This window comes from Neisseria sp. P0021.S006, from assembly GCF_051956895.1.
Genome location: NZ_JBQCWZ010000009.1, coordinates 1 through 57671 on the forward strand (window position 1 = coordinate 1; position 57671 = coordinate 57671).

The window sequence follows — 57671 nt, forward strand, 5'->3', positions numbered from 1 at the left end:
ACCACCATCATCGGCTGGTACTACTTCGGCGAATCCAATATCCGCTTCCTGTTCCGCGGCAAACACTTGGGCATCTACCGCGCACTGGTTTTGGTGGCCATCGTATTGGGTACATTGGGCAAAGTGGATTTGGTTTGGAGTATGTCCGATATGTTCAACGGCTTTATGGTTTTGCCGAACTTAATCGCCCTCTTCCTGCTGCGTAAGGAAATCCGTGCGGTTTATGACGATTATCTGGCGCAAACCAAAGCCGGCAAAGAGTTGACCTACAACTACGAATTCCACGAATTCCACGACAAAAACCCAGATTAACGACAAACAAAAACCTCTCAGTCAAACTGAGAGGTTTTTTATTTCAGGCCGTCTGAAACTACAACACATAAAAATAAATACTGATAAATTGCGTCAAACTGCCTGCTAAGACAAACAAGTGCCAGATACCGTGGCCGTGGCGGATTTTCGTATCGTTGATAAACCAATAAATCCCCGCGCTATACAATACGCCGCCCAACACCAGCCAAAATAATCCACCAGCCGAAAGCGACTGTATCAGCGGCCATACCGCCACCACAATCAGCCAGCCCATCAACACATAAATCACCATCGACAGCAGCCGCTTCTCGCTTTTGCGCCCAATTGTCAGTTCCTGAACAATGCCTAGCAAAGCCAATCCCCAAGACACGCCGAAAAGCGACCAGCCCCAGCCGCCGTGAAGGGTAATCAGCGTAAACGGCGTATAACTGCCTGCAATCAAAAGATAAATCATACAATGATCAACCTTTTGCAAAATCGCCTTGGCCTTAGGCTGCGGAATACTGTGATATAAGGTTGAACCCAAATACAGAAGCAGCAGGCAGATTCCGTAAGTCAGTGCACCGGCAATCCGATAGCCGTCCGCCGATTCCACCGCTTTCACCAGCATCAGCACCAACGCCGCCACTGCCAATAAGAAACCGGCCAAATGGCTGTACGCATTAAATCTCTCGCCGTGATACATAAACCATTCTCATTTCTAAAAGACCAAAGTGTACGCGAAGACAGAGGCTTCGTCAGAGAAATCGGTTTAAAAATAAGTTAAAGCGCAAAGGCCGTCTGAAAAACACGGCCTTGCAATATAACAAAAACATCTTTGCAACAAACAAACCATTCTTTCCCTTTTTCAGACGGCCTCACTAAAGTATCGACTATCGCCAAGGTTGCAAAGAGAGAAAAAATGTCCATCCAAAACCACCACCTCGACTGGCTCGAAGCCGAGTCTATCTACATCATCCGCGAAGTCATTGCCAACGCCCAAAATCCGGCCTTGCTGTTTTCCGGCGGCAAAGACTCAGTCGTATTGCTGGCGCTTGCCGTCAAAGCCTTCCAAATCGAAGGCCGTCCGCTGAAGCTGCCGTTCAAACTCCTGCACGTCGATACCGGCCACAATTACCCCGAAGTCATCCAATTCCGCGACGACACAGTCGCGCGTACCGGCGTACAACTTGTGATCGGTAGCGTAGAAGAATCCATCCGCAAAGGCAGTGTCGTCTTGCGCCGCGAAACCGATTCTCGCAACGCCGCCCAAGCCGTTACGCTGGTTGAAACCATTGAAGAACAAGGCTTTGATGCGCTAATGGGCGGCGCTCGCCGCGATGAAGAAAAAGCGCGCGCCAAAGAACGCATCTTCTCTTTCCGCGACGAGTTCGGCCAATGGGATCCTAAAAACCAACGTCCTGAATTATGGTCGCTCTACAACACACGCCTGTTCCAAGGCGAAAACATGCGCGTATTCCCGATTTCCAACTGGACGGAATTGGACATCTGGCAATACATCGCACGCGAAAAACTCGCCCTGCCGCCGATTTATTACACCCACAAGCGCGAAGTTGTCGAACGCAACGGCCTGCTCGTTCCCGTTACCCCGTTGACCCCAAAACGCGAAGGCGAAATTGCCCAAATCCGTGATGTCCGTTTCCGCACCGTCGGCGATATTTCCTGCACCTGCCCTGTTGCCAGTACCTCCGCCACGCCCGAAGACATCATTGCTGAAACCGCCGCCGCAACCATTTCCGAACGCAGCGCCACGCGCATGGACGACCGCGTATCGGAAGCGGCAATGGAAGAACGCAAAAAACAAGGCTATTTCTAAACCGGTTTTTCAGACGGCCCATATATATTTCAAACCCGAACAACACGGCAAAACCATCTGCCCCTGCCGTGTTGTTTGCTTTATTATTCTTGCAAATATCATTTAACAACAAAAGCTTAATTAAAAATCCTTACCAAGCGACAAACAATAAAACATAAACAAACATGGTATAATAAACGCTTACAGGCAGAGATTTAGACAAAAGTCTCAGGCCGTCTGAAGGAGGAAAAACATGAATCGACGCGTTTATATCGTACATGGCTTTGAAGGCAATCCGCACGGCAACTGGTTTGACTGGCTTTGCGCCCAAATCAAAAGCACCGGCGCACAAGCAATCTCCCTCGCCATGCCCAATCCCGACAAACCAAGCACGACCGCGTGGCAGTTTACCCTTGACCAGCACATCGGCAAGCCCGATGCCCATACCTTCCTAGTCGGCCACAGTCTCGGCTGCATTACCCTCCTTCACTTTCTCAGCCGCCAACAGCCCCAAAAAATCGGCGGTCTGTTGCTTGCCGCCGGTTTTGCCGATACGCTGCCACCCCTGCCTGCGCTTGATGCCTACATTAAAGCAGCGTCGCCCGATTTCGACATCCTGCGCAAAATCGACATGCCCAAACACTGTCTGGTTTCCGACAACGACACCCATGTTCCGCCCGAACTGACTTTGGACATGGCGGCCAAACTCAAAAGTCCTGTTACCCATATTCCCGAAGGCGGCCATTTGATGGCTTCGGACGGCTTTACCCAACTGCCGCAGGCTTGGGAAGCACTGAAACCCATGTTGACCGAATAAACACGCAATATAATTTGGTTTTCAGACGGCCTTGTCTGTCTCCCCTCCCCACGACAGGCCGTCTGAACGACAATAAAAAAACAACCTGCCCTTTCAAGCAGGTTGTTTCTTTTTATGCCTTATTGACAGCAAATTTAATATTGCACCGTCCATTCAATCTCACCGCCGGCCCTCATCGGTACAAGCTCGCCATCGCCGTAAGGTACGCTGATAGGTACGGTTTGTGTTTGTTTGACCAATGTGATGGTATCGGTATTTTCAGGCAGACCGTAGAAGTGCGAACCGTTTCTAGAAGCAAAGGCTTCCAGTTTGTCCAACGCGCCTGCTTTCTCAAACACTTCAGCATAAAGCTCAATGGCAGTCATCGCGCTGAACATACCGGCACAACCGCAAGCATTTTCTTTGGCAGTTTTGGCATGTGGTGCAGAATCCGTGCCGAGGAAGAATTTGTGCGCCTTATCACCGGTAACGGCGGCAACCAAAGCCTGACGGTGGGTTTCGCGTTTGAGAACCGGCAGGCAGAAATGATGAGGGCGCACGCCGCCGACCAAAAGGTCGTTGCGGTTGAGCAGCAAGTGTTGCGGCGTCACGGACGCGGCCACATTATCGCCAGCTTCCAATACCAGTCGGGCTGCTTCGGCAGTGGTGATGTGTTCAAACACGACCTTGAGGTTGGGCACTTGCGCCAGAACCGGCTTCATCACGCGCTCGATAAAGGCGGCCTCGCGGTCGAAAATATCGATTTCGGGGTCGGTTACTTCGCCGTGAACCAAGAACAAAATACCCTGTTTCGCCATTTCTTCCAACACGGGAATTAGCTTAAACAAGTCGGTCACGCCGGAATCGGAATTGGTGGTCGCGCCTGCTGGATAGAGTTTGAAAGCCACGATACCGGCAGCCTTGGCTTCACGCACGAGTTCGGGAGTAGCGTTGTCGGTCAAATAAAGCGTCATCAACGGCTGAAAGGCACTGCCTTCTGGCAGGGCGGCCATAATGCGCTCTTTGTATGCTTGGGCATCGGCAATGCTGACAACGGGCGGCTTCAGGTTGGGCATGATAACCGCGCGACCCATTTGTCGGGCGGTGTAGGGGGCAACGGCTTTGAGCGCGTCACCGTCGCGCAGGTGTAAGTGCATATCGTCGGGGCGGATGATGGTCAGGGTTTGCATAGCTTACTTTCGAGTGGTTTGGTTTGATAATGTTTCAGACGGCCTTTATTCGGCGGTAACGGTTTCTATCGATTTGATGTTTCAATCGTCAACCGGCCTAAGGCAAAACGGCGGCCTTATTGTCGTAAGAATGATGGGTCAAATAAAAAACAGCCTGTACCGGAAAATGCTCGGACGACGTTGTTTTGACGGTCAGCAAGGTTTCTTTCGGACTGCCGGACGCGCGCCATGCGTAGGAAATCTGACGCATAGGCAACGGGGCTTCCGCCAAATTATCGGCACGCAACTCAGCGTTCAAACCTTGCGGCGGATTTTCTGCCAAAGCTAAAAATTGTTTGAAAATCAGATGGTCGTCGGCTTTAGCCGTGCGCACGCTGCAACTGTCTTCAGTCAGGCTCAAATAATAATCTACGCCGTTTTCCGTTTTCTTCCAAATGCTTAATGCCTCCAAATCCATCATTCCGGCAGGCAAATCGGCAATATCTTTTTTCGACAATAAAACCAGTTTGTTGGCATTGGCAAACTCGCCGACAAGGGCGGCATCGCCGTCTGAGGCCACGCAGCTTTGGCGGAACAAGTCGGTTACATTTTGGGCATAATCGGCAGCGTTCTGCGGCGAAACGCCTTCCTTGCCGCATGCACTCAGGCAGACGGCCAATACGGCGGCACACAACGCGACGGCTTTAGACATTTCAGACGGCCTTATTTGTGTTTCAACACCAGCTTGAACACGCCGTCGGCTTCGCTCGATTCCAACAAGACATGTCCGGTCTGACGGCAAAACGCTTCAAAATCGCCGGGCGCGCCGCCATCGGTAGCCAATACGGTCAGCACTTCGCCCTCCTGCATTTGCGCCAAAGCTTTTTTAGCACGCAAAATCGGCAGCGGGCATTTCAAACCGATGACATCCAGAGTTTGTGTATTCATGATGAAAACTCGTCATATTAATCAGAATTAACGTCAATTATACCGCACTTACTTGCACCCCACCCTGCAAGCCCATAAAATAAAGCCGTTTTTCACTTTGGAGCTGTCTATGCGCCGTTTTGCCCTTCTCGCTCTCAGCCTTGCCGCGACTCAAGCATTTGCTTTGGGTTTCAGCCAAAAGGATACGCTGACCAACACGCGTTATCAGGAAAGCCCTGAAGAAGTTGCCGCACGCGAATTTAAAGAACATAAAGCCGAGTTGCCGCCCTTGCCCGATACCCAATCGGGCGATTGGTTCGACCTCTATGTCAACGAAACCTACGGCAAGCAGCCCAAAATCCTGCTCAGCAGCCTGCAAATCATGCCTGCGCCGGACAACAGCATCCGCTATGTCTTGAACGTACGCTCCGACAAAGGCTACGACAACCTCTCCGTCGAAGGCCTCTATTGCGCCCGTACGTCCTTTACTTACAGTAACGACAAGCGTTCTTCTTACAAAGTATTCGCATACGGCGACACAGTAAACCACCGCTGGATCGAGCCGCGTAAAGGCGATTGGAAGCTGATCGGCAATGCGTTCAGCCGCAATGATGCCCTGCACACCGCCCTGTATCAGGCATTCTGTATCGACGGTATGCCGACAACGGTCGAAGGCTTGGTACAACGTTTGAAAGAACGCGGCGGCCGTCACGGCACAACACTGACCAAGCACGACAAATAAACCGCTTTAATCAACAAAAAGGCCGTCTGAAATTTTTCAGACGGCCTTGTCTTTCAAGACGGTTTAGAATTTGTGATACAGGCCCACAGAAGCGGCTTTTTGTTCAACGCCGCCTTTGTTGGCCGCAGTCAGACGGGTTTTGTTGCCGACTTTCAGATACGCCAGTTGAGCATTGATGCCGGTGCGTTTGCTGAAGGTGTATTGGCCGCCGATAACGACTTGGTCGAATTTATCCACCAATTTCTCGCCACTGTTCACGCCCTTGGCAGGCCAGCCGTGTGCGTAAGTAATGCGTGGGGTCACGTTGCCGAATTTGTAGCCGACAGTTACCGCTGCATCAACTACTTTCACGGCTTCCTCTTTGCCTGTGTCGGTAGTGATGTCACTACCCTTGTACTGATTAAAATCATCGGTGAAATAGCCTAAATATTTGTTGGCTGTCTCATGGCCTTTGGCATATTGTACGCCGCCGCCGACAAAGAGATTGTCTTTATCGTAATAAGTTTCGACTTTGGCGATTTGCGCCGCTTTGGCTTTGCTTGATTTGTCGGTGTACGCGCCGTTGTAGTGGCCGTAAGCCGCATTGGCGGTAAAGCCGTTTTTAGAGAAACTCACGCCGCCGGTGTATTGGTCTTTGGCCGCTTGGGTATGCGTGTATTTATCTGAAGGATTGCGGTTGTCGCGCGGTGCGTAAGACACGTTGAATTTGAATCCGCCGAAATCCGGGCTGTCGTAGCGTACAGCGGCGTTGCGGTTGCCGGTACGGGTAAAGATGCCCAAGCCTGCGGCATTGGTTTTGTACATCCATGGATCGATGGTGTCCATTTCATTCAGCATATTGCTGAGTTTACCGGCGCGAATCTTACCGAAGTTACCTTGCAGGCCGATGAAGGAGTCCCGAGTGGCAAAACCTTGGGAACCGCCGGTAATGGCCGTTTTTTGTTCTACCTGCCAAATGGCTTTCAAATCGCCGCCCAAGTTCTCGCTGCCTTTGAAACCGATGCGGGAGGTATTGTCATTGATGCTGGTTGCGGTAGAGCTGGTTTCAGAACCTGCATCACCTTTGATTTTTACTTGACCGACGGTCACGCTACTTTTGATTTGACCATACAGAATCACTTCTGCAGATGCAGCCAGCGGCAAACCGGCAATAACCAAAGCGATAATCGATTTTTTCATTATTCTCTCCAAAACAAAGTTAAAATCTCGTGAAAACACGTTTAGCAATATTAATGTTTTCCAACGCTACAAACAACTACTTTCATCTTGATAAGCACTTTTATTTATTAGAGTTTAGACTTTTTACAACATTTTCAAATAAAACAGGCCGTCTGAAAGAAATTTCAGACGGCCTCTCCCATTCAAAGTCACTGCAAGGACAATCATCCCTCTTATTGCAATCATTTAATCAAAAATGATTGCTTGATAAATGTTTGCCATATATCAACCCAACATTCCCAAATTGCCACTATCATTAACTTTCTTCTTATGAAGAAGTTTTTTTATATCAATAATTTATTTGGTATAAATTTTTTCTTTTACCTAATATAAATAAACAGGAGCCCTTATGTTGAACAAACATCTCTTTTTATCTTTGCTAATGGCTGTCTCTACTGCAACGGTATCCGCCGAAACCCATCATGCACATTGGTCTTACACAGGTGAAAACGATGCTGCACACTGGGGCGATTTAAGTGAAGACTTTGCTGTCTGCAAAACAGGCAAACAGCAATCTCCTGTGGACTTCTCCGCAACAAAAGCAGTAAAAGGCAAACAACTGGCATACCGTTACAACGTCGCCGACTACAAAGTAGAAAATAACGGCCATACCCTTCAAGCCACGCCGCAAGGCAAGGCACAAACCATCGTGATTAACGGTAAAACCTATACCTTAAAACAATTCCACTTCCATACGCCGAGCGAACATACTTTCAAAGGCAAACATTTCCCGATGGAAGCGCATTTCGTCCATCAAGCCGAAGACGGTACTTTGGCGGTCATCGGCTCTGTATTTAAACCGGGCAAAAACAACCCTGCCTTGTCCGCACTCATTGCCAAAAAACTGAAAGCAGGCGAATCCGTAGATTTGAAAAACTTGAATATCCAAGCCCTGCTGCCTAAAGATAGCAAGTCATTTCAGCTGAAAGGCTCGCTGACAACGCCGCCTTGCAGCGAAAACGTGACTTGGGTTGTCTTAAAAACTCCGGTTCAGGCAGATGCGGCGCAGTTTAAAGCCATGCGCGACATTATCGGTGGCGAAAACAACCGTCCCGTACAACCTTTGAACGACCGCGAAGTCAATGAAGACAAATAACTTCTAAGGCCGTCTGAAAAGAAAAAAGCACCCGGATAACGGGTGCTTTTTCAATCACATCAATCAGGCTTTTTTGTTACCCAACGCGGCTTTCACAAACGCGCTGAATAAAGGATGGCCTTTGCGCGGATTGGAAGTAAATTCCGGATGGAACTGACACGCGAAGAACCAAGGATGATTTGGCAATTCGATGGTTTCAACCAAACGCTCACGGCCTGCGGATACGCCGCCGATGACCAAACCAGCTTTTTCCAACTGAGGCACATAGTTGTTGTTGACCTCGTAGCGGTGGCGATGACGTTCGCGGATATGTTCGCTACCGTAGATTTTTGCGGCAAGGCTGCCCGGTTTGAGGTCAACTTCTTGCGCACCCAAACGCATGGTACCGCCCAAATCGGCAGATTCGTCACGGGTTTCTACGCTACCGTCTGCAGTTTGCCATTCGTCAATCAGGGCAACGACAGGCGCAGCGCATTTCAAGTCAAACTCGGTAGAGTTCGCACCTTTCAAGCCTGCAACATCGCGGGCGTATTCGATCAGGGCAATTTGCATGCCCAAGCAGATGCCCAAGTATGGTACGTTGTTTTCACGCGCATAGCGTACGGCGGCAATTTTGCCTTCCACGCCGCGTGAACCGAAGCCGCCCGGCACCAAAATCGCGTCCATGTCTTTGAGCATGGAAACGTCGCCATTGCCCTTCTCAATGCTTTCGCTGTCGACAAAGGTAATTTGTACGTCGGTTTCAGTGTGAATACCGGCGTGTTTCAGTGCTTCGATCAATGATTTGTAGGACTCGGTCAAATCAACGTATTTGCCGACCATCGCGATTTTGACGGTATGTTTCGGATTTTGAATCGCGTGAACGATTTTCTTCCATTCGGTCAAATCGGCTTGTTTGACATTCAGTTGAAGCTGCTCGGTAATGATGCTATCGATGCCTTGGTTGTGCAGCATTTCAGGGCATTCGTAAATGCTGTCCACATCGTAGCTGCCCACGATGGCGCGTTCTTCAACGTTACAGAACAAAGCAATCTTACGGCGCTCGTCCGCAGGCATTTCTCTGTCCATACGGCAGATCAGGATGTCCGGTTGTAAACCGATGCTCAACATTTCTTTAACGGTATGCTGGGTCGGTTTGGTTTTGATTTCGCCGGCGGCGGCAATGTAGGGAACATAGCTCAGGTGGGCAAACAATGTATTATTACGGCCGAGCTGGCTGCGCATTTGACGGATGGCTTCCAAGAAAGGCAACGATTCGATATCGCCGACTGTACCGCCGATTTCAACAATCGCCACATCATAACCAGCCGCGCCTTCATGGATACGGCGTTTAATTTCATCAGTAATGTGCGGAATCACTTGTACGGTACCGCCCAAATAGTCGCCGCGACGCTCTTTGGCAATCACGTTTTCATAGACTTGGCCGGTACTGAAGCTGTTGCGGCGGGTCATGGTGGCGTTGATGAAACGCTCATAGTGACCAAGGTCGAGGTCAGTTTCCGCGCCGTCATCGGTCACAAATACTTCGCCGTGTTGAAACGGGCTCATGGTACCCGGGTCAACGTTGATATACGGGTCAAGCTTAAGCATGGTCACGTTCAAGCCACGCGACTCGAGAATAGTAGCAATAGAAGCGGCGGCGATACCTTTACCCAAAGAAGATACAACGCCGCCGGTTACGAAAATGAATTTAGTCATGATGTGATACCCATGTTGGAATGTGTGATTTTAACTTGAAGCAGCATATTCTGGCAAACGGCAAAAGCTTCAGGCCGTCTGAAAACAGCGTTTTCAGACGGCCTTATCATACTGATTCTATATATCAGCGCAGCTCGCGGCGCAGGATTTTGCCAACGTTGGATTTTGGCAACTCGTCGCGGAATTCGATGTCTTTCGGCACTTTATACGCCGTCAGTTCTTTGCGGCAGAAATCGATCAGTTCTTCCTTGGTCAAAGACGGGTCTTTGCGTACGACGAAGACCTTAATCGCTTCACCGGTTTTCTCGCTTGCCACGCCGATACAGGCGACTTCCAAGACTTTGTCGTTGCTGGCCACCACTTCTTCGATTTCGTTCGGATATACATTGAAACCGGATACCACAATCAAATCTTTTTTGCGGTCCACCAGCTTCAGCCAGCCTTTTTCATCCATCACGGCAATGTCGCCGGTCTCTAAAAAGCCGCGTGCATCGATTGCTTTGGCGGTTTCTTCAGGACGGTTCCAATAGCCTTTCATCACTTGCGGACCGCGTACCCACAATTCGCCCGGCTGTCCGATAGGCACTTCTTTGCCGTCCGCATCGCGTAATTCGACTTCGGTCGAAGGAACCGGCAAACCGATACCGCCGCTGTAAGCCTCGATATTCAAAGGATTGCAACACACACCCGGGCTGGCTTCGGTCAAACCGTAAGCTTCCACAATCGGCGTACCGGTGATTTTTTTCCATTTTTCCGCAACGGCTTTTTGCGTTGCCATACCGCCGCCCAAAGTCAGCTTCAAACGGGAAAAATCGACTTCGGCGAAATCCGGACGGTTGACCATCGCATTAAACAAGGTATTCACACCGATGAACACGCTAATCGGCTCTTTTTTCAATTCGCCGATAAACCCCTTCATATCGCGAGGGTTGGTAATCAGGATGATTTTAGAACCGGTATTCGCAAAGATCATCAGGTTTACCGTCAAGGCAAAGATATGATAAAGCGGCAACGCGGCAATAACCGTTTCTTTGCCTTCGTGCAGGCTGTTTTTAATCCATTCTTTTGCCTGCAACATATTGGCGCAGATATTGCCATGACTGAGGACGGCACCTTTTGCCAAACCGGTCGTGCCGCCTGTATATTGCAGCAAGGCAGTATCGTCACGTGTCAACTCGACTGGTTTGAACGTATTTGCTGCACCTTGCTTCAAGGCCGTCTGAAAAGTGATGGTATTTGGAATGCGGTATTCCGGCACCATTTTTTTCACTTTGCGGATGACAAAGTTCAGCAACGCGCCCTTAATCATGCCGAACATCTCGCCGACCGACGCGACAATCACATGTTTGATTTGCGTACGCGGCAACACCAGCTCCAGCGTATTGGCAAAGTTCTCCAACACGACAATCGTGGTCGCACCGCTGTCTTTCAACTGATGCTCCAACTCGCGCGGCGTATAAAGCGGATTGGTATTCACTGCCACCAAACCTGCCTGCAAAATACCGAAAAGCGCAATCGGATATTGCAAAACGTTCGGCATCATAATTGCCACACGCTCACCGCGCGGTAGTTTCAATACGTTTTGCAGGTAAGACGCAAAATCGGTCGCCAACTTGCCCACTTCGGCATAAGTCAGTGTTTTGCCCATATTTTGAAAAGCAGGTTTATCTGCGAATTTCTCGACACTTTGACGGAATACATCGCTGATGGAGCTGTATTGAGAGATATCGATTTCAGGGTTTACGCCTTGTTCGTAGCTTTTGAGCCAGAGTTTTTCCATATTGATCAGTCTTTTATTTAGTCGTTTTTTGAAATCGAGGCCGTCTGAAAGGCTTTATTCAATCTGCCGCTTCGTTTTCAGACGGCCCTTTTATTAAGCTGTAATAATGACAGGCTTGTCGGTGGACATGATGATACCGCCGCCCAAGCACACATCGCCGTCATACAGTACCGCAGATTGGCCTGGGGTTACTGCCCACTGCGGCTCGTCAAAAACAAGCTCGATGGTTTCATCATCTAAATAACGCAACGTACAAGGCGCGTCGGCCATACGGTAGCGCGTTTTGCAGGTATAGCGGCCTTCTTTCGGGCGTTCTGGCAATGTGAAGCTCAAATCGTTCATAACCAGGCTTTGCGTATAAAGCAAAGGATGGTCATGGCCTTGGACGACAATCAGTTCGTTTTTGGTCAAATCCTTGGCCGCAACAAACCACGGCTCGCCTGCGCCGCCGATGCCCAAGCCTTTGCGTTGGCCCAGCGTGTAAAACATCAAGCCGACGTGTTCGCCGACTACTTTGCCTTCAGGGGTCACCATTTTGCCATTATTGGTCGGCAGGTATTTTTGCAAAAACTCGCGGAACGGGCGTTCGCCGATAAAGCAGATGCCGGTACTGTCTTTTTTGGTTGCAGTCGGTAATTTGAATTCTTCGGCAAGACGGCGGACTTCAGGCTTCTCCAACTCACCCAATGGGAAAATCGAGCGCTCGAGTTGGAAAGGCTTGAGACGATATAGGAAATAGCTTTGGTCTTTATTTTGATCCAAGCCTTTGAGCAGGTAATGCACGCCGTTTCGAACTTCTTTGCGGGCATAGTGTCCGGTGGCAATGGTATCGGCGCCCTGCTCTATGGCATAGTCCAAAAAGCATTTGAATTTAATTTCGGCATTGCACAAGATATCCGGGTTTGGCGTGCGGCCTGCGCTGTATTCTTTGAGAAAATAGGCAAATACGTTGTCTTTATATTGCGCGGCAAAATTGACGATGTCGATGTCGATGCCGATGATATCGGCAACGGCAATGGCATCAAAGGAATCTTGTTTGATGCTGCAATATTCGTCGTTGTCGTCATCTTCCCAGTTCTGCATGAACACGCCGCTGATTTGATGGCCTTGCTGTTTGAGCAGGGCCGCGGTAACGGATGAATCGACGCCGCCGGAGAGGCCGACGATGATGTTTGCTGGTGTGTTGTGAGTATTCATGAGCGGAATGTGGGTTTTAAATACATTTTTTAAAGCGTGATTTTAGCACATTTTGATTTGACGACAGAAAAGGCCGTCTGCAAGCCCAATGACTTTCAGACGGCCTTTATATGCAAATTCAAGCAATTAGTGCTGATGTGCGCCACCGTGTGCGCCGTGATCGTGCTGCATTTCGGCTTTAGGCGCGGTTTTCACTTCCAGCTCGACAGTTTGAGGTTTGGCGTTTTTGAATTTCAGGGTTACAGGCACTTTTTCGCCTTCTTTCAATTGTTTTTTCAGACCCATGAACATAACGTGGTAACTGCCCGGTTTCAGCTCGGTTACGCCTTTTGCAGCTAAAGGCACGCCGCCTTTAACTTCGCGCATACGCATAACGCCGTTGTCGTTAATATGGGTATGTACTTCAACGCGTTCTGCAACAGGGCTGCTGCCGCCTACCAAGAAGTCTTGTTTGGCTTCATCGTTTTGGATTTTCATGAATGCGCCACCCATTTTCATACCTTCGACAGTAGCACGCGCCCAACCGTCTTCGATATGGATACCGGCTGCAGATACGGAAGTTGCCAAGCCTGCCAGAATCAGGGTTGCCATTAATTTTTTCATGTTTTGCTCCTTGTGTTTGCCAAATGGCTGGGATATACAGCCTTCATCTTACAACCAAAGGCCGTCTGAAAACTTTGATATAGATTAATTAATACTATCTAATCCTAACGAATTACCATATTACCACATTTTTAAGCAGTTAATGCAATAATCCAAACAATAAATAACATGAACAAAGCCATCAATTGCGCGGCCGAGCCGGCATCTTTGGCACGCTTGGCCAGCTCGTGTTTTTCAGTAGAGGTATGGTCAACGGCTGCTTCGACGGCGGTATTAAACAATTCGGTAATCAATGAAATAAACGATGCGACAACAAGCACCATTTTGATGGCCGGCCCGAAATCAAGGAATAAGGCCAAGACAATTAAAATCAGGTTCAACCAAAAAACTTGGCGAAATGCGCTTTCATAACGGTACGCGGCAGCCAGTCCGTCTTTGGAATAGCCAAACGCATTGATAATGCGCTTAATGCCGTTTTTACCTTTTTTTTCAGATGCGTAGGAAGATGGTTCCATCATATTCTCAACATAAAAAGGCCGTCTGAAAAGAAACGGTCGGGTCAATTTTCAGACGGCCTTTGGGTTTATTGTTTTGCCCAAGATGCTACGGCATCTGCAAACATAGCGGCAACGTTGAAATCTTTTTGCTTCATGATTTCTTGGAAGCCGGTCGGGCTGGTTACATTGACTTCGGTCAGGTTGTTGCCGATGACATCCAAACCGGCAAGCAAAATACCGCGACGCTTCAATTCAGGCGCAAGGGTTTCTGCGATCTCACGGTCGCGCTCGCTCAATTCCTGTGCCACGCCGCGGCCGCCGGCAGCCAAGTTGCCGCGCGTTTCTCCGTTTTGCGGAATACGCGCCAAAGCATACGGAACAACCTCTCCACCAATAATCAGAATGCGCTTGTCGCCATGTACGATTTCAGGAATATAACGTTGCGCCATGATGGTACGTGAATCAAGCTGCATCAGGGTTTCCAAAATACTGCCGATATTGGGGTCGGATTCGGTTAGGCGGAAAATGCCCATACCGCCCATACCGTCCAAAGGTTTGATAATGATGTCGCCGTGTTCTTTCAAAAAGGCACGGACATCGGCGGAACGTGTGGTAACCAAAGTCGGCGCGGTAAACTGGCTGAAGTTCAAAATAGCCAATTTTTCATTGAAATCGCGCATTGCCTGCCCGCTGTTAAATACTTTTGTACCCTGCTGCTGTGCCAACGTCAAAAACTGGGTCGCGTACAGATATTGCATATCAAACGGCGGATCAGTGCGCATAATGACCGCATCGAAATCTTTCAAGGCCGTCTGAACTTTTGCCTCTGATTTAAACCATTCGTGATCGTCATCGTTTTTCGCGCCGACAAACTCAAATGCCGCCACCTGAGCCACTACCAAGCCTTCACGGACGGACAATTCTCCGCTCAAGGTATGAAAAAGCTGCCAACCGCGCTTTGCCATTTCACGCATCATGGCGTAAGTAGTGTCTTTATAGGTTTTAAAACTTGCCATCGGATCGGCGATAAACAGGACTTTCATCAAAATTTCCTTGTAAACAGACGATATAATCATACCTTGTATTCGGCCCGCCTGAAAGGGTGGCAAAATATAGAAAAGGCCGTCTGAATCCTATTTTCAGACGGCCTTGAGGCTTTTAGGCGGCTGCCAAATGCAAGAGTTCGGCAGCATGGCTGCGTGTGGTATCGGTAATGATTTCGCCACCCAGCATACGCGCGATTTCCTCAATGCGCTGATGATGGTTCAAAACACTGATTTCGCTGACGGTTTGCTCCCCTTCGCTATGCTTGCGGACCTGCCAATGGTTTTCACCGCAAGAGGCGACTTGAGGAAGATGGGTTACCGCTAAGACTTGATGTTTTTTACCTAAGGCACGCAAAGCTTTACCGACCATTTCAGCAACGCCGCCACCAATACCGGTATCCACTTCGTCAAAAATCAATGTCGGCACTTGCGTGTATTGGCTGGCAACCACTTGCAAAGCCAAGCTGATACGCGCCAATTCACCGCCGGAAGCCACTTTATTCAAAGGACGGGACGGATTGCCTTTATTTGCCGCCACTTGGAATTGCACCTGCTCTAGACCATGTGCAGTCGGTGAAGACGGCAACAAGACGATGTCAAAACGTGCGCCTTTCATGGCCAAATGTTGCATATGCTCGGTTGTTTCTTCGCCCAAACGGCTGGCTGCCTGATGGCGCATGGCGGAGAGGATATGTGCGGCTTCGTGGTATTCGGCAAGATTGCGTGCGACTGTATTTTCCAAGGCTTCCAAATCGGCAGCCGCGTGCAGGTTTTGCAGGCGCTCATCGATTTCTGCCAACTTTTGCGGCAACTCTTCCGGCTCAATACGGTATTTGCGCGCCATGCTCATCAATTCGCCCATGCGACTTTCTTGTGCGGCCAATTCATTAGGATCGATATCGCTGCGACCGGCCACATCGCGCATATTAGCACTGATTTCACCCAATTCTGCTTCAATACTTGCCAACATATTCAGGCTCTCGGCAAAGCGCGGCTCAATGTTTTGCAGATTGCCCAACAGTTTTTGACATTGGTAGATTTGACGTTGGATGCCGTTATCTCCGTCTATGCTGTCGCCCACCTGCTCGGCGGTTTGCAGCAACTCGGCCGAATGCGCTAGACTGTCGTGGCTTTGGCTTAAGGTTTCCCATTCGTTGGGTTTAAGCTCCAATTGGTTCAATTCATTAAACTGCCATTCCAAACGCTCGCGTTCGATAGCCATGGTTTCTGCCTGCTCTTGTGCTTCTTGCAGTGCCTTTTTCGCATTGACCCAATTTTGATAAAGCTGTTTGACCGTTTCAGCCTGCTCTTTGCTGCCGGCAAATGCGTCCAACAACTCGCGTTGCGCAGACTCTTGATTCAACGAATGATGGGCATTTTGTCCGTGAATATCGATTAACTGCTCGCCGATGGCTTTCAGTTGCGCCAATGTTGCTGCCTGATTATTGATATAACTGCGGCTTTTACCCTTAGCATCGATAATACGGCGGATGCTGAGCTCTTCAGCATCTTCTTCCAAAAGACCTTGCTCCTGTAGCTGCGCTTTCAATTCAGGCAAACCACTGATGTCGAACAAAGCCGACAACTGCGCTTCTTTGGCGCCGCTGCGCACTTGGCTGTAATCGGCTTTATCGCCCAACAACAGGCCAATCGCATCCAGAGTAATCGATTTGCCTGCGCCGGTCTCGCCCGTCAATACGGTAAAGCCGTTTTGAAAATCAAGATTCAGGTTTTCAACAATGACAAAATCACGCAAAGAAAGTGCCAACAGCATTGCAGTATTCCTTAGTAAATCACCCGCACTCATGCGGAATAGCTTTAGATAAGTTGATTATAACTAAGGTTTTTTATAGTTTAAATCAGATTTTTCTTATGATTTATCTAAGATATTTATTTTAAACAAATTATTTTTTAAGCGGGCAATAAAAAGGCCGTCTGAATATTGCTACATGTTCAGACGGCCTAAATTTATTTTACTCTGCCAGTTCTACTTGTTCATGCCCCATCAATTCCTGCCCTACTCCGGCAAGCAGGTTCAGATAACGCTCATACTGTTTGAGCATATCGGCAATCAATTCTTTTTGCGTCATATATTGCACATCGTATCCATCGCGCCCATCCGAAAAATACGTCAACGGTATAAACGTTGCTGCATATTTGAAATGAGGCAGGCTGTCTTCACGAATCAACTGGTCGGTAATTTCCCGCTTTACGGATTTAATCCCATAGACAAAATCCCTTACCGTCCCTTTATGCACCACCAGCTCCACCGACGGCTCATCCTGTTGCAACAGGCAACGGATTTCTACGTCCATATTGTATTTTTCGGTCAATTCGTTTTTCAATTCCTGCATTGCCGGAAGCGCCGTATTTTTCATAAATTTGATGATATCGACTTCCTGCGTCTGATTCATCATTTGACCAAGGCGTTCCCTCCAATGATCGCCCGACCAGAAAATACTGCTCGGATTGACGGCGGTTGCAAAATAGTTGGCATCGTTGTTCAGAGCTTTCCACAAAGAAACCATCATAAAAATCATCAACACCGCAAACGGCAGAGACGCAATCAGGGTCATGGTTTGCAAGATGGGCAAACCGCCGGCACCCAGTAACACAATGGCCACAGCAGAAATCAACACGCCCCACATAACCGATTGCCACTTAGGCGAAGCCAGCCCTTTATCGCGCGAAGCAATATTGTTCAGCACATAAATGCCCGAGTCGGCAGAAGTGATAAAAAACAGCGAAATCACCAGCAATGCTACCAAGCTGCTGACAACCGGCCACGGCAAATAATTCAAAAAGGCAAACAACAATTTTTCAGGCTCGTTGGTCAAGGCAGACAAGGCGCCGTTTGCCACATGCGTGTCCAGCCACAAGGCTGAATTGCCAAATACGGTAAACCACAAAATACTCATCAGGCTAGGCACTGCCAATACACCAAAAATAAATTCGCGGATGGTTCTGCCTCGCGAAATTCGGGCAATGAACAAACCGACAAAAGGCGACCACGAACACCACCAAGCCCAATACAACACCGTCCAGCCGGTAAACCATTTTGTATGCTCAGGCTCGTAGGTATATGACTTAAAGCTGAACGAAACGAAGTTACTCAAATAAGTGCCCAAATTGTCGCTGAATGCGAAAATCAAATACGTCGTCGGCATACTCAACAAGACAAACAACAGCAATGACAGTGCCAATACCAAGTTGGTTTCACTCAAAATTTTGACGCCTTTGCCCACGCCCGAAGTTGCGGAAAATATGGCAATCGCCATCACAACAACGATAATGCCGACCTGCAAGACATAGCTGTTGTCCTGCACCCAGCCCATCTTCAGCAAACCGGAACCCATTTGTGCCGCGCCAAATCCCAAGGTTGTGATAATACCGAACAAAGTCGCAATCAAAGCCATCACATCGATGGCATCGCCCATTTTGCCGTTGATTTTGTCTTTTAAAATCGGATAAAAGCAGGAACGCAACGCCAGCGGCAATTTATAGCGGAAACCGAAATACGCCAAGGCAAGCGCAATGATTCCGTAGATTGCCCAGGCATGAATCCCCCAGTGGAATACCGTATGCAGAATCGCCTCTTGCGCATTGCCTTTGGCAATCGGGGAAGAAAAATGCGATAAAGGCTCGGCCACACCAAAAAACATCAAGCCCACGCCCATGCCGGCCGCAAACAGCATGGCCAACCATGATAAAAACGAAAACTCAGGTTCGTCCTCGTTTGTACCCAGCCTGATACTGCCGAAGCTGCTGATGGGAAGCGCCAATAAGAAAATAAGGAATACAGAGAAAGTCAGAATGTAAAACCAACTGACATTTTGAAAGATAAACTGCTTCATTGCATTTAACAAAGCCTCAGTATTTTGAGGCCAAACCAAAGCAGCTGACAAAAGCAAAAGGACGAAGAAAAGCGTAATACCGACCACGCTTGGATTGAAAGAAGATTTGTTTTGAATAAATTGTTTGAATTTCATATCGGTTCCGTAGTTGATACAGCGCATATTTGAAGAACAAACGGGCTGCCGATTGATAAAGAAAGAAACGTTTCCGTATGCCTTCTCAAACTATTACAGAATGAGAGATATTTATTCTAATAATTCTTAAATTATATCACAAAATCAATAAGTTATTAAAATAGATGAAAATTATATTTAAAATCATGATGTTATACAATAATAAAGGCCGTCTGAAACACGATTGTTTCAGACGGCCTTTACATTCAAATCAGTTAATCAGTCTGCTTCCTGATTCAACTGCTTCTTCAGCCTCCTCATCGCCTGTCGGCGGCGTTTCCATCAAATCAGGCAACACCAGCTCACCCAATTCAGTCAGCGGCGGCAATTCTTCCAAACTTTCCAAACGCAAATCGCTTAAAAAAGTTGCCGTTGTCGCCCACAAAGCCGGACGGCCGACAGAATCACGGTGGCCGATGACTTCAATCCAGCCCCTATCCTGCAAGGTTTGCATGACATTTTGCGACACTGCCACGCCGCGTATGCCTTCAATATCGCCACGCGTTACCGGTTGCTGATAGGCAATAATCGCCAGCGTTTCCATCACGGCACGGGAATAACGCGGCGCTCGCTGCTCTTGCAGGCTGCCTAGTCGTTCAAATGCGGCTTGGGCGATTTGAAAACGCCAGCCCTCATGGGTATGCACCAGTTGTAAAGCCCTGCCCTGCCAGCGTGCCTTCAGTTGCGCCAACACGTCAATTAGCTTGTCTTGCGATAACGGCGGCACGCACAATTCGCGCATGTTTTTTTCGTTTAAGGGTTCGACTTGCGTCAACAGCGCCGCTTCAATCAGCGCATCGGGAGAAAGTTTTTCAGTCATAATAAAATCAAGGTTCAGACGGCATAAACAGCCGAAGGCCGTCTGAAAGGCAATATGGTCAATGGTTTGTTACGCGCTCAAATGCGCTTTCAGTTTTTCTTCGTCCAAAAACCAATGGCAGATTTCGGTATCGCCATCCAGCAAAACAGGCACCAGCTCATTGTACTTTTCTTCTAAAACCGGATCTTCATCAACATCGACAATATCCAGCCCAAATCCAAACTGCTCCTGATAAGGCTTTAATTGTTCGCGCATTTTGTGGCACAGGCTGCAATATTCCCGAAACATCAAGGTCAGTTTCATGGTGGTTACTCTCGGAGGGACAAAAGCGGCCATTGTATAGCAAAATGCCGCCAAACCATACAGGCATGACAAAGGCCGTCTGAGCAGGCGCGAGATAGCGCCTTCAGACGGCCTTTATGTGTATTCTGAATTAAGACTGAACGTTAATACCGGCAGTCACGGTATTTTGGGCACTGCTTGCAGTCAAAAACGATGCAGCCAATTCGCCGCAGCAACCGCAACAAGTTGCCACGCCCAATTGAGCCTGCAAATCGCTCATGGTGGTTGCACCGGCGGCGATGGTCTCTTTGATGTCGTGGTCAGTAATGGCGTTGCAGATGCAGACAAACATGATGTGCTCCAATAATTTTGTTACCCTCTGTAATTGAGAGTAGGATTTATTCTTGAACGTAAATATAAATAAAAACGGTTTGCATTGCAATATTGGCACCATCCTTTTGTTTTGAAATTTTTCTATGTAAATTTGCATTTTGATTGTTATTTTATAAATAATAAACTTTATAACCGTTCAGACGGCCATGATAACAAAAAGCGGCATCTTCGAGATGCCGCCTTTATTTATGAACGGGAATGGTGTTCATCGACCATGTTTTTCAAACGGATATTGGCAACATGGGTATAAATCTGCGTGGTGTTGATGTCGGAATGTCCCAACATCATCTGGACCGAACGCAAATCGACGCCGTGATTGACCAAATGCGTGGCAAAAGCATGGCGCAAGCCGTGCGGACTGAGCGAAGCAATACCGGCCGCTTCGGCATATTCTTTAACTATCATCCATGCAAGCTGACGGCTGATGCCGCTGCGTTTCTGGCTGACAAACACTTCGTCGCAGATCTTGTTTTTTAGCAACAACGGGCGCGATTCGTTGCAATAGCGTTCCACCCAATACGCCGCTTCCTGCCCCAACGGAACCAGACGCAATTTGTCGCCCTTGCCTATGGTACGGATACTGCCGCGATGTAAATCGATATCGCTGAGCGTCAATTTGACGGCTTCGGTCACGCGCAAACCTGTTGCATACATGACTTCAAGCAAGGCTTTGTCGCGCAGCCCGTGCGGCGTTTCCACATCCGGCGCAGCCAGCAGCGCGTCGATTTGGGCTTCGGTAATCAGCGTAGGCAGTTTGCGTTCCGATTTCGGTGCCTTGAGAAAACGGGTGGGATTGTCTGCCCTTTGGCCCGTTTCCTCCAACCAGCCGTACATACGCTTGCAAGCCGACAATGCCCGCGCTTGGGACGTGTTTTTTTCTCCCTCCGCATACACGGCATCAGACAGGGCAAATTCATCGGCACTCAACCAATCCTGCCCACCCTCGGCCAACCGCGCAGCGACTTTGACCAAATCACGGCGGTAACTTTGCAGCGTATTGTGGCTGAGCCTGTCTTGCAGCCAAAGGGATTCAAGCAGCTTGTCTATTAAATCGTCCATATTCATCAAACTGTATTGAAAGGCCGTCTGAACGGCATGGCTTTACATCCGTTCAGACGGCCTTTAGGTTTTCAAAGCCCTATTTAAGAGGCTTGAGAAATTGTATCCAAAACTTCTTGCGCGTGTCCGGCCACTTTGACTTTGCGCCATTCATGGGCGATTTCGCCGTTTTCGTCCAGCACAAACGTGCTGCGCTCAATGCCGAGGGATTCTTTGCCGTAAAGCTTTTTCAGCTTGATCACGTCAAACAGTTTGCAGACAGTTTCTTCTTTGTCGCTCAACAATTCAAACTGGAAACCTTGTTTAGCGCAGAAATTCTGATGCGATTTGACACCGTCGCGCGAAATGCCGACAACGGTATAGCCCAATGCTTTGAATTGTTCCAATCTGGCATTGAAATCCAAGCCTTCGGTGGTACAGCCGGGCGTGCTGTCTTTAGGATAAAAATAGACAACCAACGGCAAATGTTCGGCGGAATTAAAATCGCTGCCGGAAGAAGATGGGAGTGTGAATTGATATTTTGACATATTATTCCTTTCAGACGGCCTAAACCTAGCCTGCGTTTATTTTTCGCTTAAATTCAAATAACTGCGCGTACCTTGAAAATCTTCCAATGCGCGCAACAAAAGCTGGAAGTGGTCGTCATTGCCGGCCAAATCCAACTCATCGGCATTGACGGTCAGCAAAGGCGCGCTTTGATACAAATGGAAGAAATGGCTGTATTCGTCATGCACCCGTCCCAAATAGCCTTCGGGGAACAAACTGATAATGCCTTCGTGACGTTTTTGCAGACGTTTGCGGTTGTTTTCGACGGCGGTTTGCAGATAAATCACCACATCGGGCTCCGCGTATTGCGGCAGAATGCGTTGCTTCATATCGACAAAAAGCTGCTGCTCGTCATCATTCAAAACGATGGGCGTAAAAATACGATCTTTTTCCGGCAAAAAATCAGCCACAACCATTCCGCCTTGCGCGCATTGGTCTTCAATAATATTCACGCTTTCAGCGCGGCGCGTTAGGAAGAAAAGCTCGGCAGCCAAGCCATTATTGGAAACATTACTGTAAAACTTCATGAGAAACGGATTGTGATCCGGATTCTCCGACAACAGCAACGCGCTGAAATGCTCTGCCAAGCGGCGGCTCAAAGCAGTCTTGCCGCTACCGATGGCGCCTTCGACAACAATATAACGAGGATTCATAGTAACTCTTTGTAATGTGTTTTCCAACAATATTTTATAGCAAAAAAGGCGTGTCCAACACGCCCTTTCTTGTTTCAGCCTGTTTTTCAGACGGCCCTTATTCTTTCAACAGGCGAATCCCCTGCCCGCCCAAAGCCTGAGCCAAATCAGCCACACGGCCATGCTCGCCCAACTCGAAATCTGGAAGAATTTCAGCCAACGGCAACATCACGAAACTGCGCTCATGCGCGCGCGGATGCGGCAAGGTCAGATGCGGGTCATCGCTGCGGATACCGTCAAAATCGATGATGTCCAAATCCAAAGTGCGTGGCGCATTACGGAAGCTACGCTCGCGCCCAAATTCGGCCTCGATGCGATTTAACTCTGCCAACAGCGCCACGCCGTCCAATGAAGTTTTCACGGCACACACGGCGTTCACAAAATCGGGCTGATCGTCATAGCCGACCGGCGCAGTCAGATACAGGGAAGAAGCCTTTTCGAGCCGAATATGCGGATGCGCGTCCAATTCGGCCAAAGCGGCGCGAACCTGTTCGGCAGGATTGGCAAGATTGCTGCCCAAAGCGACAACGGCAAAATGCGGATACATTTCAGACGGCCTCTTTTAAAACGGCAGCGTTTTGGTTTTGGCAAGGAAAACAATCGTGGCAACACACGACATGGCCAAAACGTAGACGATATAGAATTTCGGCGAACGCGGACGCGAACGCATCATAATCATGCCCAACACAATATAAACCAGCAACAGCAGGATTTTCATGCCGAGCCACGGCGCATTGAACGGCGAAAAATGGGTAATCTTCATCAGCCACAAGCCGGTAAACAGCAACATGGTGTCGTTCAAATGCGGCATGGCTTTCCAAATACCAGCCAATGGCTTCTCAGGATGACGCCAGAGCAGGAAAAAACGTATGTTGAACAACAGGATGGTAATGGCAACGAAAATCTGATGGCTGTATTTTACAAACAGATATTGCATGGCAGTTTCTTATGTTAAGGGTTGAAAAACAAAGCAGCTATTTTACCGCAAACATCTATTTCTGACGCAACTTTTCAATCGCCAGCAGATAGGGAGGCGCATTACGGCGGTTGACAAAGCCATAGCGTAACACGGCAAAGGCTTCCTGCGGCAAAGTTTCCGCCCATTGCACAATCGCTTCAGCCTCTATTCGGCCGGCTTCATGCCCCGGATACAATACCGCTACGGCAAGCCCGCCCTCTTTCAGCAAACCCAAAGTATCCGTCAGCGCACGGATACTGCTTGCCGCCTCAGTTGTACAATTTTTATCGCCACGCGGCAGCCAACCGAAATTAAATACTGCGGCATCTAAAGGCTCGTCGATATAAGACGAAAGGTTTTCATGGCCGTCATGTATCAGGGCTACCCGACCATCTACGCCGTTTTCTTTCAGACGGCCTTGAGTCTGCTCCAGTGCTTTGGATTGCACATCAAACGCCCACACCCTACCAGTCTCTCCAACCGACTGCGCCAACAGCAAAGTATCATGCCCGTTTCCGGCCGTCGCATCCAAAGCGCGGCCGCCTGCTTTTAAGGCTTGCTGTAACAGGGAGTGGGCAAAGGGAAGAATGTTCTCAAGCAGCATGATAAAGGTCGTCTGAAAATAAAAATACCCTACCGCAAAAGCGGTAAGGTATTGAAAAACAGGAATGCGTTACATCATTTATTCGGCAGGTTGTTGCACAGTCTCAACTTGAACCGGAGCAGCTGCGGCAGCGGCTTGAGGTTGTTTGTTTTCGTGTTGCAGGCTGACTGCGCGTGCAGGAACGATTGTTGAGATAGCGTGTTTGTAAACCATTTGAGTGACGGAAGTATTACGCAGCAGAACAACGTACTGGTCGAATGATTCCACTTGACCTTGCAGCTTGATGCCGTTTACCAAGTAGATCGAAACCGGAACGTGCTCTTTACGCAACGCATTCAAAAAAGGATCTTGTAACATTTGTCCTTTAGCTGTCATATTCTTGAGCTCCATTATTATGATTGTAAAGACGCCAAAATCGGCGTTAGATGGGATTGTAGCCCCGAATAGGATAAATTACCAACTATTTTTTTCTATCACACCGTTTAGAAATCCAGTAATAAGGGAACTTCCCGTCAAACCGACTGTTTCATTTCCATATTCACAACAATCCCAAATCCAAATTAGATGTTTTTTCTAAATTCGGCAAACCCTATCGAAAATATGCCATGAAGCTCTAATGAGCTGTTTTTCATTATAAAAAGGCCGTCTGAAATTATTCAGACAGCCTTTATGCTTATTTGCTGAATTGTTTTTTCACACTGACTTTGGTTTTCTTCTTGAAGCGGTTTTTCTCTTCCTTGCGGCCTTCGCGTTTCTCAATACGGTTGCTCAGGCTGACACGGCGCAGCGGTTTTTTCTTCGGTTTGTCTTCCGCATTTTCATACGGGTTTTCCGAAACATTGTATTGAATTCTGAGCGGCGTACCTTGCAGATTGAAGGCTTTACGGAACGTTTGGGTCAAATAGCGCGTATAGCTGTCAGAAATGGCGTACAGCGAATTGCCGTGTACCACAATCACCGGCGGATTCATGCCGCCCTGGTGGGCATAACGCATTTTCGGACGCACCAATCCTGCGCGCGGCGGCTGTTGACGCTCGATAGCGCTTTGCAATACGCGCGTGATTTTCGGCGTCGGCATCTTAATCATTGCCGCGTTGTAGGCAGCCTGAATGCTTTCAAACAAACCGTCTATACCGCGCTCTTTCAATGCAGAAATAAAGTGGAACTTAGCAAAATCAAGGAAATACAGTTTGCGGTTGATATCGCGTTTCACTTGCTCGCGACGCTCTTCGCTGATGCCGTCCCATTTATTGACCGCCACCACCAAAGCACGGCCTGCTTCCAAAGCAAAACCTGCAATCGTCGCATCTTGGTCGGCGATATCTTGTTGCGCATCCAACACCAAAACAGCAACGTTTGCCGCTTCAACCGCCTGCATAGCTTTGATAACAGAGAACTTTTCCACCGCTTCATCCACTTTGCCACGACGGCGCACACCTGCGGTATCGATGATGGTAAACGGCTTGCCTTCGCGTTCAAAATCGATATGGATACTGTCGCGCGTCGTGCCTGCCATATCGAAGGCAATCACGCGTTCTTCACCGAGGATGGCGTTTACCAAGGTTGATTTACCGACATTTGGACGGCCGATTACAGCAAAAACAGGATGTTTCGCTTCTTCCTCTTCCTTTTCAGGCTCGGGGAAGGTTTCCAAAATATCTTCAATCAGATAATACACGCCATCGCCGTGCGCACCTGAAATAACATAAGGGTCGCCCAGGGCAAGTTCGTAGAACTCGGCGGCAAGCACGGCCCTATTGCCGCCCTCGCCCTTATTCACGGCCAAATAAACAGGATGTGGGCTTTGGCGCAAACGGTCGGCAATGATTTTGTCTTGCGGGGTCAAGCCGGTACGGCCGTCCACCAAAAACACAACCGCATCGGCTTCATCGACAGCCTGCAAGGTTTGTTTTGCCATTTCGTGCAAAATGCCGCTGTCCACAATCGGCTCAAAACCGCCGGTATCGATGACCAAATAAGGTTTGCTGCCGACTTTGCCATGACCGTAATGGCGGTCACGCGTCAGGCCGGGCAAGTCATGCACGAGCGCGTCTTTGGTACGCGTCAAACGGTTGAATAAAGTAGATTTGCCGACATTGGGGCGGCCGACAAGCGCGATGGTGGGTTTCATGATGGAGTCTTTCTGTGTCAAGTGCCGCCTAAAAACGGGAGCGGAACACAAGCAGGTGTTTTAAAAACACGGTTGATAAGGATAAGTGTAGGCCGTCTGAAAAGTCATGGCAACTTCAGACGGCCTTGATTTCAAACAAACTTATTTCAAGCTGTCGATTTTCATTTGCAGCAATTCGCGGCCTACTGCGGTTTGCGGCAATTTGCTCAAAGCAGCTTCGTAACTTTGTACGGCTTCTTTGGTTTTATTTTGGGCAACGTAAACATCGCCTTTGGTTTCCAGCATCAAAGGCTCGAAATCAGCCTCAACCTGAGTATTCAGGGCATTGATGGCGGCATCGTATTTTTTCTGCTGCAACAGGACAACGCCCAAACGCTGGGCTGCCAAAGCTTGAACCAGCGGTGCGTTTTGGTTTTTCAGCACCCAATTCAAATGACCTTCCGCCACATCATAACGGCCGGCATCAAACTCGGTCGCCGCTACCATCAACGTAGCTTGGGCTGTCGAAATAGAATCAGGATAGTTTTTTTGCAATTCAGCCAAATCGGCGTTGATGGCTTTGGGGTCGGTTTTTTGCTGCGCCTTTTCCACCATTTGCGCCAATACGGCGGCGGCTTCCTGATCTTTTGAAGCTTTTTGGCCTTGGTAAATGGTGTAACCCAAATACCCCAAAGCCGCCACAATCAGCAAGGCAAAGATCCAACGGCCGGTGCGTTTCCAAAAATATTTAAAGTTGTCTAACTCTTGTTGTTCTTCCAAATGGGCTGCCATTTATGCGTTCTTCCATTGTTGTAAAGTGTCTGTCAAATCAGCGGCGGCAACGGTTTTCTGTTCGTGTTTGCCCTGCATATCTTTCAGGGTAACCGTACCGTTTGCCAGCTCATCCTGAGCCACAATCAGGGCAAAGCGTGCGCCACTGTTGTCTGCTTTTTTCATTTGCGCTTTCAGGCTTTGATAGCCGGAATGCTGCATCACATTGAAACCTTGTGCGCGCAAGGCTTGCGCGTATTTCATCACCTGCAAGTCCGCACCTTCGCCTTGGTGCATTGCATAGACATCAGGCGCAGCGTTCACTTCCAGAGAGCCGTATTCACTCACCAAAAGCAACAGGCGCTCAATACCCATCGCAAAGCCGATAGACGGCGCAGGCTTACCGCCAAGTTCTTCAATCAAACCATCGTAACGGCCGCCGCCGCACACAGTCGCCTGCGCGCCGAGTTTGTCGGTCGTCCACTCAAAAACCGTCTGATTGTAATAATCCAAACCGCGTACCAAGCGCGGATTTTCAACATATTGAATCCCCAAACCGTCCAACATCGCCTTGAAGCGTGCATAGTGGTTTTGCGAAGCCTCGCCCAAGTAATCCACCAAACGCGGTGCCGCATTGCAGATTTCCTGCAAATCAGGGTTTTTCGTATCCAAAACACGCAAAGGATTGGTTTTCAGACGGCGTTTGCTGTCTTCATCCAGTTGTGCTTCATAGCGGGTCAAATATTCAACCAATGCCGCACGGTGTGCCGCGCGTTCCTCACGGTTGCCCAAGCTGTTGATTTCCAAAGTCAGGTATTCGCGAATACCCAATTTTTCCCATAAGTCAGCAGACATCGCGATGATTTCCGCATCAATATCCGGCCCTTCAAAACCCAAAGCCTCGATACCGACCTGATGGAACTGACGATAACGGCCTTTTTGCGGACGCTCGCGGCGGAACATCGGCCCCATATACCACAGCTTTTGCGGGCTGTTGTACAGAAGGTTGTGTTCGACCACCGCACGCAGACAGGAAGCCGTACCTTCAGGACGCAAGCTCAAACTCAAAGAATCGTTTGAATCGGAGAAGGTGTACATTTCCTTGCCGACCACATCGGTTTCCTCGCCGATGGAGCGGACAAACAAACCGGTTTGCTCGACAATCGGCGTACGGATTTGCTGATAGCCGTAAGCGCGTGTCCAACGGCTAACCGTATCTTCAAACGCCTGCCAAAACGCAGCCGTCAGTTTGAAATCTTTTTGTTCGACAGGTAAAAGGTCGTTCATGCCTTTTACAGATTGAATTTTTTGTGCCATTTCAATATGGGATAAGCGAAAACCAAATAGTTGGGCATTATAGCTGATTTTTAAGGGTTTGTGAGTTTGGGAACAAATCAAAAGGCCGTCTGAAAATCGGTTTTCGCATTCAGACGGCCTGTAAGCAGATTACAGAATCATATTCAATGGTTCCCATCCTTCCCCTGCCTTTCAACTTAAATTTCTTAAAAATATATTCAATATAGATTCAATGTCGTTATACTTGGATTCTTTTCATCTCATCCCTATGCACATCATGAAAACACTGCGCTCTCTTTTTGTTATCGGCTTGTTGACTACCAGCCTATCTTCCCAAGCGATGGCTGCAAATAACGCCGCAAATAATCAAGCAAAAATAGATTTAGTCAAAAAGGTTTATCTGACCAAAGTGGATTTAGGCTCTGAACACAATCGTATTACCACGCCTGAACTACAAAAAATCATCCGACAATTCAATAAATTTGACACTAATATCCGCAAGCAACCCGATATGGAGATGGGGTGTGACATGCCGATACATTACTACTTGGGCTTTGGTCAGGATCATCCTGACAACTTCCATAAAACCTTGCAAGTCAAGGTCACTTCTCCCCATACCGTCCGGGCAACATTTAAACAATTTGACGGCCATAGGGTCGGTGCAGATTTCATGTTGAAATGTACAGAAAACCGTTGTTTGATAGATGATTTTAAGATGATTGGCGATCAAACCAGCATCAAAACTGATTACAAACTTGTTTTGCGCAAACAAAAATGTGAGTGAGCCGACAAAACAAAAGGGCTGTCCAAACAAATGGATCAGCCCTTTGATTTTGAAATCAAGGTCGTGAAGGATGCGGATTTAAGCGGACAGGCGGCAAATTAGGTTTTCCGTATTGGGAAACGGCTTGTCTGCCTGAAGCAGCTTTCCCTGACTGCATGACGCCGCTATCGTTGCGTATTGGATGTGCGGCATACTCGTCTTGATTTAATTGTGAAACTTCTTCATTTACTTCATGCTCTACCACAAGTTCATACTCATTATCGTATGCATTATTCTTACCAAGCCGAACTTCCCCTCCCGCCATAGCGGATACGGAAAATGCGGATAACATGATGATTATGCTGATTTTTCTCTGCATAATATTCTCCTTTTCTCAAATATTGCTTCTTTATCATTTCTTTAATTCATGCCATAAAAGCAAGTTCAAACAAAACCAGTTTCTCTGCTCGTTTGAAGAATCTATTTAAACACAAAACCTGCATCAATACATATCTATTATTAGAAACTTATTTTCCATAAAAACAAGGCCGTCTGAAAAAATCCTAAAAACCGAGTACAATCCGCCGCATGAAAAAACGTACCAATCCCCTACCCCTTCTAGACGGTGTCAAACCCAGCTACTTGGTTTTGCCGCACGAAAAGCAGTTTTACGGCTTGCCGCTGCTGCATTTTCTATGCGCTCATTTTCCCTTTGTCGGCGAAGAAAACTGGCGGCGGCGGCTGAACAGCGGTTTTGTGGTGGGCGCGGATGGCGTACCGTTTGATGAGAATACTTTGTTCGAACCCGGCAAGACGATGTTTTATTACCGTGAAACCAGCCGTGAGAGCGAGCCGCGTATTCCGTTTGATGAAAAGATTTTGCATATTGACGAGCATTTGCTTGTGGTGGACAAACCGCATTTTCTGCCCGTCATCCCCAGCGGCAGGTTTTTGCGGGAAACCCTGCTCACGCGCCTACGTCTGCGGCGGGAATTGCAGCATTTGAATGTTGAAGACATTACGCCGATTCATCGCTTGGACAAAGATACGGCAGGCGTTATGCTGCTTTCACTCAACCCTGCCACGCGTTGCGATTATCAGACCATGTTCCAAGAAAAAACCGTCCAAAAAACTTATGAAGCGGTGGCGCCGACGCGGACGGATTTGGACTATCCGCTGCATATTTCGTCCCGAATGGAACGCGGCGAAAAATTCTTTCTCACGCGGGAAACGGAAGGCGAACCCAACGCCCACACAACCATCGAGCTTATTGAAAACCGCGGCGCATTCAGCCTCTACCGCCTCACGCCGCATACCGGAAAAAAACACCAGCTGCGCGTGCATATGATGAGTTTGAACATGCCGCTGATGAACGATGCGCTTTACCCTACCCCATTGGCGGCCGGTGATGAAGACTACGACAAACCTTTAAAACTTCTGGCTAAAAGAATAGAGTTCACCGATCCTGTCAGCGGAGAAATCCGCGTATTTGAAAGTGGTTTTGCGCTTTAAGTTATCCAATCCAATAAAAAAGGCCGTCTGAAATTGTTCAGACGGCCTTTTTGTCACAAAATCTGATTAGTGATGAATGCAGCTGCACTCTTTGTTCATATCAATCACCATACGGCCGGTAATTTTACCTTCGCGCATTTCTTGGAAGATGGCAGGCGCTTCATCCAAAGCACGCAATTCGACTTTAGGCACAACCAAACCTTCTGCGCCGAATTGGAATGCTTCTTCCAAATCTTTGCGGGTGCCGACCAGAGAGCCGACCACTTCGATGCCGTCCAATACCAAACGTGGGATAGACAAGTCCATAGACTCAGGTGGCAAGCCGACTGCAACGACACGACCGCCGGCGCGGACGCAGTTAACACCTGAATTGAAGGCCGCAGCGGATACGGCTGTGACAACGGCTGCGTGTGCGCCGCCGGTTTTCTCTTGGATGACTTGAGCCGCATCTTCTTTGGCGGCATTGATCACCAAATCAGCGCCGGTTTCTTTGGCAAAAGCCAGTTTTTCATCGTTGACGTCAACGGCAACAACGTGCGCGCCAAACACTTTTTTCGCGTATTGAACCGCCAAGTTGCCCAAACCGCCTGCGCCGTAAATCGCAATCCATTGACCCGGACGAACGCCGGAAACTTTAATCGCTTTATAAGTGGTCACACCGGCACAAGTAATGCTCGAAGCTTGCGCAGGATCCAAGCCTTCAGGAACTTTGACCGCATAATCGGCACTCACGATACAGTGGGTCGCCATACCGCCGTCGGCAGTATAACCTGCGTTCAATACGGAGCGGCACAAGGTTTCGCGGCCGGTATTACAGTATTCGCAAGAACCGCAGCTTTGGAACAGCCATGCGATGCTGACACGATCGCCGACTTTCAGATTTTTCACACCGTCAGCAACTTCTTTAACCAAACCGATGCCTTCGTGTCCCAACACGCGACCCGGTTTGTCGCCGTAATCGCCTGCTGCAACGTGCAAGTCGGTGTGGCACACGCCGCAATACTCGACTTCTACCAACGCCTCGCCGTATTCCAGCGGACGCAGTTCGCGTTCAACAACTTCTACATCACCTGCTACATCTTTATTTACTACCACAGCATGCATTTTCATGAGAGAGTCTCCTAGGGTGTTGAAAAACTGTTTAGCTATAAATGAGAATACTCCCCATGTTCGAAACCGTCAACCCATAATCTTTTTCAAAACAACGAGTTATGATGTTATACCATAACAAATCCTATTCAAACCATCTGAATCTTTAAATATATTAACAAATGCACTTTCATTTCAATCAAATCCTTTATTTTTCAGACGGCCTGCTACATGAAATAACATTACAAATGTAAATTTTGAGAACATTATCATTTTTAGTACTTGAACTTAAAAAGAAAAAAGCATAAGCTGTTTTTATGGCGCAGAAATACGCCTTCCCATTCATTAAGGAGACAGTATTATGGCAAAAGATTTAAATGTGTTTGATAAAGAATATGGTCTTTTAATCAACGGCGAATGGACGAAAGGTAGCGAAGGCAAACTTTTATCCTCTTACAACCCTGCCAATGGCGATGAATTGGCCAAGTTCACAGACGCAACCGACGCCGATGTCGATGCTGCCGTGGCCGCTGCCCAAGAAGCGTTCAAAACATGGCGCAAAACCACGACTGCCGAACGCGCGGCCATTTTGAACAAAATCGCCGACGTGATTGACGAAAACGCAGAATTGTTCGCCCTGCAAGAAACCTTGGACAACGGCAAACCGATCCGCGAAACCCGCGCCGCCGACGTACCATTGGCTTCCGACCATTTCCGCTATTTCGCCAGCGTGATCCGCGGCGAAGAAGGCACTGCGACCCAACTTGACGCCGAAGACTTATCCATCGTTCTGCGCGAACCGATCGGCGTTGTCGGCCAAATCATTCCTTGGAACTTCCCATTCTTGATGGCCGCATGGAAAATCGCTCCGGCATTGGCCGCAGGTTGTACCATCGTCATCCACCCTTCTTCCAGCACTTCATTGAGCCTATTGTCCCTCGCTCAAAAAATCAACCACTTGCTGCCTAAAGGCGTGTTGAACGTGATTACCGGCCGCGGTTCCAAATCCGGCGAATACATGCTGCACCACAAAGGCTTCAACAAACTGGCCTTTACCGGTTCAACCGAAGTCGGCCGCCGCGTCGGCATCGCCGCTGCCGAATTGCTGATTCCGTCCACTTTGGAATTGGGCGGCAAATCTGCCAACATCTTCTTCGACGATATGCCTTTCGACAAAGCCCTCGAAGGCGCGCAAAAAGGTATTTTGTTCAACCAAGGCCAAGTCTGCTGCGCCGGTTCGCGCATTTTTGTACAAGAAGGCATTTACGACAAATTCGTCAATGCTTTGGCTGAAGAATTCAAAAAAATCAAAGTCGGCCTGCCTTGGGAAGACGACACCCAAATGGGTTCGCAAGTCAACGCCGGTCAACTCGAGACCATTTTGAAATACGTCAAAATCGGCGAACAGGAAGGCTGCCGCATCATTACCGGCGGTAAAAAAATCGAAGGCGCATTGGGCAAAGGCGAATTTGTCGAGCCTACTTTGATTGAAGCCAGCAGCAACGAAGCCCGTGTTGCCCAAGAAGAAATCTTCGGCCCGGTTGCCACCGTGATTAAATTCAAAACCGAAGAAGAAGTCATCAAAATGGCCAACGACAGCGAATACGGCTTGGGCGGCGCAGTGTGGAGTACCGACATCAACCGCTGCCTGCGTGTTTCCAATGCATTGGAAACCGGCCGCGTTTGGGTGAACTGTTACAACCGCCTGCCTGCCGGCGCGCCGTTTGGCGGCTACAAAACTTCAGGTATCGGCCGAGAAACCCACAAAATGATGCTCGCCGCCTACACCCAAGTGAAAAACATCTACATCAGCACCCGTGAAGAACGCGAAGGCTTCTATTAATCCGCCGTTCCACATTAATCTGATTTAGAAAATATAAAGGCCGTCTGAAACCTGTTTCAGACGGCCTTGTTTTATTCTGTTTTGCAATAAATGCTTCATATCTTTCTCAAAAAAAGCCCCATTACTTTCTCTCCGGCCACCGCCAGCAAGGCTCCGGTCACAACTACCATGGCACCCACATAGCTGACGATATTCATATCTGAAGCGGCAAAATAATCGGGGGCGAGATGATGGCCGATGGTGGAAAATATCATGGTGAATACGGGAATCAGCGTGGTGACGATACTGACTTTTGAAGCGTCCCAATGGTTGAGCGCTTCGCCGAATGAACCGTAGCCGATCAGCGTGTTCAGGCAGCAATAGATAAAGCAACCCCATAAAAACGGATTGCCGATATGGGCGATTTGCGACGGTTCGGCAAACGGCAGGAAAACAAAGCTGCTGCAAAAATAGATCATGAGCAGGATTTGTTGCGAATTGAAATGTTTGGACAGAAGTTTTTGCGCCACGCCGTAGCACACCCAGATCATACTGCCCGAAGCCGCCATCATTACGCCGACCGCATAGCTGCCCAAGCTGAAAAGTTCGCCGAATTTGTCGTTGAAAAACATGACCAAACCCGTCAGCAAAAGCATCAAGCCGATTTTTTGCCAATGCGTAAAGGCTTCTTTAAACACGCCTACGCCGACCAAAATCATGGTAAAGGGAGAAAGCTGCCACAACACCTGCGTGGTTGTCGGAGAAATATAGTGCAAGCCCATGGCAACAAGCACAAAGTTGGCGGAAATACCGATAATGCCCAGCATCAATAAAAATAAGGTTTGCTTGGAAAATTCCGACGGCCTCGGCAGCTTGCCGGTCAGCCCCAACAGCACAAACAACACCAGCGAAGCCACTAAAAAACGTATCCACACCAGCGTGGGCGCATCGACGGCTTTTAATGCCTGTTGGGCGATGACCGGCAGCGAACCCCAAGTCATGGTGGCAAGCAACGCCAATGAAAAGCCGAGCCAAGGTTTTTGTTTCTTCATTTTTCAGACGGCCTTTGTTTACGCGGCTTCCCAGTAGTCGATATAAAGCTGCAATTCGAGATTGTTCCGCCATTCGTTGGCAACGGGGCGGTACACCGTGCGGATGTATTCTGGAATGTCTTCGCTGCAACGCCAGAACATGGCTTCAAATTCGTAGCCGTCTTTTTGCAGCCAGACTTTTTTGTGTTTGCCTTCCGCACCCAACGGCTGCTGGCGGACAACATGAAATTCGTCAGTAAAACTCGGTGGCGCGAAGCCCTGCCCCCAAACGTGTTTAGCAAGGTTTTGCGCCTGTTCCAGCGTAATGTCGCGTGCAGGCAGGCTGCCGTCGGTGATGAAGGTTTGCGACAAATCGTCTTCGCACACCATCTCGCGCACGGCTTCTTCAAAGGCCGTCTGAAACGCGGGGATATTGTGTTCGAGTATGCTCAAACCCGCCGCCATCGCGTGTCCGCCGAATTTCAAAATCAAATCGGGATAGCGTTTGGACACCAAGTCCAAAGCATCGCGCAAGTGCAGATTGGGAATGGAGCGTCCCGAACCGCGCACTTCGCCGTTGTCGGCAGGCGCAAACACGATAGTAGGACGATAAAAACGGTCTTTGAGGCGGCTGGCAACGATGCCGACCACGCCCTGATGGAAGTCGTCGCGATACGCCACCAAAGTCGTCTGACCTGAAGGCAGGGTTTCAGGAAAAGCATTCAGCGCGTCTTGCAGCATAGACTGCTCGATTTCGCGGCGCTCGATATTGAGGTTGTTTAACTGCGCCGCCAGTTCCTGCGCCTCGGCATTATCTCGCGCCAACAGACAGGCAATGCCGACCGACATATCGTCCAGCCGTCCGGCCGCGTTGATGCGCGGCCCCAACGCAAAGCCCATATCAAAAGGCTGAGCCTTGCGCCAATCGCGCCGTGCCACTTCAAACAAGGCACGGATACCGGGGCGCATTTTACCCAAACGCATCCGTTTCAGACCTTGCGATACGAGGATACGGTTGTTGTGGTCTAGAGTGACGACGTCAGCGACGGTACCGAGTGCAACCAAATCCAAGAGGTCGCCCAGATTCGGCTCTTTCAGGCCGTCTGAAAAATAATTGCGGCGGCGCAGTTCGGCACGCAAAGCCATTAATACATAAAAAATCACGCCCACGCCCGCCAAGCTTTTGCTTTGGAAACCGCAGCCTTTTTGGTTTGGATTGACGATGATGCAGTCGGGCACGGTCTCGGCAGGCAGATGGTGGTCGGTTACAATCACATCCAAACCCAATTCCTGCGCGCGCGCCACGCCTGCAATGCTGGCGATACCGTTATCCACCGTCACCAATAAATCCACACCTTGCTCTGCCGCGATTTCAGCCAGCTCGGGCGTTAAGCCGTAGCCGTGTTCAAAGCGGTTGGGCACGAGAAAATCCACTTTCGCCCCCATCGCCGCCAAACCGCTCATACCGACGGAACACGCCGTCGCACCGTCGGCATCGTAGTCGGCGACAATCAGGATTTTTTCCTGACGCTCAACCGCATCCGCCAAACGGCCGGCGGCGGCTTCGCAGTTTGTCAGCGTTTGATACGGCAAAAGAGCTGCAAGCTTGTCGTCCAACTCGGCCGGACTTTGTACATCACGCGCAGCACACAGCCGCGCAATCAAAGGATCGGTACCGGCAGTGAGCAAGTCGTTAAAAACAGTCGGATTAATGGAACGTGTTTGGATTTTGACGGACATGGTGTGTGGGATTAAATAGAGAGAAATTAATATTTTTGAAGCGTTTATTTTAAGGGCCAGGCCGTCTGAAACCTGCAATCCGTTTTCAGACGGCCTTGGATATTATTTGCGTGAATCATCGACAATTTCACCGATCACGGCATAGGAGCCTGCTATCACTACGCCGACTGCATCCAAAGCCAGCGCCAATGGCGTTTTCAGGATATTCCCCGTCAACTTCCAAACATCGGTGCTTGTTTTGGTTTCCGTATAATAAATTCTGACTGGAACGGCAGTGTCAAAATGGCGGTCTTCGGCAACATTTTTCGGCGTTGCGTAATAATGACCTTCGGCAGAAATACACCGTGTGTAGACAGTTTTACCATCGAGCTCAACCGGCTTGAACGCCAGTTGTTTCAACTTGACAATCTCGGCAACTTTTTGAGTATCGTAACGCAGGCAGAAATTCGAGCGGAAAGTTTGCGCTTCAGGGGATTTCAATTCAACCGGCAAAGCCTCATACACCTGTTTTGGGTTTTGCCGAACCATTTGAAACCGTTTGCTCAGCTTAGCATCCAAGATCGCCTTCAACTTGGCCGAATCTTTAGAATTAACGACAAACCAATATTTTCCGCCCATCATGACCAAGCTGCCTTTTTCCAACTGCGTATTGTCTTTGGCAACCACGCCAAATGCTTGAATATTGTCTTTGGCAACGGTTTTTTCGGTTGTGGTTTTATGGAACGGGCTATTTCTTTCCCAAAGATCGTTAGTACAACCATTGAGGGTTAGTGCACTAATTAACAAGGCAGGTACAAAGCGGCGAAATTTCATGGTCATCCTCCTTCGGCATTACGATACAGGCCGTCTGAAAACCGCAATCCGTTTTCAGACGGCCTTGAGGTTTATTCCTCCCAATCCTGCCCTTCTTCTGAAGCATCGAATTGACCGGCCTCCATCACTGCTTTAATTTCTTGGAACAGCGCGCGGAAGTTTTTCGGCGGTTTGTTTTGTTCCTGCTCTTTTTTAGTGTTGCGGATCAAGGTGCGTAATTTGCCGGCGTCGGCTTGCGGAAAATCGGCCATAAATTGGGTAATCGAGCCATCGTCTGCCAACAGTCGGGTACGCGCCTGCTCGACGCGTTGCAAAAAGGCATTGTGCACCGTATTGTCGCCGCGCAGTTTGGCCAAATAGGCTTCGATGGGCGCAGGGTCGGTATCGCGCATCAGGCGGCCGATAAATTGTGCTTGGCGTTTGAGTGCGCTGTTGGAGGTGATTTTTTTATAGGTAACGATGGCCTCGAACAGCTCTTCGTCCAAGCCGATTTTTTTCAACGTATCGCTGGAGAGTTTGGTCAATTCCATACCCAAAGCCTGCAAATCGTTCATCTGCTTTTTCATTTGGGTTTTGCTGACCCATTCGTCTTCTTGTTCAAACATTGTGTTTCCCTGATTTTCTGAATCTGCCTATTTTATCAGTTTTCAGACGGCCTTTCCGTGCGATTTTTGCAGAGGCCGTCTGAAACGGTTAAAATGCCGCAAAACCCTGTCAGGAAACCTTTTTATGCTGTTTAACCACACACCGGACGAGCTGTTGCGCTTGTGCGGACACACGCTGGATTTGGCCAAACAATCCGGCGCTACCTCGGCCGAAGCCGATTTCAGCGAGTCGCTCGGTCAAAGCGTCAGCGTGCGCTTGGGCGAAATCGAACAAATCGAGTTCCAACAAGACAAATCTTTAGACATTACAGTCTATGTCGGCCAACGCAAAGGCCGTGCCAGCACGGCCGACTTCTCCGAACGCGCCCTGCAAGATACGGTCAAAGCCGCCATTGATATTGCACGCTATACCGCCGAAGACGATTGCGCCGGCCTTGCCGATGCTGCCTTGATGGCAACCCATATCGGCGACCTCGACCGCTACCACGAATGGGATTTAAGTACCGAATCCGCCATCGATTTGGCCAAGCAATGCGAACAGGCTGCGCTGTCAACAGACAAACGCATTGAAAATTCCGAAGGCGCATCGGTTCATACCGGCCATTACCAATATGTTTACGGCAACGCCCACGGCTTTGCCGCACATCAGCAAAGCACGCACCACAGCATTTCTTGCAGCGTGGTCGCCAGCGACGAACACGGCATGCAGCGCGACTATTGGTATGATTCTTCCTGCCGTCACGAAGACATGGACGCGCCCGAACTCATCGGCCAAACTGCAGCCGAACGGACTTTACGCCGTCTGAACAGCCGCAGCGTTCCGACCGGCAGCTATCCCGTACTGTTCGACACCACCGTCGCAGTCGGCTTAATCGGCCACCTTATCGGCGCACTCAGCGGCGGCGCGCTCTACCGTCAAAGCAGCTTTCTGATTGACAGCATCGGCAAACAGGTGCTGCCCGAGTTTCTCAGCCTGCGCGAAGAACCGCATATCCTGCGCTCGTTCCGCAGCACTTATTTCGATGCCGAAGGCGTGGCCACGCAGCCGCGTTTTGTGGTGAAAGACGGCATAGTCGAAGGCTATTTCCTCAGCAGTTACAGCGCGAAAAAACTCGGCATGCAGACAACGGGCAATGCCGGCGGCGCGCACAATCTGTATCTGAACCACACCCATGCCACGCAGGCCGACCTGTTGAAAGAAATGGGAACAGGTTTGCTGGTTACCGAATTGATGGGACAAGGCGTCAACACCATTACCGGCGACTACTCGCGCGGCGCGGCCGGATTTTGGGTGGAAAACGGCGTCATTACCTATCCGGTTCAGGAAATCACCATTGCCGGACGTTTGCAGGATATGTACCGCGACATCATCGGCGTGGCAGACGACGCATTACGCCGTTCATCCAACCAAATCGGCTCCGTCTTGGTTTCCAAAATGACGGTTGCCGGCAACTGATTGAACTAAATATACAAAAGGCCGTCTGAAAGATATCTTTTCTTTTCAGACGGCCTCGCCGTTATCTACTTCCATAAAAAATACATCATGCATATTGTCGTTATCCCCTCTTGGTATCCTTCTTCCGAAACTGATGTGGACGGAATCTTTTTTCGCCTCCAAGCCCAAGCCCTGCAACGCGAAGGCATGAAAATCGGCATGGTCGTGCCCATGTTCCGCTACTTGAGAAGCCAGCCGAAAACCATCTTCTCGCGCTTCTACGGCCTACGCCGCCATCAGCAAGGCGGACTCAAAACTTACGCCTACGACAGCATGTATTTCTTCCCGCGATGCCCGGTTGTCGATATCGACCGCATCCGCTGGGTCAACGCAGGCATGAAAGCTTTTGAAGCCTATATCGCCGACAACGGCAAACCCGACGTAATTCACGCCCATTGCGTCAACTACGCCGCCATTTTAGCCTGCGCCATCTTCAAAAAATACGGCATTCCCTATGTAATTACCGAACACAGCAGCGCCATTTCACGCGGCCTTGTCCGCAAAAACCAATGGCCGTCCATGCACGAAGCCGTGCGCCACAGCGCGGCCCGGTTCGCAGTAAGCCGTGATTTCTGCCGCATTCTCGAAAAAACCTACGCCGGTACAGACTGGCAATACCTGCCCAATATGCTGGGCGGCAATTTTGAACAGGATTTCGAGTTCCCCGAAAAAAACAATCAAGATTTCACCTTCTGCAGCGTCTCCCATCTGCGCCACCTCAAAGGCCACGACCTGCTCCTGCCTGCCTTTGCCGAAGCACTCAAAACCTATCCGCAGCTCAAACTCAAAATCGGCGGCGGCGGCGCAGAAGAAGGCCGTCTGAAACAACTGGCAAGCGACTTGGGCATCAACCACGCCGTTACCTTTACCGGCGCATTAACCACCGACCAAACCTTAGACCTTATGCGCCACAGCAACGCCTTCGTCCTCGCCAGCCGTACCGAGACCTTCGGCGTCGTCTATATCGAAGCACTGTCTCAAGGTTTACCCGTTATCGCCACACGCTGCGGCGGCCCCGAATCCATCGTCACTTCCGACAACGGCCTGCTGGTGCCAATCGAAAACATACCGGAGCTGACCAAAGCATTGCTCACCCTCTACGAAAACCACGCACAATACGATCCCGTCCGTTTGCGCCAAGATTGCCTGCAACAATTCGGCAGCCGTGCCATTGCGCAACACCTGATCGACACCTTCCAAAAAGTGCTTAATAAATAGGCATAAACCATACAGGCCGTCTGAAATCCTTCAGACGGCCTGCCTGCTTCCAACAAGACAAATCTAGTGTAAATTTAAGACAATAACTAAACTTTTTGATTTAAAATCAGTCCAAGGAAAAATTGTTACCTACAATAATATCCCACATATATTATGCGCTATTACGGAACGATTACTCGCTGGAACAGCAAGCGCGGCTTCGGAGCCGCTACCATAGAAGACACAGACCAAGAAATCTTTCTTGCACTTGCCGCCTTTACCACCCTTACCCGCCTTCCGGCCGAAGGGCAACACATCTCCTTCAACATCACAGAAGGCCGACGCGGCCGCAAAGAAGCCGAAAACGTCTGCTTCGCCCTCGATTGCGCCGACTGCTTTGACGTCCTCGTCCCTCCCCCCGAAAAACCCCTCGCCGGCAAACAGGCCATCATCGGCCTGATTGCCGTTATCTTCGTCTGCAGCATTTTCGCCGCCTTGTGGTATGGACTCCACTTTTCCGACAACACACCGGAAGAACCGGCCGTCAAAAAACAAGAAACCATGGTTCACGAAGTAGCCGCCAAAATCGAAGCCGAACGCAAAGCATGGCGCGATGCCGTCAACGGCAACAACCAACGCTCGGGACAGCCTCAACGCGCCAAAGATAATACTTCAAAACAATAACGCTGTATCCAATATAAAAAGGCCGTCTGAAAAAATGGGAAGATGAAATTATAGATTTCTTCCTCATTCTTTCAGACGGCCTTTGTTCCTACCTCAATTCGGCTCAGCCATTTCCAACGCTTGTTTGATGTCCACAGCCACAACACGCGATACGCCTTTTTCCTGCATGGTTACGCCGACGAGTTGTTCTGCCATTTCCATGGTCAGGCGGTTGTGGGAGATGTAGAGGAACTGGGTTTGCGCCGACATTTCTTTGACCAGGTTGCAGAAACGCGAGGTGTTGGCGTCGTCCAGCGGGGCGTCGACTTCGTCCAGAAGGCAGAAGGGGGCGGGGTTGAGGCTGAACAGGGCGAACACGAGGCTCATGGCGGTGAGGGCTTTTTCGCCGCCGGAGAGGAGGTGGATAGTGCTGTTTTTCTTGCCGGGCGGGCGCGCCATGATGGACACGCCGGCGGTCAGGAGGTCGTCGCCTATCATCTTGAGGGTGGCTTCGCCGCCGCCGAACAGGGTCGGGAAGAAGGTTTGGACTTTGCCGTTGACGGCATCGAAGGTTTCTTTGAAACGCTCTTTGGTTTTGTCGTCGATTTGGGCGATGGCTTCTTCCAAAAGGGTGATGGCGGCCTGCACGTCTTCGCTTTGGCTGCGGTAGTAGCCGTCGCGTTCGCGCGCTTCTTCAAGTTCTTGCAGGGAGGCAAGGTTGACGGCGCCGAGGGCTTCGATTTGCTGGGTGAGGCTGCCGATGCTGGTGTTCAATACTTTCGGCGATTCTTTCGCCAATGCTTCGAGCGCGTCCAAATCGGCGGCGCGTTCGGTCAGGTTTTGATGGTAGCGTTTGGCGTTAATCAGGGCTTCCTGCTGTTGCAACAGAGCGGTTTGGGTCGCGGCCTGAAGCTGCGGCAGCTTGGTTTGCAGGGTTTGTACGCGGGCGTATTGCTCCCTGCCCTGCTCCTGAATCTGCGCGAGTTTCTCCTGTACGACGATATATTCTTCATCCAAAGTCTGTACGGCTTCGCTTAATTCTTCGAGCTTGATGTGCTGCTCGTCGTTTTGGAACTCGGTTTCATAGGCGAGGGCAAGTTCTTGTTGGCGTTCCTGCCAGTCGAAGGTTTGCTGTTCAAGCTGGGCGATTTGCTGCTGGTAGTTTTGTTTTTGCTGGTTGAGCTTGTGGACGGCGACTTCGGCCAGCCCGTATTGGCGGTTGGCTTCCAACAGGGCAAGCTGCGCCTGTTTCAGACGACCTTGCTGCTCTTGGCGGCTATGTGCGGTGGTTTGCTGTTGGTGTTCGAGTTCGGCGGCGGCTTCCTGCAAAGTAACGATGTCGTCTGAAAGCCCGTCGGACGTGTGTTGCAATACGGTCTGTTCTTTCGCCAACTGCGCCAGTTCGCGCTCGATGTGTTCGCGGCGGATTTGCCCTTGGTTGGTGCGCGCCAAGAGTTCGGCGGCGCGTTGCTGCGCTTGACTGTATTGGCGCGTGTGCTGCTGTTGCTGCTGCATCAGGTTTTTGTGCTGCGTTTCGGACGAGCGCACGGCAACCTCCGCCTGTTTGAACGCGGCTTCGGCGGCAGAAAGTTCGGGGGCGAGGCTTTCCAGTTCGGACGCGATGCCGTCGAGACGCGCTTTTTGGGTAATCAGGCTTTCCTGCGCAGGTTTGGCATAAAGCAGGACGCTGACTTTATCGACCTGATGGCCTTCGGGCGTAAGCCAGATTTGATGTGCGCTCAAATCGCTTTGATGCGCGAGGGCGTAGCTCAAATCGGGCGCGCACAATATGCCGTCAAGCCAGTGGTGCAATGCCGTCTGAAACGGCGGCTGCGCTTGGATTTGGTTCAGCAATGCCTGTACGGGCAGGGATTTCTTGATACCGCCGGAGAGGTCGTCTGAAAGCCATGCAGCCTGCCCCTGCGGCAAAGGCGTGGGGGGAACGAAGCTGTGCGGTACGGAGCGGGCGTGCAGGCGTTCGGCAAGGATGACGGACAAGGCGTGCTGCCACTCGGCGGGTGCGATGATGTGTTGCCACAGTTGCGGCGCGGTGGCGTGGTCGGTTGCCTGCCAGAAGTCGGCGGCTTCCTGCTGTTGCGACAGGATTTGCGACAACGCCTGCTGCTGCGCCTGCAAGGTGATGTGTTGCTGCTTCAGGCTTTGGAAGCGGTTTGAGGCCGTCTGAAACGCTTCGCGGGCGGCGTGTAGGGCTTCTTCGGCGGCAATGATTTGTTCTTCGTAATGCTCTTGCTGGCTTTGCAACAAGGCGGAGGCTTCCTGCGCGGCGGCGGTCTCGGCTTCGTCGGGCAGGTTCAGGGCTTGGTTTTCCTGTTTCAGACGACCTTTGCGCTCTTCGTGTTTGGCAACGGTTTGTTCGGCATGGGTAAGCTGCTGCTGTTTCAACGCCAGTTCGCGGCGGATGCGGTTTGCCTCGTCCTGCTGGGTTTGGAAGGCGGCGTTGAGCGTGGCTTGTGCTTCTTCCAATTCGGGCAGACGCTCTTCGTGTTCGGCAACCTGCATCGCCCATTCCGCCAACTCGGTTTGCTTTTCTTCGACCTGCAACTCGTTTTCTTCCAGCTTGACGCGGATTTGCTGCTGTTCTTGATGGATGCGCTGCAACTGCGCCTGCGCTGCCTGCTTGTCGCGTTCGATGCGTTGGTGCAGGTTTTGCTGATGGCGGATTTGTTCTTCCAAACGGGCAATCTGCTCGCGCAACACACCGCGTTTGTTGCTCAATTCATGTACCGCCTGCTGTTGCGACTGTTCGGCGGTCTGCAAGGTGTGTACTTCGTCGTTTAATGCCTGAACCTGCGCGGCGGTTTCGTCCTGCTGCGCCTGCAAAGACTGATGCTGCGCGGTCGCTTTGTCGGCAGCGGCAAGCGATTGCTGCCATTGGGCGTAATCGAGCAAATCCTGTTGCTGGTTCAACTGCGCGGTCAGGGATTTGTAGCGTTCGGCGGTTTCCGCCTGTTTCTCGAGCTTTTCCACCTGACGCGCCAACTCGTTCTGCAAATCGCCCAAACGCTGTAAATGCTCGCGTGTGCCTTTCAGACGGCCTTCCGTCTCCTTACGGCGTTCCTTATATTTGGACACGCCCGCCGCCTCCTCGATATAGGCGCGCAACTCCTCCGGCCGCGCTTCGATGATGCGTGAAATCATCCCCTGCTCGATGACGGCATAACCGCGCGCGCCCACGCCCGTACCCAGAAACAAATCAGTAATGTCGCGGCGGCGCACGGTCTGATTGTTGATGAAATAAGTCGATTCTCCCTGACGCGTTAGCTGTCGCTTGATGCTCACCTCGGCATACTGCCCCCACGCCCCCTGCAAACTGTGGTCGCTGTTGTCAAACACCAGCTCCACCGAAGCCCTCGGCGCAGGACGGCGCGTCGCCGCACCGTTAAAAATCACGTCCTGCATACTCTCGCCGCGAAGCTGCTTCGCCGAAGCCTCGCCCAACACCCAGCGCACCGCGTCAATCACATTCGACTTGCCGCAGCCGTTCGGCCCGATGACCGCAACAAGCTGCCCCGGCACATGAATCGTAGTCGGGTCGGTAAAAGATTTGAAGCCGGAGAGTTTGATGTGGGTAAGGCGCATGGCAATGTTTCGAATCGGAAAAGAAGGCGTATTTTAACGGAAATACGCTTATCCGTTGAGAGAAAAGCATCCATAAAGTCCGACTGCTTTTTTATCTTCAAAAGGCCGTCTGAAAAGTTTGTTAAAAAGAAACAGACTAGCTATAGAACTCACTAAAATATTCAAAATAAATTCATATAAAACAATTAACTAAGAAAATATCCACCCAACCATCTTCCCTTTGATTAATTTTTGTACAGAAATGCAAACAAACTGTTTATTTTTTTATGATTTATGGTTATTATCAGATATTAAAGGTTTAAAAATCAGATAAACGATCTCTCCGACCTTTTAATCAAGCGAATAACCATACAGGGAATCTCATGTCAAACATCCAAACCAAACTTAAAACCATCGTTTTTACAGCCATCAGCGCAGCCATCTTGTCCGCATGCGGTGGTGGCGGAGGCGGCGGTTCATCTGCTTTAAGCACCGGCGCAACTCCTACCAATAATACCGGCAACTCTGCTGGCAACAATGGCAATCCTGCCAACAACAGCAATGCCAACACTCCGAAAGCTCCGTCTACTACGCTTACTAACAGTGCCGACAACCTTGCCGAACTGACCGATGAAGCTCCAATCGATCCGGCCAACGTTACCCAGCCTTTGCACACACATTTCATCTCTTCCAAAGGTGCACAGCAATCCAACCCTAACGTACAAATCCGCAAAGATGCCGCAGGCAAAATGTTCCAAACGGACAATCAAGACCGCAACCAAAATGGTCTGATCAGTTCTATTGACTTTAACAGCAATGATGAAGTCAAAATGGACGGCGTTGTATTATTTAATAAGACCTCTAATGGCAACGCAACCCAACCTACATGGACAAGTTACGCTTCTGTTATTGCCAAAGTATATTCAAAAGGCAATACTCAAACTGATGTCAGCGAACAAACGGGCAAGGAGAAAAATACCGAATTCGCATACGGCAAATCAACTTTGGATGACAAAATTGCTGAAGATTATAAAAAATTAAAGGCTGAAGAAGAAAAGCTTGAAAAAGAAGAAAATCCAGAAGCAGGTCCAGTTAACAATAAAAAAGTAACGGAAATCAAAGCAAAGATTGAAGAATTAAAGACTTCACACGCTAAAAATCTTGAAAATCGAACTAAACTAGCAGAAATTAATGAGAATGTTAGCAATAATCTAGCCTATTTCCGTCCAGACCAAGATGGCTTGGTATTCGACAAACAATTCGACGGTGTCTATGTCATCAATTTTGGCGATGGCACAGAAATTGTGTTGCATGATCCTTCTGCGGCCGGCTGGACATATCAAACCTTCGCGCATTACACCGACCCTAAAGGACATGTATACCAAGGCTACCAAAGCCTGGGCGATGAAACTGTCTTCACGACCCTGCCTGCTAAAGGTACAGCCACCTACAAAGGTATTTCTACTGCCTATGTGGTTACCGATAATAACAATCGTCAGTTGACTTCCAATGTCATGGCTATCGTTGATTTCGGCCTCAAAGGTATCCGTTTTGAAACATCAAACTCACACTTCCATACTTTGGAAAATGGTAAGCGCGTATCCAAAGCAGATAAAAACTACGATTTCAAAGGTACGGCAAGCTGGAAAGACGGCAACCTCTTCTCCGGCAAAGTCAGCACGGCCGATGACAAGTTAAGTGGCAACCTGAACGGCAAATTTTACGGCCCCAATGCTGCAGAAATTGGCGGCACTTACGGCTTGAAAAACAAAGATGCAACCGAACACTTAATCGGTGGCTATGGCGCGAAACGTCAATAAATCTACCTAAATAAAAAGGCCGTCTGAAGTTTCAGACGGTCTTTTGTTTTTTAACTTGGATTACACCGATACGGCTGCTTTGATGTGCGGATGCGGATCGTAGCCTTCCAATTCGAAGTCTTCAAATTTGAAGGCAAACAAGTCTTTGACTTCAGGGTTGATTTTCATGGTCGGCAGTTTTCGGAAATCACGGCTTAATTGCAGCTGGGCCTGCTCGATATGGTTGCTGTACAAATGCGCATCGCCAAACGTATGGATAAACTCACCGGCTTCCAGGCCGCACACTTGCGCCATCATCATGGTCAACAATGCGTAGCTGGCGATGTTGAACGGTACACCAAGGAAAATATCGGCGCTGCGTTGGTAAAGTTGGCAGGACAGTTTGCCGTTGGCAACGTAAAACTGAAACAGCGCGTGGCAAGGTGGTAAGGCCATTTCGTCGACCAAAGCCGGATTCCATGCCGATACAATCAGACGGCGCGAGTCGGGATTTTTCTTGATTTGTTCCACCACGTTGGCAATTTGGTCGATATGGCGGCCGTCGGGTGCAGGCCAACTGCGCCATTGGTAGCCGTAAACCGGGCCTAAATCGCCGTTTTCATCCGCCCATTCGTCCCAAATAGACACATTGTTGTCTTTCAGGTATTTGATGTTGGTATCGCCTTTAAGAAACCAAAGCAGCTCATGAATAATCGAGCGCAGATGCAGTTTTTTGGTGGTCAATAGCGGAAAGCCTTCACTCAAATCAAAACGCATTTGGTAACCGAACACGGAACGCGTGCCGGTGCCGGTACGGTCGGATTTGTCGATACCATTGTCGAGAACATGGCGCATAAGGTCGTGATAGGCTTTCATGTGTTTCCTTAATGTATGTGTTGTGGGAATTTCTTGTGTATTGTACCGAATTTTCAGACGGCCTGCCTCTCTGTCTTCAATGGGGCAACCTTCCCCATATTCGCGTAGTACACTCATTAACAATGTTGACAATTCAGCGCTAATTTACACAAATTTATGAGCTGAATTAAATTTTTACAAAAAAATTTTCAACATTTTCTAGTTTAATTACTCGGTATTTTATTTTTATTTAAATCTATTTAATAAAATATTTTTATATATTTTTAATTGAATTTAAAATATAATTCCATTTTTACAAATTGGTAAAAAAATAATGTCAACAATCTAGGTAAAATTTTTCTTGGCAAGTAAAATTTTTACAGCTATATTTCAAAACATAAATATTGAAATATCTCACTCAATAGGAGTAGAAAAATGACTGACCTGAACACCCTGTTTACCAATCTTAAACAACGCAACCCCAACCAAGAACCCTTCCACCAAGCTGTTGAAGAAGTGTTCATGAGTTTGGATCCGTTTTTGGCGAAAAACCCGAAATACACCCAACAAAGCCTACTTGAGCGTATTGTTGAACCGGAGCGCGTGATTATGTTCCGCGTCACTTGGATGGACGACAAAGGCCAAGTCCAAGTCAACCGCGGCTACCGCATTCAAATGAGCTCCGCCATCGGCCCTTACAAAGGCGGCTTACGCTTCCACCCGACCGTCGATTTGGGCGTGTTGAAATTCCTCGCTTTTGAACAAGTCTTCAAAAACGCGCTGACCACCCTGCCTATGGGCGGCGGCAAAGGCGGTTCCGACTTTGATCCTAAAGGCAAATCCGATGCCGAAGTAATGCGCTTCTGCCAAGCCTTTATGACCGAACTCTACCGCCACATCGGCGCCGATACCGACGTTCCTGCCGGCGACATCGGCGTAGGCGGCCGCGAAATCGGCTATCTGTTCGGCCAATACAAAAAAATCCGCAACGAATTTGCTTCCGTCCTGACCGGCAAAGGCCTCGAATGGGGCGGCAGCCTGATTCGCCCTGAAGCCACCGGCTACGGCTGCGTGTATTTTGCCCAAGCCATGTTGGAAACCCGCAACGACAGCATTGAAGGCAAACGCGTGTTGATTTCCGGCTCCGGTAACGTGGCGCAATACGCTGCCGAAAAAGCCATCCAACTGGGTGCAAAAGTATTGACCGTTTCCGACTCCAACGGCTTTGTCCTCTTCCCTGATAGCGGTATGACCGAAGCGCAACTGGCCGCTTTGATCGAGCTGAAAGAAGTACGCCGCGAACGCGTGGCCACTTACGCCAAAGAACAAGGCCTGCAATACTTTGAAAACCAAAAACCGTGGAACATTGCGGCCGAAGTTGCCCTGCCTTGCGCCACCCAAAACGAATTGGATGTAGACGCTGCCAAAATCCTGCTGGCAAACGGTTGCTATGTGGTTGCCGAAGGTGCGAACATGCCGTCAACTTTAGGCGCAGTCGAACAATTTATCAAAGCCGGCATCCTCTACGCTCCGGGCAAAGCCTCCAACGCCGGCGGCGTAGCAACTTCAGGTTTGGAAATGAGCCAAAACGCCATCCGCCTGTCTTGGACCCGTGAAGAAGTCGACCAACGCCTGTTCGACATCATGCACAACATCCACGAATCCTGCCTGAAATACGGCAAAGTCGGCGATAAAGTAAACTATGTCAACGGTGCGAACATTGCCGGTTTTGTCAAAGTAGCCGATGCTATGTTGGCACAAGGTTTCTAAACCTCTATCCAGCCAAACCAAAGGCCGTCTGTTTTCAGACGGCCTTTTTCTTTTCATGCAAATTTTATACGCCCAAATAACCTTCCCTGCTGGAAAGCCATCTTGCCAAATGCGCTTCGACGATTTCAGGGTTTTGTTCGATTAACATGGGCGCGATTTCGCGCGCTTGTTCCAAGAGGTGCAGGTCTTCTTCAAGATTGGCAAAACGCAGCATGGGGACGCCACTTTGGCGCGCGCCGAGAAATTCGCCGGGGCCGCGAATGTTGAGGTCTTGGTGGGCGATTTCGAAGCCGTCGGTGTGTTCGTAGATGACTTTCAGCCGCGCTTTAGCGAGTTCGCTCAAGGGTTCGGCAAACAGGAGGACGCACACGCTTTCTGCCGCGCCGCGCCCTACCCGCCCGCGTAATTGGTGCAGCTGCGCCAAGCCCATGCGTTCGGCGTGTTCGATCACCATCAGGGCGGCGTTGGGTACATCTACGCCGACTTCGATGACGGTGGTGGCGACCAAGACGTTCAGATGGCCTGCGGCAAACTGAGCCATGACTTCGGCTTTTTCGGCGGCCTTCATGCGCCCGTGTACCAAGCCGATGTTGAGTTCGGGCAAGGCTGCCTGAAGCTGGGCTAGGGTTTCGGTGGCGGTTTGCAGTTGCAGGGTTTCGCTTTCTTCAATCAGCGGGCAGACCCAGTATGCCTGCTGTCCTTTGCGGCAGATGTTGAGGACGAAGCCTTCGACTTCGGCGCGGCGGATGTTGTTGACTAGGCGGGTTTTAATCGGGGTGCGCCCGGGCGGCAATTCGTCGATGACGGACACGTCCAAGTCGGCGAAGAAACTCATGGCGAGCGTGCGCGGGATGGGCGTGGCGGACATCATCAGCTGGTGGACGTCGCGCCCTTTGCTTTTGAGGGCGAGACGTTGGGCAACGCCGAACCGGTGTTGTTCGTCCACAATCACCAAGCCCAGATTTTGGAACTCGACGTCGTCTGAAAACAGGGCGTGCGTGCCGACGGCGATTTTGACGGTGCCATCGGCGAGTTTGGCTTTGGCTTCATCTTTGGCTTTTTTGCGCTGGCTGCCGGAAAGCCAAACGACTTCAAGGCCTAACGGCTCAAGCCATTGTTTGAACTTGATAAAATGCTGTTCTGCAAGGATTTCAGTTGGTGCCATTACAGCCACCTGCGCGCCAGATTCAATGGCGGTCAAAGCAGACAAGGCGGCAACGATGGTTTTGCCACTGCCGACATCGCCTTGCAGCAGGCGGTGCATGGGGTGGGTTTGCGCCATATCGCGGCAGATTTCGGACACGACTCTTTCTTGGGCATCGGTCAGGGCAAACGGTAAGGCGTGGCGCAAGGCTTGAGTCAATATGCCGTCGCCGCCCAATGCCGTGGCTGAGCCGCTGACACGCTTCTGCCGCGCCAAGCGCATGGAAAGCTGTTGCGCCAAAAGTTCGTCGAATTTAAGCCGCTGCCATGCGGGTAGCGCGCCGTCGGAAAGCTGGTGGATGGTGAAACTCGGCGGCGGCGAATGCAAAAGGCGCAGGCTTTCGGCAAGGTGCGGTAGTTTCAGACGACTCAATAAGGCATCGGGCAGCGTGTCGTGTAGCGGCGTAACGTCCAACGCCGTCTGAATGATGCGACGCAAAGTGGGCTGGTTCAAACCATTTACGGTCGGATAAATCGGCGTGAGGCTTTCCGCCAAACCGCTGCTCTCGGCATCGCGGATTTTGGGATGAATCATCTCGTCGCCGTGAAACCCGTGTTTGATTTCGCCCACGGCTCGGATGCGTTTGCCGACCGCCATCTGTTTCTGGTTGCTGGCGTAAAAGTGGATGAAACGCAAAAAAAGGACGCTGCCGGAACCGTCGGCGATTTGGACAATCAGCTGCTTGCGCGGTTTGAACGTGACTTCCTGATGGATGACCTCGCCCTCAACCTGACACGGCACGCCGATCGGCGCATCCTTAATCGGCATGATGTGCGTCTCGTCCTCGTAACGCAGCGGCAGGTGCAACACCAAATCCCATGCGGTATGGAGGTTGAGTTTTTCGAGCTTCTTAGCAGAGACATCGGTAATTTTGAGCTGTTTTTGGGTTTCGGGCGTCATCTTAAAAGGCAGCTGATTGAAAGTTTGCTGTATTTTATCCGAAAACAAAAAGGCCGTCTGAACGCAATGTTTCAGACGGCCTTCAAAGCTGAATACTTGAAACGAATTAATATTTGAAAATACGCCGGCTATCGAATCAACTTCAGCCATTGTTAGGAAACAGCTTTCAAAAAAGAAGGATATTCAACCCATACTTTTATGAATTTAGCCAATAATGTTTACATACCCAATCATTATCCATTCTCTCTAGAAATGCCAATCCAATTTCAGTTTAACTGTCCGCGGTTCGCCATAGAAATTGTTTTGACCTCGCGTACGGTTGTAGTTATTTTCAAAATACGTCCTGTCAGCCAGGTTAGTTCCTATCAGGCTGATTCTGCCGTGTTTGTGAAAGTCATATTGAACAAAGCCATCTATAAGTCCGTAGCCTCCTTGGCGAATATTGTAAAGGCTACTTGTACGACTTTGTGCAGATATTCCGCCACCCAAGGTTAACTTAGTTTGAGGCAAGCGGTAGCTTGTACCGAGGCGGAACATATGTACCGGCGTGAAGTTACTGAAGTTATACGGGTCGGCAGTCGTATTTTTCTCCAACCGCTCCGCATTGACTTCTGCCGCATTTTTATACTTACTTTTGTTATATGTGTAGCCAACAAAAATACGCCAGTTTTCCGACAATTCGCCAGCCAATTCAAGTTCTGCACCGCTGCTCTTAACCTTACCCACAGGTTTAGCGATGGTTTGGAATGAGCCTCCGTTACTACTAGTATCAGGAACAAATCCGAAATCGACAACGGTACGGTTTTTCTGCTGTAAAACAAACAAGGCAAGCGAAGCATTCAGACGGCCTTGCAAGAACGACCCTTTCCAACCTATTTCATAGTTAGTCCCGATGAGTGGTGGAAGAACGGATTTGCTGGTTACATCAACGTTATCCTGTTGTTTAAAAATCTTAGTATAGCTGGCATACAAGCTTTGTTGCGGTGTCAGGTCGTAGGTAATGCCAGCATATGGCGTAAACCTATGGCTTTGCATTTTTGAGGTGTAATGCTCTTTGTCGATTTTGTTACTGCTCTCAGTTTGGAATGCCGTAGCAGGCTGGCCGTAGCGTACAGGCATTTCTTTGGCTTGTGTGGTTTCATAGCGCGTATAGTGCATACCACCCAAGAGATGCAGACGGTTGGTCGCATTAAAGCGCGTGCTGACAGTCAAAGAATGTGTTTTATTCGTGTTAAGGTATTTCGAATAATTGTATAACGCCGGAACATGATCATCTGCAACCTGAACAGTTTTCCACAGCGGTATTTTCAGATATTGGTTTGCCCATTTCAAATTTCCCTCTTCATCCCGCTCCTGTATTTTGTTTCCATTTGCATCCAATTCATAAACAGGATCTTGCACCATTACGCGCTCACCATTGTCGTTGACTGTCCAGACAGGCTTGCCCTCCGCATCCAAACGGGGAGTATATTTGGTAACATGCGCGCCACTGCATTCCGGCACATAGATTTTGTTATTACCTTTTTCGTTATAAATATGCCAATCTGGTTCGACAATGCCTTTTTCTAAAGGATTACGCTCCGGACCATCGGGATGAATGCCGCAACTGCCTGCACCTGCATAACCTTGAGGACGGACAAAATAACGGTTTTGATATATTTCCGTATAGGCAGAACGGATTTTTTCATTGTTATACGCATAGCCGACAAAGAAATCATGTTCACGCCCAAGCAGGCGGTAGTTACCTGTCAGATCCAGCTTAAAGCCCCATTGCACATCATGTTTGGTATAGTGCAACGGCATGAAGTTGTAACGGCGGTTGTATGTGTGGCGAAGATTGTATGCTGAGTCGTATAGACGGTTGGGAAACAGGCCTTCTGCATTGTTAATAATGCCTTGCTTTGCAAGCTCCTTATCAACAAACTCTTTTTTATCTACTTCTACACCCGGATCCTGCCAGTCGTTGCACAGGAAATCCAAACCAATGTCCTGCATACATTGATCAAAACCTGCCCGACGTGCTGCCGCTCTTTGGGAGCGATATTGTTCAAAAGCAGATGCATCGAAACGATGGGCAACATAATCTGCTTTTTTCTCTTCATATGTTTTAGTGACACCATCACGATATTCTTTTAATTTTGCCAACGCCTTGTCTTTAGGCTCAAAAGGAATAACCTCCCCCTTCTCGGTTAAGAAACCCGTTGCCTCAGATGCTGAAATACCTGCCGCGTGTTCGTTTTTCAGAAAAAATTGTCCGACTTTGGCATCTGAATCATTATGCGTATAAGAAATTTCTGCATTGAGTTGCCATCCATTGTCAAAGACATGTTTGAAACCGGAAAAAATATTGTATTTATCAGCATTCAGGCGTGACCATGAGGTTTCACCCAAATAAGTTTTACGTGGCAATTTCAAAGGATTGTTACAGGCAGGACTGGAGCTGAAGGCCGCAGTTTTTTGATCCTCACAAGGTAAAATCACGCCGGCAAAATCGGGAATGTCTTTATTTTTCTGATAAGTGCCGCCCAATGTCAGCATACTGTTATCACTCAAATCCGTATCGATCACGCCATAAACCATGTCTTTCTTGTTCCATACACCCTCTTTAAAAGAACGGTGGTCCTCATGAACACCAACCAGCCTACCGCGTACCGTATGTTCATTATTCAAGCTTCCAGATACATCCAAAGCCAAACGCTTGCTGCCCCTATGGTCAGTGCTGATTTCACCTGTATGCTTAAACAGAGCTGTTGGCCGCTTACGGATTAAATTAATGGTTCCACCCGGTTCGGAATTGGATTGAGTAAGACCGGTTGCACCTCTAACAACCTCAATGTGATCATAAACAGCAAGGTCTGTGCTCGGTGAGACATCGATTTTTGCCGTATAGCCCGAACGTCCAGACACATTCGTGGTAATACCGTCTTCACCAATCTGATCAACATAGAAACCACGAGACAAAAAACGAGTTTGTAGACCCGAATCCCGAACCACGTTGATTCCCGTAGTGTTTTTCATTGCCTCTTCTAAAGAATATATTGCTTTATCATCTAGCTGCCGACGCGTCATTACGCTCACCGACTGCGGCGTATCCTTACCTGAAATACGCAAGCCAGTCGCCGTTGCCATCGTTCCGATTGTATAAGACTGACTGCGCTCGGTATTCCTTTGTGCCTGCCGTTTGCCACTGACCTTGACCGTATCCATGTCTACATGTTCCACTTCTTGATGTCCCGTATCTGCAAAAACAGTTTGGCAAGGCAGCACTAATAACAAACAAATTGTTTTCATTTGAAAATCAGGTTTCACAACTATTTCCTTAATTAATAGAATCTATTTATCTGCTAGATAAAAATTACAATTTATTGATTTTAAATGGTATATAACCTATAAAATTTAAAATTAGATCGTAATGATAAACGATATCATTATATACTTATTGCATTAATATATGAACTTTTTGTTATAGATTTTTTCTTATGTCCTGATTTTTAGATAAAAAAAGGCCGTCTGAACGCAATGTTTCAGACGGCCTCAATTTAGGTATAACGCGATTAAGCGTTAGCTTCCTGTTGTTGTTGGTAGATTGCTTCGAAGTTGATCGGAGCGAGTAATACAGGTGGGAAGCCGGCGCGGGTTACGCTGTTGGAAATGGCTTCGCGTGCGTAAGGGAACAGGATGTTTGGACAAGCAACGCCCAGCAGCAGTTGTACGTCTTCTTCAGGAATGTTTTCCAGACGGAAGATGCCGCTTTGGGTAACTTCGTTCAAGAACATGGTGCGCTCTTCGTTCAGTTTGGCAGTCACGGTAACGGTAACGTCAACGCTGTAGAAGCCGTCTTCCAGTTTGGTGTTGCCGGTAGAAACGCGCATATCGACTTCAGGCTCGCCTTGTTCCAAGAAGATTTGTGGTGCATGAGGCACTTCCAAAGACAAGTCTTTTACATACAGACGCTCAACGCTGAATACGGGTTGCAATTCTTCGCTCATTTTATTTTCCTAAGTTAAGGGTTAAGGATTCAGTAATTCGTCCAACTTGCCTTCCTGCTGCAAGCGGTACAAATCGGTAAAGCCACCGACATGGGTGTCGCCGATAAAAATCTGCGGCACGCTGCGCTGGCCGGAAAGCTGCTGCATTTCGGCAAAAACTTCCGGATTGCCGTCGATGCGGATTTCGTTGATTTCTTTCACACCCACCGCCTGCAACAGCCTTTTCGCCATGGTGCAGTACGGGCAATATGGACCGGTATAAACAGTAACGGTTTGCATGATTTCTTCCAAAATACCAATGTTCATGACTATATGGGCATAGGTGTGATTTTACAAGTGTTCCCGCCGTACGGTTGTAAAAAACATTCAGACGGCCTCTTGGCCATAAACATTTGTGCAGATGCGGAAAAACCATAATTAAAGTATGATAAGCGCTTTCGCAGAATGACTTTTGCCATTTGTTTTTTGGAGAAGAACACATCGCAAAAGTTTTTCTATTCAAAATCAGGTATCCCCATGCTTTCAGGAATTCCCATCCCCAAGGACGCCGTGCGTCCGTCCGAAACCGTCCTCGTCAACATCACGCCGCAAGAAACGCGTGTGGCTGTTTTGGAAGAGAACAATATCTGCGAGCTGCACATCGAGCGCAACAGCGGCCATAGCTTGGTTGGCAATATTTATTTGGGCGTCGTCAAACGCGTTCTTCCCGGCATGCAAAGCGCGTTCATCGATATCGGCTTGGAACGTGCCGCGTTTCTGCATATCGTCGACGTCCTTGAACAACGCCGTAATCCGGACGAAACCCAACGCATCGAACATATGCTCTTTGAAGGCCAGTCCGTCTTGGTTCAGGTCATTAAAGACCCCATCAACACCAAAGGCGCGCGCCTTTCCACCCAAATCTCACTGGCCGGCCGTTTCCTCGTCCATCTTCCGCAAGAAGACCACATCGGCATTTCCCAACGCATTGAAGACGATGCCGAACGCAGCAGTTTGAGGGAGCGCCTCAACAACCTGCTGCCCGAAAACGCCTGCCACGGCTACATCATCCGTACCAACGCCGAAAACGCTTCCGATGACCAACTGCAATCAGACATCAACTATCTGACCAAAGTGTGGGAACACATTCAAAAACAGGCGAAAATCCAGCCGCCCGAAACCCTGCTCTATCAAGATTTGCCTTTGAGCCTGCGCGTTTTGCGCGATATGTTCAGCCTCGATACGCACAAAATCCTGGTCGATTCCACTGAAAACCACCGCCGCATGACCCAGTTTGCCGAACAATACGTTCAAGGTGCATTGGGCAGAATCGAGCTGTTCAAAGGCGAACGCCCCCTATTTGAAACCCATAACATCGAGCAGGAAATCGCCCGAGCCCTGCAACCGCGCGTCAACCTCAACTTCGGCAGCTACCTCATCATCGAGTCCACCGAAGCCATGACCACCATCGATGTCAACACAGGCGGCTTTGTCGGCGCGCGCAATTTTGATGAAACCATCTTCCGCACCAACCTCGAAGCCTGCCACACCATCGCCCGCGAACTTCGCCTGCGCAATCTCGGCGGCATCATCATCATCGACTTCATCGATATGGCGCAGGAAGTCCACCGCGAAGCCGTCCTGCAAGAGCTTGCCAAAGCCCTGAGTTTTGACCGCACCCGCGTCACCCTCAACGGTTTTACCAGTCTGGGCCTTGTCGAACTGACCCGCAAACGTTCGCGTGAAAACTTAAGCCAAATCCTCTGCGAACCCTGCCCTTCCTGCCAAGGCCGGGGCCGTCTGAAAACGCCGCAAACCGTGTGCTACGAAATCCAACGCGAAATCGTCCGCGAAGCGCGCCGCTACGATGTCCAAGCCTTCCGCATTTTGGCCGCTCCGAATGTCATCGACTTGTTCCTAGACGAAGAATCACAATCGCTGGCGATGTTGATAGACTTTATCGGCAAACCGATTTCGCTGGCAGTCGAAACCGCCTACACGCAGGAACAATACGATATTGTGTTGCTCTAAAGATAAAAGGCCGTCTGAAAACTTTTCAGACGGCCTTCTTTTTTGAGCAAATAAAGATTACGGTTTCACTACTTTACCGTTGATTTTGACGGAAGTCAGTTTCAAGTTGTAGGTTTTGCCGTCATCGGTATAACTGATTTGCGCAGGGATATTGTCGATATCGGAAGCAAACGAGTAAGTCACGGTATCGTCGCCACGGCGGACGCGATATTTGCTCACAGGCGTTGTACCGCCGTTCAGCTTATAGCTTTCGCTGCCGATTTTGTTCATGCTGCCGACGGTGTACAGTTTTTTACCGTTGGTAATTTTCAAACCTGACGGCAGGCGCACGTCATTGGCGGCCAGTTGCCATGCCAAAGTGAACAAGTCCATGGCTGGGCCGGATTTTTCAGTTTTCAAA

At 49.4% G+C, this 57671-nt stretch carries 53 protein-coding genes (1 of these 53 running past the window's edge); 14 read left to right on the top strand and 39 right to left on the bottom strand.

All coding sequences use genetic code 11. From position 1 onward, the window contains the following. On the top strand, nucleotides 1-312 hold a 312-nt coding region (locus tag ACTHUM_RS03265; protein WP_440402794.1), incomplete at its 5' end, for an alanine:cation symporter family protein. A 58-nt stretch (nucleotides 313-370) separates the two neighbouring features. Here the strand turns inward: ACTHUM_RS03265 and trhA are convergent. Continuing rightward, complete coding sequence (gene trhA / locus ACTHUM_RS03270) at nucleotides 371-997, bottom strand: PAQR family membrane homeostasis protein TrhA (RefSeq protein ID WP_049335514.1); 627 nt, start codon at nucleotides 995-997, stop codon at nucleotides 371-373. 189 nt (nucleotides 998-1186) lie between these two features. Here trhA and cysD point away from each other — a divergent pair, with 189 nt between their 5' ends. Both cysD and ACTHUM_RS03280 read left to right on the top strand, forming a co-directional pair. Further along, nucleotides 1187-2128: a sulfate adenylyltransferase subunit CysD gene (gene cysD, locus ACTHUM_RS03275; RefSeq protein WP_079453679.1), complete on the top strand. Its 942-nt coding sequence runs from the start codon at nucleotides 1187-1189 to the stop codon at nucleotides 2126-2128. Between the two features lie 232 nt (nucleotides 2129-2360). Further along, entirely contained in the window at nucleotides 2361-2924 is a 564-nt protein-coding gene (locus ACTHUM_RS03280; protein ID WP_049322739.1) for an RBBP9/YdeN family alpha/beta hydrolase, read from the top strand. Between the two features lie 134 nt (nucleotides 2925-3058). On the opposite strand, the gene pyrC is transcribed toward ACTHUM_RS03280, so the two are convergent. The 3 genes from pyrC to ACTHUM_RS03295 all read right to left on the bottom strand — a co-directional run bounded on the left by pyrC (nucleotide 3059) and on the right by ACTHUM_RS03295 (nucleotide 5020). Continuing rightward, nucleotides 3059-4093, bottom strand: a complete 1035-nt coding sequence (gene pyrC / locus ACTHUM_RS03285) for a dihydroorotase (RefSeq protein ID WP_070504408.1) — start codon at nucleotides 4091-4093, stop codon at nucleotides 3059-3061. Between the two features lie 97 nt (nucleotides 4094-4190). Further along, nucleotides 4191-4784 (bottom strand): NMCC_0638 family (lipo)protein, encoded by a 594-nt coding sequence (locus ACTHUM_RS03290; protein ID WP_070588346.1) that lies wholly within the window; start codon nucleotides 4782-4784, stop codon nucleotides 4191-4193. An 11-nt stretch (nucleotides 4785-4795) separates the two neighbouring features. Further along, the gene (locus tag ACTHUM_RS03295) at nucleotides 4796-5020 is read right to left on the bottom strand and encodes a sulfurtransferase TusA family protein (protein ID WP_003681929.1); all 225 of its coding nucleotides are present in this window, start codon (nucleotides 5018-5020) and stop codon (nucleotides 4796-4798) included. Nucleotides 5021-5129: 109 nt separating this feature from the next. Here ACTHUM_RS03295 and ACTHUM_RS03300 point away from each other — a divergent pair, with 109 nt between their 5' ends. Continuing rightward, nucleotides 5130-5741 (top strand): CNP1-like family protein, encoded by a 612-nt coding sequence (locus tag ACTHUM_RS03300; protein WP_039862007.1) that lies wholly within the window; start codon nucleotides 5130-5132, stop codon nucleotides 5739-5741. A 63-nt stretch (nucleotides 5742-5804) separates the two neighbouring features. Here the strand turns inward: ACTHUM_RS03300 and ACTHUM_RS03305 are convergent, their stop codons facing one another. Next, entirely contained in the window at nucleotides 5805-6920 is a 1116-nt protein-coding gene (locus ACTHUM_RS03305; RefSeq protein WP_004519454.1) for a porin, read from the bottom strand. A gap of 388 nt (nucleotides 6921-7308) precedes the next feature. Here ACTHUM_RS03305 and ACTHUM_RS03310 point away from each other — a divergent pair, with 388 nt between their 5' ends. Beyond that, nucleotides 7309-8055 carry a carbonic anhydrase gene (locus ACTHUM_RS03310; protein WP_004519452.1) on the top strand — a complete coding sequence of 249 codons (747 nt, stop codon included), beginning with the start codon at nucleotides 7309-7311 and terminating at the stop codon, nucleotides 8053-8055. Between the two features lie 63 nt (nucleotides 8056-8118). Here the strand turns inward: ACTHUM_RS03310 and ACTHUM_RS03315 are convergent, their stop codons facing one another. The 21 genes from ACTHUM_RS03315 to hisS form a co-directional block, all read right to left on the bottom strand. After that, entirely contained in the window at nucleotides 8119-9753 is a 1635-nt protein-coding gene (locus tag ACTHUM_RS03315; RefSeq protein WP_004519451.1) for a CTP synthase, read from the bottom strand. Between the two features lie 124 nt (nucleotides 9754-9877). After that, the gene (locus ACTHUM_RS03320) at nucleotides 9878-11533 is read right to left on the bottom strand and encodes an AMP-binding protein (protein ID WP_004519450.1); all 1656 of its coding nucleotides are present in this window, start codon (nucleotides 11531-11533) and stop codon (nucleotides 9878-9880) included. A 93-nt stretch (nucleotides 11534-11626) separates the two neighbouring features. Further along, complete coding sequence (gene mnmA / locus ACTHUM_RS03325) at nucleotides 11627-12730, bottom strand: tRNA 2-thiouridine(34) synthase MnmA (protein WP_004519449.1); 1104 nt, start codon at nucleotides 12728-12730, stop codon at nucleotides 11627-11629. Nucleotides 12731-12856: 126 nt separating this feature from the next. Then, on the bottom strand, nucleotides 12857-13333 hold the full coding sequence (locus tag ACTHUM_RS03330) for a copper chaperone PCu(A)C (RefSeq protein WP_004519448.1): 477 nt from the start codon (nucleotides 13331-13333) through the stop codon (nucleotides 12857-12859). Nucleotides 13334-13464: 131 nt separating this feature from the next. Further along, nucleotides 13465-13848 (bottom strand): diacylglycerol kinase, encoded by a 384-nt coding sequence (locus tag ACTHUM_RS03335; RefSeq protein ID WP_070695357.1) that lies wholly within the window; start codon nucleotides 13846-13848, stop codon nucleotides 13465-13467. Between the two features lie 68 nt (nucleotides 13849-13916). Further along, entirely contained in the window at nucleotides 13917-14873 is a 957-nt protein-coding gene (gshB, locus tag ACTHUM_RS03340; RefSeq protein WP_039862001.1) for a glutathione synthase, read from the bottom strand. A gap of 115 nt (nucleotides 14874-14988) precedes the next feature. Beyond that, nucleotides 14989-16650 (bottom strand): DNA repair protein RecN, encoded by a 1662-nt coding sequence (gene recN, locus ACTHUM_RS03345; RefSeq protein ID WP_070695356.1) that lies wholly within the window; start codon nucleotides 16648-16650, stop codon nucleotides 14989-14991. 199 nt (nucleotides 16651-16849) lie between these two features. Next, nucleotides 16850-18865, bottom strand: coding sequence for a BCCT family transporter (locus tag ACTHUM_RS03350; RefSeq protein WP_039861995.1), 2016 nt, complete (start codon nucleotides 18863-18865; stop codon nucleotides 16850-16852). A 250-nt stretch (nucleotides 18866-19115) separates the two neighbouring features. Further along, the gene (gene scpB, locus ACTHUM_RS03355) at nucleotides 19116-19724 is read right to left on the bottom strand and encodes an SMC-Scp complex subunit ScpB (RefSeq protein WP_150540519.1); all 609 of its coding nucleotides are present in this window, start codon (nucleotides 19722-19724) and stop codon (nucleotides 19116-19118) included. A gap of 69 nt (nucleotides 19725-19793) precedes the next feature. Then, nucleotides 19794-20027, bottom strand: coding sequence for a glutaredoxin family protein (locus ACTHUM_RS03360; RefSeq protein WP_049331356.1), 234 nt, complete (start codon nucleotides 20025-20027; stop codon nucleotides 19794-19796). A 130-nt stretch (nucleotides 20028-20157) separates the two neighbouring features. Further along, complete coding sequence (locus ACTHUM_RS03365; protein WP_003681978.1) at nucleotides 20158-20358, bottom strand: (2Fe-2S)-binding protein; 201 nt, start codon at nucleotides 20356-20358, stop codon at nucleotides 20158-20160. Between the two features lie 227 nt (nucleotides 20359-20585). After that, nucleotides 20586-21464 carry a site-specific tyrosine recombinase XerD gene (gene xerD / locus ACTHUM_RS03370; protein ID WP_053091030.1) on the bottom strand — a complete coding sequence of 293 codons (879 nt, stop codon included), beginning with the start codon at nucleotides 21462-21464 and terminating at the stop codon, nucleotides 20586-20588. A gap of 77 nt (nucleotides 21465-21541) precedes the next feature. Beyond that, entirely contained in the window at nucleotides 21542-21985 is a 444-nt protein-coding gene (locus ACTHUM_RS03375; protein WP_003683206.1) for a peroxiredoxin, read from the bottom strand. A 36-nt stretch (nucleotides 21986-22021) separates the two neighbouring features. Beyond that, nucleotides 22022-22657 carry a deoxynucleoside kinase gene (locus ACTHUM_RS03380; RefSeq protein WP_049331360.1) on the bottom strand — a complete coding sequence of 212 codons (636 nt, stop codon included), beginning with the start codon at nucleotides 22655-22657 and terminating at the stop codon, nucleotides 22022-22024. Between the two features lie 97 nt (nucleotides 22658-22754). Further along, complete coding sequence (folK, locus tag ACTHUM_RS03385; RefSeq protein ID WP_150540520.1) at nucleotides 22755-23243, bottom strand: 2-amino-4-hydroxy-6-hydroxymethyldihydropteridine diphosphokinase; 489 nt, start codon at nucleotides 23241-23243, stop codon at nucleotides 22755-22757. A 15-nt stretch (nucleotides 23244-23258) separates the two neighbouring features. Further along, complete coding sequence (locus tag ACTHUM_RS03390) at nucleotides 23259-23633, bottom strand: SirB2 family protein (protein ID WP_003681989.1); 375 nt, start codon at nucleotides 23631-23633, stop codon at nucleotides 23259-23261. Between the two features lie 55 nt (nucleotides 23634-23688). After that, nucleotides 23689-24258: a tRNA (mnm(5)s(2)U34)-methyltransferase gene (locus tag ACTHUM_RS03395; RefSeq protein WP_070695351.1), complete on the bottom strand. Its 570-nt coding sequence runs from the start codon at nucleotides 24256-24258 to the stop codon at nucleotides 23689-23691. A gap of 78 nt (nucleotides 24259-24336) precedes the next feature. Continuing rightward, nucleotides 24337-24633 carry an RNA chaperone Hfq gene (gene hfq, locus ACTHUM_RS03400; RefSeq protein ID WP_036493792.1) on the bottom strand — a complete coding sequence of 99 codons (297 nt, stop codon included), beginning with the start codon at nucleotides 24631-24633 and terminating at the stop codon, nucleotides 24337-24339. A 298-nt stretch (nucleotides 24634-24931) separates the two neighbouring features. Further along, entirely contained in the window at nucleotides 24932-26389 is a 1458-nt protein-coding gene (gene der / locus ACTHUM_RS03405; RefSeq protein WP_440361137.1) for a ribosome biogenesis GTPase Der, read from the bottom strand. 141 nt (nucleotides 26390-26530) lie between these two features. Further along, complete coding sequence (locus ACTHUM_RS03410; RefSeq protein ID WP_049322720.1) at nucleotides 26531-27160, bottom strand: YfgM family protein; 630 nt, start codon at nucleotides 27158-27160, stop codon at nucleotides 26531-26533. After that, nucleotides 27161-28456 (bottom strand): histidine--tRNA ligase, encoded by a 1296-nt coding sequence (gene hisS, locus ACTHUM_RS03415; protein ID WP_107858089.1) that lies wholly within the window; start codon nucleotides 28454-28456, stop codon nucleotides 27161-27163. A 256-nt stretch (nucleotides 28457-28712) separates the two neighbouring features. Here hisS and ACTHUM_RS03420 point away from each other — a divergent pair, with 256 nt between their 5' ends. Beyond that, the gene (locus ACTHUM_RS03420) at nucleotides 28713-29219 is read left to right on the top strand and encodes a hypothetical protein (protein ID WP_311476462.1); all 507 of its coding nucleotides are present in this window, start codon (nucleotides 28713-28715) and stop codon (nucleotides 29217-29219) included. 55 nt (nucleotides 29220-29274) lie between these two features. Here the strand turns inward: ACTHUM_RS03420 and ACTHUM_RS03425 are convergent, their stop codons facing one another. After that, complete coding sequence (locus ACTHUM_RS03425; protein ID WP_311476460.1) at nucleotides 29275-29577, bottom strand: hypothetical protein; 303 nt, start codon at nucleotides 29575-29577, stop codon at nucleotides 29275-29277. A 209-nt stretch (nucleotides 29578-29786) separates the two neighbouring features. On the opposite strand from ACTHUM_RS03425, the gene ACTHUM_RS03430 reads away from it, so the two are divergent. Beyond that, complete coding sequence (locus ACTHUM_RS03430) at nucleotides 29787-30710, top strand: pseudouridine synthase (protein WP_311476458.1); 924 nt, start codon at nucleotides 29787-29789, stop codon at nucleotides 30708-30710. 66 nt (nucleotides 30711-30776) lie between these two features. Here the strand turns inward: ACTHUM_RS03430 and adhP are convergent, their stop codons facing one another. Next, a complete protein-coding gene (gene adhP, locus ACTHUM_RS03435) occupies nucleotides 30777-31820 on the bottom strand; it encodes an alcohol dehydrogenase AdhP (protein WP_079453675.1) in 1044 nt (347 codons plus the stop codon). Nucleotides 31821-32160: 340 nt separating this feature from the next. On the opposite strand from adhP, the gene ACTHUM_RS03440 reads away from it, so the two are divergent. Beyond that, complete coding sequence (locus ACTHUM_RS03440; RefSeq protein ID WP_049335482.1) at nucleotides 32161-33642, top strand: aldehyde dehydrogenase family protein; 1482 nt, start codon at nucleotides 32161-32163, stop codon at nucleotides 33640-33642. 95 nt (nucleotides 33643-33737) lie between these two features. Here ACTHUM_RS03440 and ACTHUM_RS03445 read toward each other — a convergent pair whose 3' ends face one another. The 4 genes from ACTHUM_RS03445 to yjgA form a co-directional block, all read right to left on the bottom strand. Further along, nucleotides 33738-34673 carry a DMT family transporter gene (locus tag ACTHUM_RS03445; RefSeq protein WP_070504412.1) on the bottom strand — a complete coding sequence of 312 codons (936 nt, stop codon included), beginning with the start codon at nucleotides 34671-34673 and terminating at the stop codon, nucleotides 33738-33740. 18 nt (nucleotides 34674-34691) lie between these two features. Beyond that, nucleotides 34692-36392, bottom strand: a complete 1701-nt coding sequence (gene recJ / locus ACTHUM_RS03450; RefSeq protein ID WP_049344068.1) for a single-stranded-DNA-specific exonuclease RecJ — start codon at nucleotides 36390-36392, stop codon at nucleotides 34692-34694. Between the two features lie 102 nt (nucleotides 36393-36494). Continuing rightward, nucleotides 36495-37205, bottom strand: a complete 711-nt coding sequence (locus tag ACTHUM_RS03455) for a hypothetical protein (protein ID WP_049344067.1) — start codon at nucleotides 37203-37205, stop codon at nucleotides 36495-36497. Between the two features lie 71 nt (nucleotides 37206-37276). Beyond that, entirely contained in the window at nucleotides 37277-37810 is a 534-nt protein-coding gene (gene yjgA / locus ACTHUM_RS03460) for a ribosome biogenesis factor YjgA (RefSeq protein WP_049344065.1), read from the bottom strand. Nucleotides 37811-37934: 124 nt separating this feature from the next. Here yjgA and pmbA point away from each other — a divergent pair, with 124 nt between their 5' ends. The 3 genes from pmbA (at nucleotide 37935) to ACTHUM_RS03475 (ending at nucleotide 41186) form a co-directional block, all read left to right on the top strand. Beyond that, nucleotides 37935-39266 (top strand): metalloprotease PmbA, encoded by a 1332-nt coding sequence (gene pmbA, locus ACTHUM_RS03465; RefSeq protein WP_440361138.1) that lies wholly within the window; start codon nucleotides 37935-37937, stop codon nucleotides 39264-39266. 87 nt (nucleotides 39267-39353) lie between these two features. Further along, nucleotides 39354-40523: a glycosyltransferase gene (locus ACTHUM_RS03470; RefSeq protein WP_440361139.1), complete on the top strand. Its 1170-nt coding sequence runs from the start codon at nucleotides 39354-39356 to the stop codon at nucleotides 40521-40523. Nucleotides 40524-40676: 153 nt separating this feature from the next. Next, nucleotides 40677-41186, top strand: a complete 510-nt coding sequence (locus ACTHUM_RS03475) for a cold-shock protein (RefSeq protein WP_440361140.1) — start codon at nucleotides 40677-40679, stop codon at nucleotides 41184-41186. Between the two features lie 93 nt (nucleotides 41187-41279). Here ACTHUM_RS03475 and smc read toward each other — a convergent pair whose 3' ends face one another. Further along, complete coding sequence (gene smc / locus ACTHUM_RS03480; RefSeq protein WP_440361141.1) at nucleotides 41280-44765, bottom strand: chromosome segregation protein SMC; 3486 nt, start codon at nucleotides 44763-44765, stop codon at nucleotides 41280-41282. Nucleotides 44766-45127: 362 nt separating this feature from the next. Here smc and ACTHUM_RS03485 point away from each other — a divergent pair, with 362 nt between their 5' ends. Next, nucleotides 45128-46564, top strand: coding sequence for a transferrin-binding protein-like solute binding protein (locus ACTHUM_RS03485; RefSeq protein ID WP_004519414.1), 1437 nt, complete (start codon nucleotides 45128-45130; stop codon nucleotides 46562-46564). A 60-nt stretch (nucleotides 46565-46624) separates the two neighbouring features. On the opposite strand, the gene ACTHUM_RS03490 is transcribed toward ACTHUM_RS03485, so the two are convergent. Next, the gene (locus tag ACTHUM_RS03490) at nucleotides 46625-47419 is read right to left on the bottom strand and encodes a thymidylate synthase (RefSeq protein WP_039861983.1); all 795 of its coding nucleotides are present in this window, start codon (nucleotides 47417-47419) and stop codon (nucleotides 46625-46627) included. A 414-nt stretch (nucleotides 47420-47833) separates the two neighbouring features. On the opposite strand from ACTHUM_RS03490, the gene gdhA reads away from it, so the two are divergent. Beyond that, nucleotides 47834-49168 (top strand): NADP-specific glutamate dehydrogenase, encoded by a 1335-nt coding sequence (gene gdhA, locus ACTHUM_RS03495; protein ID WP_039861980.1) that lies wholly within the window; start codon nucleotides 47834-47836, stop codon nucleotides 49166-49168. 64 nt (nucleotides 49169-49232) lie between these two features. Here gdhA and recG read toward each other — a convergent pair whose 3' ends face one another. The 4 genes from recG to grxC all read right to left on the bottom strand — a co-directional run bounded on the left by recG (nucleotide 49233) and on the right by grxC (nucleotide 55540). Next, nucleotides 49233-51272 (bottom strand): ATP-dependent DNA helicase RecG, encoded by a 2040-nt coding sequence (recG, locus tag ACTHUM_RS03500; protein ID WP_039862031.1) that lies wholly within the window; start codon nucleotides 51270-51272, stop codon nucleotides 49233-49235. A 246-nt stretch (nucleotides 51273-51518) separates the two neighbouring features. Beyond that, nucleotides 51519-54563 carry a TonB-dependent siderophore receptor gene (locus ACTHUM_RS03505; protein ID WP_004519409.1) on the bottom strand — a complete coding sequence of 1015 codons (3045 nt, stop codon included), beginning with the start codon at nucleotides 54561-54563 and terminating at the stop codon, nucleotides 51519-51521. Nucleotides 54564-54826: 263 nt separating this feature from the next. Continuing rightward, complete coding sequence (gene secB, locus ACTHUM_RS03510) at nucleotides 54827-55261, bottom strand: protein-export chaperone SecB (RefSeq protein WP_003745844.1); 435 nt, start codon at nucleotides 55259-55261, stop codon at nucleotides 54827-54829. A gap of 21 nt (nucleotides 55262-55282) precedes the next feature. Continuing rightward, on the bottom strand, nucleotides 55283-55540 hold the full coding sequence (gene grxC / locus ACTHUM_RS03515; protein ID WP_003684090.1) for a glutaredoxin 3: 258 nt from the start codon (nucleotides 55538-55540) through the stop codon (nucleotides 55283-55285). Between the two features lie 237 nt (nucleotides 55541-55777). Here grxC and ACTHUM_RS03520 point away from each other — a divergent pair, with 237 nt between their 5' ends. Continuing rightward, a complete protein-coding gene (locus ACTHUM_RS03520) occupies nucleotides 55778-57271 on the top strand; it encodes an Rne/Rng family ribonuclease (RefSeq protein WP_107858142.1) in 1494 nt (497 codons plus the stop codon). A gap of 57 nt (nucleotides 57272-57328) precedes the next feature. Here the strand turns inward: ACTHUM_RS03520 and ACTHUM_RS03525 are convergent, their stop codons facing one another. Next, nucleotides 57329-57671 carry the 3' portion of a DUF3108 domain-containing protein gene (locus tag ACTHUM_RS03525; protein ID WP_070461397.1) on the bottom strand. 326 nt of this gene lie beyond the right edge of the window, so the window shows 343 of its 669 coding nt (coding positions 327-669); the start codon falls outside the window, past its right edge; the stop codon is at nucleotides 57329-57331.

Bases quoted from the DNA above. Each gene is read 5' to 3' on its own strand.
- secB (WP_003745844.1), bottom strand. From the start codon at position 55,261: ATGAGCGAAGAATTGCAACCCGTATTCAGCGTTGAGCGTCTGTATGTA.
- ACTHUM_RS03505 (WP_004519409.1), bottom strand. From the start codon at position 54,563: ATGAAAACAATTTGTTTGTTATTAGTGCTGCCTTGCCAAACTGTTTTT.
- ACTHUM_RS03425 (WP_311476460.1), bottom strand. From the start codon at position 29,577: ATGCAGAGAAAAATCAGCATAATCATCATGTTATCCGCATTTTCCGTA.
- ACTHUM_RS03445 (WP_070504412.1), bottom strand. From the start codon at position 34,673: ATGAAGAAACAAAAACCTTGGCTCGGCTTTTCATTGGCGTTGCTTGCC.
- scpB (WP_150540519.1), bottom strand. From the start codon at position 19,724: ATGACTGAAAAACTTTCTCCCGATGCGCTGATTGAAGCGGCGCTGTTG.
- grxC (WP_003684090.1), bottom strand. From the start codon at position 55,540: ATGCAAACCGTTACTGTTTATACCGGTCCATATTGCCCGTACTGCACC.
- pyrC (WP_070504408.1), bottom strand. From the start codon at position 4,093: ATGCAAACCCTGACCATCATCCGCCCCGACGATATGCACTTACACCTG.
- trhA (WP_049335514.1), bottom strand. From the start codon at position 997: ATGTATCACGGCGAGAGATTTAATGCGTACAGCCATTTGGCCGGTTTC.
- ACTHUM_RS03490 (WP_039861983.1), bottom strand. From the start codon at position 47,419: ATGAAAGCCTATCACGACCTTATGCGCCATGTTCTCGACAATGGTATC.
- ACTHUM_RS03390 (WP_003681989.1), bottom strand. From the start codon at position 23,633: ATGCAATATCTGTTTGTAAAATACAGCCATCAGATTTTCGTTGCCATT.
- ACTHUM_RS03300 (WP_039862007.1), top strand. From the start codon at position 5,130: ATGCGCCGTTTTGCCCTTCTCGCTCTCAGCCTTGCCGCGACTCAAGCA.
- ACTHUM_RS03310 (WP_004519452.1), top strand. From the start codon at position 7,309: ATGTTGAACAAACATCTCTTTTTATCTTTGCTAATGGCTGTCTCTACT.
- ACTHUM_RS03470 (WP_440361139.1), top strand. From the start codon at position 39,354: ATGCATATTGTCGTTATCCCCTCTTGGTATCCTTCTTCCGAAACTGAT.
- ACTHUM_RS03395 (WP_070695351.1), bottom strand. From the start codon at position 24,258: ATGCTGCTTGAGAACATTCTTCCCTTTGCCCACTCCCTGTTACAGCAA.
- ACTHUM_RS03420 (WP_311476462.1), top strand. From the start codon at position 28,713: ATGAAAACACTGCGCTCTCTTTTTGTTATCGGCTTGTTGACTACCAGC.
- hisS (WP_107858089.1), bottom strand. From the start codon at position 28,456: ATGGCACAAAAAATTCAATCTGTAAAAGGCATGAACGACCTTTTACCT.
- recJ (WP_049344068.1), bottom strand. From the start codon at position 36,392: ATGTCCGTCAAAATCCAAACACGTTCCATTAATCCGACTGTTTTTAAC.
- ACTHUM_RS03375 (WP_003683206.1), bottom strand. From the start codon at position 21,985: ATGTCAAAATATCAATTCACACTCCCATCTTCTTCCGGCAGCGATTTT.
- ACTHUM_RS03430 (WP_311476458.1), top strand. From the start codon at position 29,787: ATGAAAAAACGTACCAATCCCCTACCCCTTCTAGACGGTGTCAAACCC.
- ACTHUM_RS03305 (WP_004519454.1), bottom strand. From the start codon at position 6,920: ATGAAAAAATCGATTATCGCTTTGGTTATTGCCGGTTTGCCGCTGGCT.
- gdhA (WP_039861980.1), top strand. From the start codon at position 47,834: ATGACTGACCTGAACACCCTGTTTACCAATCTTAAACAACGCAACCCC.
- recN (WP_070695356.1), bottom strand. From the start codon at position 16,650: ATGCTGTTGGCACTTTCTTTGCGTGATTTTGTCATTGTTGAAAACCTG.
- mnmA (WP_004519449.1), bottom strand. From the start codon at position 12,730: ATGAATACTCACAACACACCAGCAAACATCATCGTCGGCCTCTCCGGC.
- ACTHUM_RS03315 (WP_004519451.1), bottom strand. From the start codon at position 9,753: ATGACTAAATTCATTTTCGTAACCGGCGGCGTTGTATCTTCTTTGGGT.
- ACTHUM_RS03295 (WP_003681929.1), bottom strand. From the start codon at position 5,020: ATGAATACACAAACTCTGGATGTCATCGGTTTGAAATGCCCGCTGCCG.
- yjgA (WP_049344065.1), bottom strand. From the start codon at position 37,810: ATGTTTGAACAAGAAGACGAATGGGTCAGCAAAACCCAAATGAAAAAG.
- xerD (WP_053091030.1), bottom strand. From the start codon at position 21,464: ATGAATATGGACGATTTAATAGACAAGCTGCTTGAATCCCTTTGGCTG.
- ACTHUM_RS03365 (WP_003681978.1), bottom strand. From the start codon at position 20,358: ATGTTTGTCTGCATCTGCAACGCCATTACTGACCACGACATCAAAGAG.
- ACTHUM_RS03440 (WP_049335482.1), top strand. From the start codon at position 32,161: ATGGCAAAAGATTTAAATGTGTTTGATAAAGAATATGGTCTTTTAATC.
- ACTHUM_RS03320 (WP_004519450.1), bottom strand. From the start codon at position 11,533: ATGGAAAAACTCTGGCTCAAAAGCTACGAACAAGGCGTAAACCCTGAA.
- ACTHUM_RS03280 (WP_049322739.1), top strand. From the start codon at position 2,361: ATGAATCGACGCGTTTATATCGTACATGGCTTTGAAGGCAATCCGCAC.
- ACTHUM_RS03485 (WP_004519414.1), top strand. From the start codon at position 45,128: ATGTCAAACATCCAAACCAAACTTAAAACCATCGTTTTTACAGCCATC.
- ACTHUM_RS03455 (WP_049344067.1), bottom strand. From the start codon at position 37,205: ATGAAATTTCGCCGCTTTGTACCTGCCTTGTTAATTAGTGCACTAACC.
- ACTHUM_RS03330 (WP_004519448.1), bottom strand. From the start codon at position 13,333: ATGAAAAAATTAATGGCAACCCTGATTCTGGCAGGCTTGGCAACTTCC.
- ACTHUM_RS03475 (WP_440361140.1), top strand. From the start codon at position 40,677: ATGCGCTATTACGGAACGATTACTCGCTGGAACAGCAAGCGCGGCTTC.
- ACTHUM_RS03410 (WP_049322720.1), bottom strand. From the start codon at position 27,160: ATGGCAGCCCATTTGGAAGAACAACAAGAGTTAGACAACTTTAAATAT.
- ACTHUM_RS03290 (WP_070588346.1), bottom strand. From the start codon at position 4,784: ATGTCTAAAGCCGTCGCGTTGTGTGCCGCCGTATTGGCCGTCTGCCTG.
- ACTHUM_RS03350 (WP_039861995.1), bottom strand. From the start codon at position 18,865: ATGAAATTCAAACAATTTATTCAAAACAAATCTTCTTTCAATCCAAGC.
- der (WP_440361137.1), bottom strand. From the start codon at position 26,389: ATGAAACCCACCATCGCGCTTGTCGGCCGCCCCAATGTCGGCAAATCT.
- pmbA (WP_440361138.1), top strand. From the start codon at position 37,935: ATGCTGTTTAACCACACACCGGACGAGCTGTTGCGCTTGTGCGGACAC.
- recG (WP_039862031.1), bottom strand. From the start codon at position 51,272: ATGACGCCCGAAACCCAAAAACAGCTCAAAATTACCGATGTCTCTGCT.
- folK (WP_150540520.1), bottom strand. From the start codon at position 23,243: ATGTATCCGCATTTTGCCGTTGTCGCTTTGGGCAGCAATCTTGCCAAT.
- adhP (WP_079453675.1), bottom strand. From the start codon at position 31,820: ATGAAAATGCATGCTGTGGTAGTAAATAAAGATGTAGCAGGTGATGTA.
- gshB (WP_039862001.1), bottom strand. From the start codon at position 14,873: ATGAAAGTCCTGTTTATCGCCGATCCGATGGCAAGTTTTAAAACCTAT.
- ACTHUM_RS03360 (WP_049331356.1), bottom strand. From the start codon at position 20,027: ATGAAACTGACCTTGATGTTTCGGGAATATTGCAGCCTGTGCCACAAA.
- ACTHUM_RS03380 (WP_049331360.1), bottom strand. From the start codon at position 22,657: ATGAATCCTCGTTATATTGTTGTCGAAGGCGCCATCGGTAGCGGCAAG.
- smc (WP_440361141.1), bottom strand. From the start codon at position 44,765: ATGCGCCTTACCCACATCAAACTCTCCGGCTTCAAATCTTTTACCGAC.
- ACTHUM_RS03335 (WP_070695357.1), bottom strand. From the start codon at position 13,848: ATGGAACCATCTTCCTACGCATCTGAAAAAAAAGGTAAAAACGGCATT.
- hfq (WP_036493792.1), bottom strand. From the start codon at position 24,633: ATGACAGCTAAAGGACAAATGTTACAAGATCCTTTTTTGAATGCGTTG.
- ACTHUM_RS03520 (WP_107858142.1), top strand. From the start codon at position 55,778: ATGCTTTCAGGAATTCCCATCCCCAAGGACGCCGTGCGTCCGTCCGAA.